General features: G+C 49.8%; 30 protein-coding genes (2 of these 30 running past the window's edge). 8 read left to right on the plus strand and 22 right to left on the minus strand.

Translation table 11 applies throughout. The annotated features are described in order from the left end of the window. The 4 genes in view from ACM1PF_RS01775 to ACM1PF_RS01790 are tightly spaced (at most 43 nt apart) and all read right to left on the minus strand, a layout consistent with a single transcriptional unit that may run on beyond the window. Nucleotides 1–372 carry the 5' portion of an amidohydrolase family protein gene (locus ACM1PF_RS01775; protein WP_416671862.1) on the minus strand. 759 nt of this gene lie to the left of the window's left edge, so 372 of the gene's 1,131 nt are visible here — the first part of the coding sequence; its start codon is at nucleotides 370–372; its stop codon lies off the left edge, out of view. A gap of 43 nt (nucleotides 373–415) precedes the next feature. Continuing rightward, on the minus strand, nucleotides 416–979 hold the full coding sequence (locus ACM1PF_RS01780) for a dioxygenase family protein (RefSeq protein WP_416671863.1): 564 nt from the start codon (nucleotides 977–979) through the stop codon (nucleotides 416–418). Next, nucleotides 964–1,239, minus strand: a complete 276-nt coding sequence (locus ACM1PF_RS01785) for a DODA-type extradiol aromatic ring-opening family dioxygenase (RefSeq protein WP_416671864.1) — start codon at nucleotides 1,237–1,239, stop codon at nucleotides 964–966. The genes ACM1PF_RS01780 and ACM1PF_RS01785 overlap by 16 nt, the downstream gene beginning before the upstream one ends. Before the next feature lie 18 nt (nucleotides 1,240–1,257). Then, entirely contained in the window at nucleotides 1,258–1,431 is a 174-nt protein-coding gene (locus ACM1PF_RS01790) for a hypothetical protein (RefSeq protein ID WP_416671865.1), read from the minus strand. Between the two features lie 419 nt (nucleotides 1,432–1,850). On the opposite strand from ACM1PF_RS01790, the gene ACM1PF_RS01795 reads away from it, so the two are divergent. The 4 genes from ACM1PF_RS01795 (at nucleotide 1,851) to ACM1PF_RS01810 (ending at nucleotide 4,570) form a co-directional block, all read left to right on the plus strand. Beyond that, nucleotides 1,851–2,069, plus strand: a complete 219-nt coding sequence (locus tag ACM1PF_RS01795) for a DUF2997 domain-containing protein (protein ID WP_416671866.1) — start codon at nucleotides 1,851–1,853, stop codon at nucleotides 2,067–2,069. 16 nt (nucleotides 2,070–2,085) lie between these two features. Then, a complete protein-coding gene (locus tag ACM1PF_RS01800; protein ID WP_416671867.1) occupies nucleotides 2,086–2,637 on the plus strand; it encodes a molecular chaperone GrpE in 552 nt (183 codons plus the stop codon). Between the two features lie 73 nt (nucleotides 2,638–2,710). Beyond that, nucleotides 2,711–4,297 (plus strand): Hsp70 family protein, encoded by a 1,587-nt coding sequence (locus tag ACM1PF_RS01805; RefSeq protein WP_416671869.1) that lies wholly within the window; start codon nucleotides 2,711–2,713, stop codon nucleotides 4,295–4,297. Nucleotides 4,298–4,363: 66 nt separating this feature from the next. After that, nucleotides 4,364–4,570: a hypothetical protein gene (locus ACM1PF_RS01810; protein ID WP_416671871.1), complete on the plus strand. Its 207-nt coding sequence runs from the start codon at nucleotides 4,364–4,366 to the stop codon at nucleotides 4,568–4,570. 12 nt (nucleotides 4,571–4,582) lie between these two features. On the opposite strand, the gene ACM1PF_RS01815 is transcribed toward ACM1PF_RS01810, so the two are convergent. Beyond that, complete coding sequence (locus tag ACM1PF_RS01815; protein ID WP_416671872.1) at nucleotides 4,583–4,687, minus strand: NAD synthetase; 105 nt, start codon at nucleotides 4,685–4,687, stop codon at nucleotides 4,583–4,585. A 686-nt stretch (nucleotides 4,688–5,373) separates the two neighbouring features. On the opposite strand from ACM1PF_RS01815, the gene ACM1PF_RS01820 reads away from it, so the two are divergent. Next, nucleotides 5,374–7,884, plus strand: coding sequence for an NB-ARC domain-containing protein (locus tag ACM1PF_RS01820; RefSeq protein WP_416671874.1), 2,511 nt, complete (start codon nucleotides 5,374–5,376; stop codon nucleotides 7,882–7,884). A gap of 38 nt (nucleotides 7,885–7,922) precedes the next feature. On the opposite strand, the gene ACM1PF_RS01825 is transcribed toward ACM1PF_RS01820, so the two are convergent. From ACM1PF_RS01825 to ACM1PF_RS01850, 6 genes are all read right to left on the minus strand, one after another. Next, complete coding sequence (locus ACM1PF_RS01825; RefSeq protein WP_416671876.1) at nucleotides 7,923–8,438, minus strand: DUF1269 domain-containing protein; 516 nt, start codon at nucleotides 8,436–8,438, stop codon at nucleotides 7,923–7,925. A gap of 397 nt (nucleotides 8,439–8,835) precedes the next feature. Next, nucleotides 8,836–9,198 carry a phage holin family protein gene (locus ACM1PF_RS01830; RefSeq protein ID WP_416671878.1) on the minus strand — a complete coding sequence of 121 codons (363 nt, stop codon included), beginning with the start codon at nucleotides 9,196–9,198 and terminating at the stop codon, nucleotides 8,836–8,838. Between the two features lie 61 nt (nucleotides 9,199–9,259). After that, nucleotides 9,260–9,784, minus strand: coding sequence for a hypothetical protein (locus ACM1PF_RS01835; protein ID WP_416671880.1), 525 nt, complete (start codon nucleotides 9,782–9,784; stop codon nucleotides 9,260–9,262). 270 nt (nucleotides 9,785–10,054) lie between these two features. Continuing rightward, the gene (locus ACM1PF_RS01840) at nucleotides 10,055–25,240 is read right to left on the minus strand and encodes a hypothetical protein (RefSeq protein ID WP_416671882.1); all 15,186 of its coding nucleotides are present in this window, start codon (nucleotides 25,238–25,240) and stop codon (nucleotides 10,055–10,057) included. Further along, a complete protein-coding gene (locus ACM1PF_RS01845) occupies nucleotides 25,174–34,194 on the minus strand; it encodes a DUF4347 domain-containing protein (RefSeq protein ID WP_416671883.1) in 9,021 nt (3,006 codons plus the stop codon). The genes ACM1PF_RS01840 and ACM1PF_RS01845 overlap by 67 nt, the downstream gene beginning before the upstream one ends. Before the next feature lie 474 nt (nucleotides 34,195–34,668). Further along, entirely contained in the window at nucleotides 34,669–35,451 is a 783-nt protein-coding gene (locus tag ACM1PF_RS01850) for a peptidylprolyl isomerase (RefSeq protein ID WP_416671885.1), read from the minus strand. A gap of 467 nt (nucleotides 35,452–35,918) precedes the next feature. Between ACM1PF_RS01850 and ACM1PF_RS01855 the strand changes: the two genes are divergently transcribed. Next, nucleotides 35,919–43,385 (plus strand): DUF4347 domain-containing protein, encoded by a 7,467-nt coding sequence (locus tag ACM1PF_RS01855; RefSeq protein ID WP_416671886.1) that lies wholly within the window; start codon nucleotides 35,919–35,921, stop codon nucleotides 43,383–43,385. A 122-nt stretch (nucleotides 43,386–43,507) separates the two neighbouring features. Here the strand turns inward: ACM1PF_RS01855 and ACM1PF_RS01860 are convergent, their stop codons facing one another. The 3 genes from ACM1PF_RS01860 to ACM1PF_RS01870 form a co-directional block, all read right to left on the minus strand. Then, nucleotides 43,508–43,888: a hypothetical protein gene (locus ACM1PF_RS01860; RefSeq protein ID WP_416671887.1), complete on the minus strand. Its 381-nt coding sequence runs from the start codon at nucleotides 43,886–43,888 to the stop codon at nucleotides 43,508–43,510. A 132-nt stretch (nucleotides 43,889–44,020) separates the two neighbouring features. Beyond that, on the minus strand, nucleotides 44,021–45,298 hold the full coding sequence (locus ACM1PF_RS01865; RefSeq protein WP_416671888.1) for a serpin family protein: 1,278 nt from the start codon (nucleotides 45,296–45,298) through the stop codon (nucleotides 44,021–44,023). Between the two features lie 121 nt (nucleotides 45,299–45,419). Then, on the minus strand, nucleotides 45,420–46,754 hold the full coding sequence (locus ACM1PF_RS01870; protein ID WP_416671890.1) for an MFS transporter: 1,335 nt from the start codon (nucleotides 46,752–46,754) through the stop codon (nucleotides 45,420–45,422). A gap of 174 nt (nucleotides 46,755–46,928) precedes the next feature. Here ACM1PF_RS01870 and ACM1PF_RS01875 point away from each other — a divergent pair, with 174 nt between their 5' ends. Next, nucleotides 46,929–47,639 carry a Uma2 family endonuclease gene (locus tag ACM1PF_RS01875; RefSeq protein WP_416676536.1) on the plus strand — a complete coding sequence of 237 codons (711 nt, stop codon included), beginning with the start codon at nucleotides 46,929–46,931 and terminating at the stop codon, nucleotides 47,637–47,639. Between the two features lie 19 nt (nucleotides 47,640–47,658). On the opposite strand, the gene ACM1PF_RS01880 is transcribed toward ACM1PF_RS01875, so the two are convergent. From ACM1PF_RS01880 to ACM1PF_RS01900, 5 genes are all read right to left on the minus strand, one after another. Further along, nucleotides 47,659–48,714 carry an ABC transporter substrate-binding protein gene (locus ACM1PF_RS01880; protein ID WP_416671892.1) on the minus strand — a complete coding sequence of 352 codons (1,056 nt, stop codon included), beginning with the start codon at nucleotides 48,712–48,714 and terminating at the stop codon, nucleotides 47,659–47,661. A gap of 31 nt (nucleotides 48,715–48,745) precedes the next feature. Further along, entirely contained in the window at nucleotides 48,746–51,349 is a 2,604-nt protein-coding gene (locus ACM1PF_RS01885; protein WP_416671893.1) for a TonB-dependent siderophore receptor, read from the minus strand. A gap of 186 nt (nucleotides 51,350–51,535) precedes the next feature. Continuing rightward, nucleotides 51,536–52,597 (minus strand): helix-turn-helix transcriptional regulator, encoded by a 1,062-nt coding sequence (locus ACM1PF_RS01890; protein ID WP_416671894.1) that lies wholly within the window; start codon nucleotides 52,595–52,597, stop codon nucleotides 51,536–51,538. A gap of 254 nt (nucleotides 52,598–52,851) precedes the next feature. Continuing rightward, the gene (locus ACM1PF_RS01895; RefSeq protein WP_416676537.1) at nucleotides 52,852–53,295 is read right to left on the minus strand and encodes a DUF29 domain-containing protein; all 444 of its coding nucleotides are present in this window, start codon (nucleotides 53,293–53,295) and stop codon (nucleotides 52,852–52,854) included. A gap of 155 nt (nucleotides 53,296–53,450) precedes the next feature. Next, entirely contained in the window at nucleotides 53,451–54,734 is a 1,284-nt protein-coding gene (locus ACM1PF_RS01900; protein ID WP_416671895.1) for an MFS transporter, read from the minus strand. A 96-nt stretch (nucleotides 54,735–54,830) separates the two neighbouring features. Here ACM1PF_RS01900 and ACM1PF_RS01905 point away from each other — a divergent pair, with 96 nt between their 5' ends. Beyond that, a complete protein-coding gene (locus ACM1PF_RS01905; protein ID WP_416671897.1) occupies nucleotides 54,831–55,703 on the plus strand; it encodes an Rpn family recombination-promoting nuclease/putative transposase in 873 nt (290 codons plus the stop codon). A gap of 118 nt (nucleotides 55,704–55,821) precedes the next feature. Here ACM1PF_RS01905 and ACM1PF_RS01910 read toward each other — a convergent pair whose 3' ends face one another. The 3 genes in view from ACM1PF_RS01910 to ACM1PF_RS01920 are tightly spaced (at most 57 nt apart) and all read right to left on the minus strand, a layout consistent with a single transcriptional unit that may run on beyond the window. After that, entirely contained in the window at nucleotides 55,822–56,820 is a 999-nt protein-coding gene (locus ACM1PF_RS01910; RefSeq protein WP_416671899.1) for an iron-siderophore ABC transporter substrate-binding protein, read from the minus strand. A 36-nt stretch (nucleotides 56,821–56,856) separates the two neighbouring features. Beyond that, complete coding sequence (locus tag ACM1PF_RS01915; protein ID WP_416671901.1) at nucleotides 56,857–57,183, minus strand: TonB-dependent receptor domain-containing protein; 327 nt, start codon at nucleotides 57,181–57,183, stop codon at nucleotides 56,857–56,859. Between the two features lie 57 nt (nucleotides 57,184–57,240). Beyond that, nucleotides 57,241–57,671, minus strand: the 3' end of a protein-coding gene (locus tag ACM1PF_RS01920; protein ID WP_416669750.1) for an IS630 family transposase. 739 nt of this gene lie beyond the right edge of the window; the window shows 431 of its 1,170 coding nt (coding positions 740–1,170); the start codon falls outside the window, past its right edge; the stop codon is at nucleotides 57,241–57,243.

Genomic DNA, 57,671 nt, shown 5'->3' on the forward strand with positions numbered 1-57,671 from the left:
CAGCCGCAGAAGACGATACACGGGTACAAACTGCCGATGCCACTCCAACGGCAGAATCGTGTCTGGTAAAAATCCATCATCCAAATAAATTGCTTTCAGGTTGGCAGCCCCAAAGCAACGCTGGGTCAAAGTTTCGATCCCCAACTCGGTTCGCCGCGCCAAAATCGCTTCCTCCGTGGGATCACACTCCAGCAGTTGAGCAATCTCCCGCAAACTTCGGTAGTAGAATAGCGTCGATCGCGCATGGTGGTTCACAATCCCTGCCGCATACCCTTCTGTAAACGCTGCTGTGTAGGGCGTATGGCTCATCACATCAGACCGCACCAGGTTATGGGCGTGTTGGTCGATCGCGGCAATGGCGGAAAGATCCATTGGAAAGTCAGGAAGGAGGAGTGGAGAATAGGGAGGGGCAAGATTATTCTAGGGCGTAAGCTGCCATACTCAGGACTCCGTAGGTGAAGCTGGCATGAAGTTGAGTCCCCCTGGGGGTTGAACCAGCAGCTCCCAGGGCAACAAATAAGGGGAGTAGGTGTTCTTCAGTGGGATGGTTTTGCTGAGCGTAGGGGGCAAGATGGCGGTAGTCCAATAAGGCATCGATATTGATTAAGCCTTGCAGATTGGTGTTATGACTGATATCCGAACTTGTCTTCGGAGGAGCGATCGTTTCGGCAATCCATTGATCAAACGCTACAGCCCAATCTACAGGTTCCGCATCCAGTTCGTGTTGACCAAATGCTTGCAGGTTATGAGTAATCGCTCCGCTCGCCAGAATCACTACCCCTTCCTGCCGCAGGGGAGCCAGTGCCCGTCCTAGCTGCAAATGATGGGTTGGCCCCTGATGAGGCTGAATCGAAAGCTGGGTGACAGGAATATTGGCTTCCGGATACATCAGCATCAACGGTTCCCATGCGCCATGATCCAATCCCCGATCGGGAACAATCCTACCCTCTAGCCCAGCATTAACTACTCGTTTGACCACCTGCTCCGCCAAGGCGGGGGCCCCGGAGCGGCATAGGTCATCTGATACAGCTCAGGTGGAAATCCCCGAAAGTCGTGAATTGTTTCGGGACGGGGGGCTGCACTCACCGTGGGAACTTTTGTACCCCAGTGAGCCGAGATCACCAAAATCGCGGTCGGTTTTTCCAGAGAAGATCCCAACTGCTTCAAAAAGTCGATCGCCCTATGGGAATAGAGCGGTAAGGCGGGAGAACCGTGGGAAATGAAGATCGCGGGGTTCATATAGATTAGATTCTATAGTTAAGGGTTTGAAGGGTCGCCAGTCGGAGCCAACCAGTTCAGCGTTTGGAGATGAACCACCTCCAACTGGTTGACCACTAAACTGTTGAGTACTGCGCTCAGTTGTTCCGCAGGCAACATCGTTGACCACGTAGCCAGCACAAATACACTTGCTAAAACCAGACGTTTGAACATCGGCACCCCCTTCACTTCATCTTTGTCCTTAAAAATTCTCTAATGTCAGAGTTAGATTGGTTGTCGCTGCTTTCAATACCTACTCACGAGTTCGCTTTGCGTAGCGAGGAAAGCGATAAAAGAAATTGCTCCAATATCTGTACAAATAGTAACAAATTATTTGTTTGAATGCAAACAGTTTGACCAAAAATATTCTGTTGGACGTTAATCCGAAAGGATTGAGCGGGAAGGATAGAGGGTGGAATAGGGGGTGAAAGACGAAAAGGCGTTGCCCACGGTACCTAATATTTAAGAGTATTTAAAAAGAGTCGGGTTAAAGCAACTGGAATTTTTAGGGGTGGATATCTGAGCCAATCGATCAACCCAGTCGAACAATTGAACAACAATTGAGAACATCATTGTCCCAGGGAGAAGTCAATATGACGGAATATCAGCGAATTGAGTACCGCATTGGTAAAGATGGCACGGTGACTGAAACGGTACTGAGTGCATCAGCCGATCGCTGCCTGGAGGCAACAGCCGGTATTGAACAAGCGTTAGGTCGAGTCGAGACACGAGAACAATTACAGCCCGATTCTGAAGATGGAGAAGTGGAAGAAATAGCGGCCCGACAAACAATCGGAGAGTCAGGATTCTAAGGCAGGGAGCGTGCAGATGAATGGACTATGGGGACATGGGTTGACTGAAATGGTGCTGGATTTAGGGGCCATTAGCTTTGTTTTGGCGTTGGTCAGCCGCAGCCGTCGATCCCTCCATCCTTCGACGGAGGTTGACCTCGTAAACCAAAATTCGATCCAACAACCTTCGATCGCCGACCTGCAAAACCAATGTCGTCTCCTCCAGGTAGAACTCCACCAGCAGCAAGAACAGCTCAAAACGGACTTCCGCGATACCACCTTTGAGCTATTACAACCCCTCCTCACCAGCCTCCCCACCCTTCGTCAGCTGATCAAAGTCAAACCTGATCTACCTGCCCATCATCTGATTGCCCTGCTGGCTCCCCTGGCTCACTGGCTTCAGGACTGGGGCATCGAAACGATCGGCACACCCTGGGAGCAAGTCCCCTACGATCCCCAACTGCATCAAGCCGATGCCGACAACTATATTCCCGGAGAACCCATCTACATCCGTTTCGTCGGCTACCGCACCCCCACCCAAATCCTTCATCCTGCCCAAATTAGCCGCACCCTCCCCCCATTCACCTAGCAATTCACGAAGCTCCCCACTCCCCACTTCCCACTTCCCACTCCCCACTCCCCACTCCCCACTTCCCACTCCCATGACCATCACCTCGATCGACTTTGGCACCAGCAACACCCTGGTTAGTATCCTGGAACCCGCCACTCAAACTCCCAAAACGCTGCGCTTTCCAGGAATTTCGCGGGTGTTTAAGATGGTCAATCCTCAAGGAGAGGGGATAGAAATTCCCGTTGTCCCTTCCATCGCCTTTGCTCCATCTCCTGGGGAATGGCTCGTCGGGCAGCAGGTTCGATCGCAGCGACTGGGATTTGCGCAACCCGATCGCCTATTCAAAACCTTTAAGCGCGACTTGGTCGCAGACTTTCAACCACCATCCCGCCAGATTGATGGCTACTCCTACAGTACCGAAACCGTTTCTGAGCAATTTCTACGCACTATTTGGCAGGCGGTTTTACAGCAAGTGCAGCCCTCCCAGGTGATCTTTACCGTTCCAGTTGGGGCCTTTGAGCGATATCTGGACTGGTTTCGGGAAACTGCGGATCGCCTGGGAATTACCCATGCCCAATTCATTGATGAATCAACAGCCGCAGCCTTGGGATATGCGGTGCAGCGTCCCGGATCGCTGGTGTTGGTGATCGACTTTGGGGGAGGCACCCTCGACCTGAGTTTGGTGCGAACCACTGCGATCAGCGGTCATACTGGCGGTCATGCTACGGTGCAGCAGGCAGAGGTTTTGGCGAAAGCAGATGCCTACATTGGCGGAGAGGACATCGATGGCTGGATCGTTGAAGATTATTTGCAGACGATCGGCTTGTCGCGGGAAAAGCTGGGAGAAACTGGATGGCAAACGCTACTGGGTCTAGCAGAACGGTTGAAAATTCGCCTTTCCCAGGCCACTGAAGCCAAAGAAAGCTGGCTGGATGAATCGACTTTTACCGCCCATGAATGGCACCTCACTCGATCGCAGTTCGATCAACTGCTGGAATCTCGGCAATTTCTGGAACAGCTCCGGCAGTCCCTCGACGATCTGCTTGCCATTGCCCTCAGCAAAGGGATCGGCAAAGGTGATATTGCTCAAGTTTTACTCGTCGGTGGTAGTTGTCTGATTCCGGCCGTTCAGCAGCTCATTCTTTCCTACTTTGGCCGGCAGAAGGTGCGGCTTAACAAACCCTTTGAGGCGGTCGTGCATGGAGCTTTGTCCCTGCATCAGCTTCGTGGGATTCAGGATTATCTGCATCACAGCTATGCGATTCGGGTTTGGGAACCCTTTACAAAGACATACTCCTACCTTCGATTGTTTGAAAAGGGCACAGCCTATCCCTGTAAACGTCCCGATCGCCTGACGTTGCAAGCCGCCATTGATGGACAAACTGAAATTCGCCTGGATGTTGGGGAAGTGGCGGATATCACCCATGCTGAAGTTCTGTACGATGCCCAGGGCCGTATGACCAGCACCACCCTCCATCAAAATGAGTCCTATCGATCGCTGAATGCTAGCCACGAGACGGTTTGCATGGCAAAGCTGGATCCCCCTGGACAGGTGGGAATCGATCGCATATCGGTGGAATTCGAGGTGAATGATCAGCGTCTGTTGTTGGCTACCGTTTGGGATTTACTCACCCAAGCTACGTTGGTAGAACGAACCGCAATTGCTAAACTGCAATAGAAACGTAAAAATTTGTAACAACCCGTCGCTCATCATAACAACCCGATTGCAGGACTACGAATAGCTATGAATAGTAAAGACTTAGCTCAATACATCGAAGCCACCAATGGCACATTCAAACCCTGGCTATTGACCCAACTTCGATTGAAAAAGCTGGAAGAAGAGCGTGATACCCTTGCTCCCGGAGAATATGAACGCGCCCTGGCTGATATTCACCATGACCTGATGAACCTGGGCGAATGGTGGGTTGGCAAGGAAAATGAAGTATTTTAGTTTTTGCCCAACTCACTTAATGGCAGAAATGCCCTTAAACAGCATCACCATCCCTCCTAGCAAGATGGCGATCGCCAATCCGCCCACCAACCAATCCATCCAAGCTGCCGTTTCCATACCCCTCATCACCCCTAATGGACAATCAATAACTTGCCCTCTATTATCCCCCCATCGGCACCCGGCTCGCAGATTCCCCCATCCTGCCCCTGACCCCGCAGGAAAAACCCAACTAGACCAAGCCAGTGATCAAGGGATCAATCGTTCCTTTGCTTGAGGGATGCTGCGGTAGGATCCAGGTGGCGTTCATGGAACTGGTTCCAGCAGGGGGCTTTGCTTGGATGAACCTATTCACTACCGCAGCGGGCAACGTTTTAACCAATCTGTATAGCTGATCTGGCTGATCTGATTGGCTGACTTAGTTAAGCCAGGCTTTGAAAAACCTCGATAAAAGAAAAAAGCACTCGAAACTTAATGGTTACTGCCTGGCTCTGCTTTAAAAATTTAAATAACCCAATAGGCTACTAATCACTCAGCCGTTCACCCAATTCATTAAACTTTAGAGGGACTGATGTATTGCACTGCGTTCCTAACGCTGCTACAAATATTTGAAAAATCGTATTTGGAAAATCCAGAGATCAAGTGCCTGTACTCACCTAATCTCTGGAAAGCTTGACGAGAGTAGTTTTTAGCTTGTTGTTCGTCCGCTGATGACACCAGCATAGTCCGTCTATGTCAGTGGTGGCACCTAACAACTGTTAGGACTTTGTGTTAACAAATGTAAAATTGCGGATCGAAGCCTCATCATGCCGTTGTCTCACTCCGCAGAAACACCCTTTTCAGGTGTCGAGCGACTCTGGGATCTACCTCGGCTCTATGCCGACTTAGCAACGATTAAGCAGCGTAACCTGACTTCAACTGAGCAAACCTGCCTTCAGGGATTACTATGGGGAGCCGCCCCGAATCGGATTGCCGAAGTGTTGCACCGGCAGCCCCAAGGTTTACGAGTGGATTTGTCAAGGGGACTATATCGATATATCGCTAGCTTAACCCAGCAATCCGTAAAAAATTGGCGAGACGTTCCAGTAATGTTGGAGCGATCGGGCTATCGCTTGTCCCGGCTATCTGAGGCAGAGGAGCGATCCGTTCCACCTCAGCCTTTTGATTCCAACCGAGTCAGGGATTCCAACTCCCCAGGCGATCGAGGGTTAGAGCGACTGTCTGAACTGGGTTCATCTCCTGGCGATCGACCAGAGCCTGCCCAGGGAGAGACACCTCAGTTCCAGTTAACCCTGCAAAATTTGCCGATTCAAGATTTTACAATTCTCATTGGGCGGGAGCCAGAATTTCATCAACTGCTGGAAATGCTCTCCTACAGCAATCCCATTCACTGCATTAGTGTGGAAGGAATGGGTGGGATGGGCAAAACAACGCTGGTGCTGGCAGCCGCGCATTACTGCCTTCAGCTATCTCAGCAATCATCTACTCACCCTCAACCCTCAAACCAGCCAGATCCCAAACTGCCTAAACCCGTTTTTGATGCTTTCATTTTTGCCTCTGCCAAACAGCAACGCCTGACTCCCCACGGGATTTTGCCTCGATTAACTCCCGATCGCACCTTGTCAGACTTGTTTCAAACCATTGCTCGCGTTTTTCGGCAACCGGATCTGCTGCTCACCGATCGAACGGAACAAATCGATCGAATTCGGGATTTACTCTCCCGGCAGCGTACCCTGTTGATTGTTGATAATTTAGAAGCTGTAGAAGATTATTCCAACATCCTGGCGTTTTTGTATGACCTGCCTGCAACGGTGAAGTGCTTGATCACCAGTCGGCAGCAAACCCCCTTTCAAACCCTGCGCCTGGAACCCCTGCCTGAACCAGAGGGAATTCAACTAATTCAGCACCACGTACAAACTAAGCAAGTGTCACTGAATACCACAGAGTCCCAAACGCTCTATGCCTGCACCAACGGTATTCCCGCTGCGATCGTCTATGCCGTTGGTCAACTTGCCGCTGGCTATCCGCTAAAAAACGTGCCCGATCGCTTAGTCACCAGCCAGGGGGATTATGTTCGCTTTTACTTTGAAAGTACGGTAGTCAGGCTGCGAGGAAGTACTGCCCATCGCTTGCTGATGGCTCTGTCCCTGTTTAGCCAGTCTGCCACGGAAGCTGCGATCGCCGAAGTGGCTGATAGTCCAGACTTGCAGCACACCCTGGATGGGCTGGCCCAACTGCAACAACTTTCCCTGGTCAAGCACCATCAGGAACGCTACTGGATGCTCTCCCTAACCAAAGAACTGGCCCACGGTGAACTGGTTGCCCGTTCCGAGTTTGAGCAGGCAGCGCGGGAACGTTGGATGAATTGGTATCTTGGTTTTGCCGAACTTCATGGCGGCAAAGATTGGAAAGAATGGCATGATTACAGCTTGCTGGAGCCGGAATGGGAAAACCTGCATGAGGCGATCGAATGGTGTATTGCTAAAAACCGTTATGAAGCAGTGCGGCAATTTTGGCAAGCGATTCGCTGCTATACCCATGCGCAGGGCTATCGGGGCAATCGGTTGTCCTATTGGGATACCCGCCTGGATTGGGCAGATTGGTTAGTTCAAGCCGCCGAACAGCAACAGGATTGGGCAACCCTGCTGGAAGTGATGCTCGATCGCGGCTGGACGCTCACCCTTTTGGGACAACCTAAACAGTTGAAGCAGGCGCATAGTGTGTATGCCCGAATTTGGCGGCTGCGGCATCATAGCGATCTGAATTTTCAAGTCAACTTAACCATTCACATGGCGGTCTTGCAGATTGAACGACAGCAGTTTGATTCAGCAAGACGCTGGTTGAAACGCACAAAAACTTTGTTAAATACAGTGCAACTGGATCAACCCACCCTGCAACGGCAATGGTTACAGGTACATTACTATGAAGGCAAAATCGCGTACAAAGTCAAAGACTACGATCGCGCCAGTGACTCTTTTCAGCAGGTACTTCAACCCGCCCAGATGCTGAACTGGCAACGAGCCTTTTTTCTAGCAAAAAACTGGTTGGCAGACATCGCAATCCAGCAGGATGAACTGACCGAAGCCCAGCAGTTACTGAATGAAGGCTTGCAGGTTGCAGAAGCCAATCAGGATGAATGCCGAGCTGCTTTCTGTAAACGATCGCTAGCCCGTTTAGAAGAAGCCCGTGGCAACTGGGCGATTGCGCTGCACTGGGCCACCGAAGCGAAACAAAGTTTTGAGCAACTCGGCATGATACCAGATGTGCGGGAAACGGAGGAGGTTTTAGCCAGAATCAGGCAGAACCAGGTCAGGTAGAACGACCTCAAACCAGCAAACCTCCCTTAAAACACCGCTTAGGCAGGATTGACAGACTGAGCGGCAATCCCACGGTTATTCAACACTTCTTGCAACTGAGTCTCCTGATCTTTGCTCAGGGAAGTTCGCAATACCGTTCCACCATAGGGCGCGATTTCATCTAAAACTTTATCAGGCGTGACCTTACGAACCAGGACAAACAGGGCTGAGGTGCCGGGCTCAAAGGTTTGACCCAGATCCTTCATAAACTTGTCTTCCACTCCAAGGTCCGTCAAAGCTCCACTGATACCTCCGGCAGCCGCACCCACAGCAGCTCCTAAAAGGGGATTGAGGAACAAAGTTCCAATCAGTAATCCCCAGAAGCCGCCACTGGTTGCACCAGCAGCCGTTAAGTCAACGGCTTGCTTCAACTTGACCTTTCCTTCAGCATCTTTAACCACCACAGCCGCATCTTCCAGTTCAATCAAATGCTCTTTCTGAAGCTTGACTAACGCCAGTCTCACTTCCTCAGCCTTGTAGGCATCATCATAAGCAATTGCAATGAGATCCGCCATTGAATGTCTCCTGTAATCGAAGTTCACATAGCTTTATTAAACTGACTCACCTATCATGCCTGACAACCGACTTGCGGATGAGTTTTGCTCAATACATCCACTAGCACGGCTATCAGGGTGACATGAGAGATACAAACCAACGCAGGTTGAAGGGGATCGGAGCCTGTCTTGCTGAACGTGATCAAATATGGAGGGTGAACTTTAGTAAATAAACTTGTAACGGTCAGGAAAATGAATGAAATAACCTGTTTTTTTGATGGGATAGCATCTTACCCACCCAGTCAACGGAGCAGAATGAGGATACAGGTTATTGAATCCGCGATCCTTAAGGTTTCTAACAGCTAGAGGGATAATGTTCTATGGGACGCTTTGATGCGCCATTCCAGGAACATAGATTCTAGACAGCAACCAAACCAACCGATCGCAGAATTGTAATCAAAATCGAATTAATAATGCTGAGGGCGATCGCGCCAATAATGGCACTACCAATTCCCCAGCGGAGCCGGAACCCTTGAATCAGCCAGGCTGTTAATCCAAACACGATAATGCTACCAATCAGGGGAATTAAACCCAGGCTGACGATGGTAGTTGTGGCTCTGAACCAGTCCGGGAACAAGCCCCAGATGCCGTTAAAGGCTCCAATGATCCCACCAGCAATCAGGGCAATTACTGGATTGTCCACATCTATGCCAAGGGGCAATTTGGAAATAATCAGCAAGCTAATCGCTAACACGACTATGGAAATTAAAAATCCAACCATTGATGTATTTACCTGAACACAACAACTAGGAATGTATCAGGGGTCAGGGGACTGGCAAGATCTACGCCTTAAAATCCAACGCTTTTTCTATCTTTCTCAGCGTAGAAGCTTCTGCATCGCTGATCCCAACGCCAAACAAGCCCTTCTCTCTGACCGCTTCTGCAACCTGCTGAGCGATCGATAGCAGCCAGGTTTTGAGTTCAGCAGCCTGGGCCGTGGGCACTTTCTGATCCAGAATCGTGCTGATCTGATTGAAATGCGTCAGGGCATTTTGGAGTCCCTCTGCCGCATTTTTCAAACTCTGAATCTGCTGTAGCATCTGCATGTGTTTTTTGATCAGCAATTCATCGCCTTGCAAGGGGTCTTGCTGATCGATCGCATTTAAGGCTTCCACCACCGCTCGAATCAGGTCATTCCTAATATCTTCGCGCTGTTGTTCGGCTGCCAAAATCTGGATCCCTGCCTGGGACTCCTTGAGGAAGGAAACTGGATCCGTCTTGTCGGCTAACGTTAAAGCCACAATGGCTTGCATTGGAGCCTGGAGCAGCATGAGCCACTCCTCCTCGGAAAAGTAAGTTTGTATCATCGTAAATACTTGATTTGCGTGAAAGTGGGCTGCAAACCTAAAAATAAAGTCTAGAGAAGTAACACAACGCTAATGCGCTAACTTGAAACGAACACTCCACTGAGATTCTAGAGCATCTCGGCTGGAAATACACTAAAGTCCAGTGAACCTCGCCAGCAACAACCCACCTTCCGTAGTGCAAGCTTCCAGTCTGCGCGATCGTAGTGCAGGCTGAAAACCTGTGCGGGCAAGATGCCCGCTCTACAGTTGCTAAACTCATGCCCACCTTGACTAGTCGTCCCACCAGTCATCATCTGACGCAATTAAGCTGATCACATCGTACCCTGTACCGCTCCGAATCATTAATGACTCCAGAATGGCATCGAACGATTGATAGGCATCGCTGATTTGAATCAGGTTATTCCCATCTCCAGGTCGAACGATCGTTTCGCTGTTCACCGCCTCTACACGAATGACATCATCTCCATTCCCAGTATTCAGGTGGGTCTGCCCCCTGGAAGTTCCGGCAATGGTGAACCGATCGTCGCCTGAACCTAATAGGATATTGATGATTTCGATCGAGTTGTAGTCGATCGCGTCAGACATGCCTAAACCTGAGATGTGAGAAGCGGTCAAACGTCCCTCATTGTCCTTTGAATCTCCCGAATCATTCACGAAGAGCAAATCATGGCCCATTCCTCCTTGAATCAAGAGAGGGGCAGCAATATCGTTCACTGTTTGACCGGCATTGCCGACCGTGACTACATCATCACCATATCCCAGCTTCAGGGTGGTTGTGCCGGAGATTGCCGCAACGTAAACTGCATCGTTACCTGCGCCAGTGTCCACAGTGGTTTGTCCCTGATGGGTATCCAGGATATGGAAAGAGTCGTTCCCCGCACCCAGTTGGATATTTACCATGTCAAAGAAGTTGAAGCCAATTTGTCCGGTCATGCCCAACCCGGCGATCGCACTGTTCGTCATCGTTCCAACCTGGTTCGTGTGATTTCCAGTGTTGACCAACTCCAGAATGTTGTGACCGAATCCGCCCCGCACGTTCAGTTGTCCCTGAATGCCGTTTAGCGTATCAGCTTCGTTCCCTACCCGCACAATGTTGTCACCGTTGCCTACTTTTACGTTAGTTTCACCAGAAACCGATCGAACGTTGATGGCGTTGTTGCCATTGGCGGTATTGATCAGGGTTTGGGACTGGTGCGTGCTTTCCACGGTAAAGGTGTTATTGCCAGAACCCAGGGTGACACCAATCTGAGTAATGTTGCCGTAGGTGACAGATCCGGTCATTCCCAGCCCCGCTACGAATTGCTGGGTGAGGGTTCCAGTACCGTTGGTGATACTTGCTGAAGCATTCAAATGCACCACGTCGGTTCCCTGACCACCCTGAATTAAGAGTGCGCCACGAATACCGTCAAGCTGTTGCTTCGACCCACCGACTTCAACCTGGTTGTTGCCATGACCCAGTTTGACAGTTGTTGTGCCCAGGATCGAATCGATTTCAACCACATTGTTTCCTTCCCCAGTGTTGAGTTGAAGTTCCCCGGCGTGGGTGCTGCTGATCTGGAAGCGATCGTTTCCAGAACCAAGTTGAATGTTCAGGATATCAATCCGATCGTATTCAATCGCAAAGGCCATTCCCAAGCCTGCAACAAAGTTATGGGTGAGGAAACCGTGCATATCGGCCGTTTGCCCAGAGTTATCCAACAGCAGCATGTTGGAACCAGAACCGCCTTTAATGGCCAGGGATGCCTCAATATCAGATAAGCGACGTTCAGCATTACGCACCTCAAAGATATTGTCTCCCTCTCCACCTTTGATGGTTGTTGCTCCCTTAATGGCTTCAACCACAACGCGATCGTTTCCTTCTCCAGTGTTCAAAATTGTCTGCTCAGGGTTGCTGGAATGAATCACAAAGGTGTCATTTCCAGTTCCTAAATCAATGGTGATAGTGTCAATTTCACCAAACTCGATCCCATGAACCATTCCCAATCCAGTCAGTTGATTCGCAATCAACTTCCCTTCACTGTTACGGGTTTCTCCAGAGTTATCCACAATCAACATATTGTTTCCGGAGCCGCCTGTAACCACCAACTTATCTTTGATCGCGTTCAACAAACCGTTTGCACTGCCAACGCGAATCACATCATCCCCTGCCCCGGTTTTGAGAATGGTTTCACCGGAAATTCCTTCCACGCGCACCACGTCATCCCCAGTCGATGTATTGATCCGCGTTGTCCCTGCATGGGTATTAAGAATCGTGACCTCATTGTGGCCAGTGCCAAGCTGCACATCTACTGTGCTAAATGCACCATAGTTAATCGTCCCTCGCATATCAAAACCAGCAATGCGATCGTTGGAGATGGCTCCTACATTGTCTTTTTGATCACCTGAGTCGTTGAGGTTCAGCAAGTTGTTGCCTCGACCTCCTACTAAAATCAGGTTGGCGAGAATGAAGTTTAACAGTCCATCTGGAGTTCCCACATTAACGACATCATCGCCTGATCCCATACGAATTGTCGTTTCACCGTGAATTCTTTCAACCAATGCTAGATCATTTCCATCACCCATATCGATGTGGGTCAGGGCAGTGTGAGTACCGAGGATCTTCAGTTGATCACTGCCAGAACCCAGCCTGAGGTTGAGGAATTCAAACGTTCCATAGTCGATCTGTCCGGTCATCCCTAGTCCAGCCAATTGGCTACTCGTGAGGGTGCCCGTCCGATCGGTCTTATCGCCCGTATTCACAATGTTGAGAATGTCATCACCAGAACCGCCCTGGAGGGTCAGGCGAGCGGCGATCGTGTTGAGCGTATTGTTGATGCTGTGGACATTGACAATATCCTGCCCAGAACCTGCTCTCACCGTTGTATTCCCTGCGATCGACTGGATATGTGCCGTGTCATTGCCAATTCCCATGTTGACGTGGGTTTGCGCCCGGTGAGTGCTGCTGATGGTAAAGGCATCATCCCCTGAGCCCAGGTTCACGGCAAGAAACTCGATCGAAGCGTATTCGATTAAGCCCTTCATGCCCAGTCCAGTCAGTTGGGAATTGGTCAGGAAACCAACCGCATTATCTGTGTTGCCCGTGTCAAAAACGTTGAGGATATCTGTACCAAATCCTCCCCGAATCATAAGGCGATCCTGAATTCCCGCCAGCATCCTATCGGGATTCCCAACCTCGATGACATTATCGCCTTCACCAAAGTTAATCCGGGTTGCACCACCGATCGCCTGAACCAGTACCAGGTTGTTCGCATCGCCGGCATTAACATAGGTACGGGTGCCGACTCCTGTATGTTCGATCGTGACGATATCGTTGTCAGCTTCTGTGTTGATGTAGGTGGTTCCAGATGTGGTTTTCACCCGCACTTCATCGCTGCCCTCGCCGGTGTTCAGGGTTGTAACCCCAACATGGGTATTAAGCAGGGTAAACCTGTCATTGCCAGAGCCAAGCTGAATATTCAGATCAGCAATATTGAAGTACCGGATCGTACCGCCCATTCCTAATCCCAGAATAGTCGTGCCGTCTAGCTCTCCAATTTCAGTTCCTACATCATCGATCAGTAAGATGTTGTGGCCTTTTCCACCCTCGATCGTCAGTTCTTGAGTCACACTACGACGGCTGATGGAAATGCGGTTGTCTCCATCCCCTAGCTTGAGATGGGACAAAGCCGTGACAGAAGCCGTTCCAGACACTTTCAGTTCATTATCAGAACCCATCTGTTTGACGATAATGCCAAGCGGACTGATGTTGATTTCCAGATCGGTTTCAAGGGTCGAAAAATCATACACACTGCTGCCACTACCGCTCTCCCAGCGATTCCGGCCAAAGTCCTTATCTAGAACAAAGACATTATCTCCAGAATTACCGTTTAATGTGTCTGCCCCTTCACCACCGTCGAGCGTGTCATTACCAGCACCACCACTGAGGTGGTCATTTCCTTTACCGCCATACAGTTTGTCATTGCCGCTACCGCCCTTCAGGGTATCATCTCCGTCTTCTCCCCACAACGTCACCGATCGCGTACTGCGGGAGGCATCGAGGACATCATTACCCGCTCCGCCATACAGGAGTCCACCACCGCTACCCGTAATCAGTATGTCGTTTCCGTCTCCACCATGAAACTCAACGAAAATATTGTCCAGCCTGGAAGCATCGAAGGTGTCATCCCCTTTGCCGCCATGGGCAACGACCTTTGTGACTCCACCGAATAGCTGGTAGAAGCCGTCATATTCCACACCTACCTTACCCGTGGCTTTGTCGGTATAGAGGTAGAAAGCTTCGCCACCATCCGTTAAATCTCCATATTTGCGCAGGGTCGATCGATGTCCGCTATTCAGGTAAAGCACCCCATCAATGACTTCTCCCAGAGTCGGCTGCACTTTGGGTGCCTTGTATTGGAAGTCGTATAGCTTGACATCGAGAAGATTCTTGCTGAACCCAGCTCCAAAGGCATGACCAAACAGATTCAACTCAAAATTGATGCTGCCGTCAATGTTGAACAGGTTGCCGAAGCCATAAAGATTAGACGCAGTGGGGTTATACGATACCATCGTTAGGATTTCAGACCCTCGGATCTTGCCATCACCCTGCCAGGTTTGCCCGATCACATACCCGTTTGCATCCTTGATCAGTGTTGACTTTTCAATATCTTGTAAGTCAACGTCAATGTTCAAGCTAATTAGACCTTCTGCGCCAATCTCAGCAATAAGTGCGTTGAGCGATCCTTGCAGCCCGATCGATCCTTTGAACCGGAACTCTGGCTTCTCATTGCCCTTCATGTCCCAATCCATGATGAAGAAGCCATCTAAAGAATAGAGGGGATTGCCAGTGTCGATCGCCTTGCGGATACCGTAGGTGTCATAACCAAAGCCCAGATCGGCCATCGCAGATAAGCGCAAGATGGCGTTGATGTCGATCGAGGCAATTTTGGGAATACCGTAGGTAAACAACAGGACTCTAAGTTCGTGTTGGAATTCTAGTAGCGGTAACTCGTAGGTAAATAACGTTGCATCACCACCGCTAAGAATCTTCATCCAATTGGAAACATCTTTGAGGTAAGGCAATACCTGGAAGCCAGAACGTGGTGTTTTAGATGTGCCGCTTGTAGTCTTTTCTTGACGAGTATTTTGTTTCAGCACTGATTCAAGCTGGGCAAATCCGGCTGGAGCTAATTGAGTACTTTGCTGACTGGTGGGTTTGCTAGTTCCCAGTCCCATGATGTCTCCAAGCGGCAACCAATCCCCCGGATTAAGACTTGCAAGTGCTTCAGTCAAATCGTAGATTTGTTTTGCCTCTGTCAGGAAAGACCAGTCGATCGTTTTTCCGCCCTTGATCACCAGAATCAGGTTGAGCAGTCCTTTGAGGGTTGGGTCATCCATTAACGCTCTTAGCCCTTTAATTTCTGTGTCAAACAGGTCAACGATCGGCATGAGCGGTTCCAGAATGCCTTTCAGCGTACTTGCGATCGGCTTGAGGAAGTTTGTCACATAATCGCTGAGATCGACTTCCAGGTTGCGAATATTGACACCGGGAGAGGTAAATTTCTGTCCCACTTTCCAATCCCAGTGGACTTCCAGATCTCCTCTCAGGCGAGGTAGCCCTTGTGCACCAGCCAGGCTCAGGGTGGTTCCCAAACTTAAGTCTGCTGTGACACCGAAATCGACCTGGAACAGTTTGCTTAGAGGAGTAGACAGCACGCGGTTAAAGGTCAAGCGTCCTCTTGCATCTCCAACAATATTAAGACCGAGTTCACCATACACGCCGCTGGCTCTGCCATTGGGACGTTTATCGATCAAATCCGCTTTGAAGAAGAGCAACTGTCCCTGTGCAGAAAATACTTCTGCATTCTGAGGGCTGCTAATGGTTTTGGTGTTACCGTCCAGGAATGCGCTGATATTGAGTTGCAGTTCATTGTCCTTCGGATCTTTATTGGTGCTGAGGTAGAAAATATCGCTGACGCTAATGCCAAAGCCAAAGTCAAAGCTCCAATCCAATAGCAGACTAAAACCGCCATCGACTTGCAGGCTAAATCCAGGCAGGCTGAAGTCTAGGGGTAAATCCAATCCAGCCCCCAGGATCGTACCACCCAATCTCATATCAAACTGGACTGCATCCACGCCAGTTGGTAAATCGCTGCCAACTTTCCACAGCTCCAGCAAGTTGCCTTTGATGTCATACCAGCCGACCTGCACATCATCGATCGTGATCTTGCCATCCTTGTTGATGTCCAGAATCAGATTCAGCTTGTTGGGACCTAACACATCCCACAACGTTTGCTGAATAATTTCGATCGCCTTGCCTTTGCCGCTCAGTTTTTCCCGCAGATCTGCTAACACACCCAGGCGAATATCCCGCAGGAAGTCTGCACCACGAGCCAGCTTGTCCCCAATCAGGGGTACACTCTGAGCCAGGTTCGAGTCCATTGTGTATTCCAGGACTCCGAGGGCGGTATCAATTCCATCCAGAATGATCGACGGATCGTTGAGAATCGCTAGTACGGAGAAATTACCACCCAACAGCGCGAACTCACCTCGAATATCGGGGAACGTCATCAGGATGGGATCAGCAGATCCTTTGGTGGGGGAATCTGCTAAGTGCTTGAATAGCTGCATCAAGCCCTGATCGCCATAGACTGGATTGGTTTTGACGCTGAGGGGGGTACTCAGTTCTTTGCGGAATCCCATTACGTCTATGTAAAGCGGCAGGTTAATGTTAAAACCACCCGTTAGCTTGATATCGATGTTGTCGCTGAATTTCTCATCACCGATGTAAAAGCGTCCATCATCAACACGGGTTCCTCCTTTCTGGTCGATCGCAATCAGCAGTCCAGCAAAATCCTTCGTTGAGATATCGCCATCTTCGTCCAGGACGATCGAGCCACCTTTGGTTCCGGCATTAATCGGTCCAACCTTGAAGGCCATGTCCAGATCAGAGCTTTCCATGCGAACGCCAACTTTAGCGTGGGTTCCTTTGCCCGTTGTGGCATCGTAGTCAAGCAGGAAAATTTCAGCCTTACCCTGCCGTAAACTGTCAAGACTAATCCCAATATCAAAGTTCAGCTTGGCCGTTGCTTCCAGTAGCACATTGGCTTTGCTACTGATGTCCACAAATGAGTTGATTGCATCCAGGGCAGCCGCTCCAGCATTGCCGGAAATCTCCTTGAGAGAACCGAGATCGAGGGCAAAACCGAACTTCTCAGAGAAGAAGGCTTCCCATCCCCAGTGAATGTTTAAAGCTCCACCCTCCAGGTAAATCGCGAACTTCTGATCGAGGGGAGCCTTCGTGTTGTCATCTACAATGCTCAACAGCGACTCAAACATCGATTCCACTTCCTGCAATACACCTGCCGGATTATCTGCGACCTTTTGCACCATCGCAGTCAGATCATCCAGGAAGGTGAAGGTTTCCTTCAGGGAGCGAGCGATCACCGGAATCGCCGTCGTGTAAAACGGTTCGCTGGATAAGGAATCATTTAGGAACTCAATACCAGCACGGATACCCCGAAGAATGTCAGCAAAGCTAAGGTTCTTCAGACTCAACAGGTCAGCAATATCAGGCAGAACAACGATTACGCCTTTTTGAGTTACATTTGCAGTCTGAAGATTGAACGGTGTGCCAACGGGTTGAAAAACGGTTTGTAACCCTGCTCGCTCCCGCAGATCAGGCAGGTAAATACCCAATTCCACATCCGGAGAAATGGTAATACCGCCAAACCCAGCATCTACCTTCAGTCCTTTCAAACGAGCATAGGCATCTCCCGTGAAGTTGAGATAGAAGGAGTCCAGGGAACTGCCATTGAGTAGATTATTCAGCTTTTGCGGCCCGGCGAAACCCGTCGCAACCGAAGCTCCCAGATGAACCGCCGAACCCGTGTTTTCGCCACCCGCCTTCAAGCCAAGGAAGCCTAGCTTCGCCGATACTTCGAGATCAGTGACATCGAAGTTGACTTCACCCTTTAGCCCAACGTTGTCTAGGAATATACCAATCCCTGTAACCGTCTTACCCTCATATTTCAATGGGTTGCCGTTCTGATCGTATTTGATCTCATCAAAATCAATGACCAGATCAATCCGTCCACTGACACTGGCACTCAGGTTGGCTCTCGATTGACTCGACAGGGATAAGTCGCCCAAATTCAAACCAAAGTCTAGACCGACATCAAATGCAGTCAGATCTTGCTTAAATGCGATCGGAATCCTGAACGTGTTCTCAACTGGGTCGTACTCGATCGGGATACTAAACGGCAGAATATCAGATTTGTTGATGGCGAGAATCAACTCCTGATAGGAGCGAATTAACTGCCGCTTTTCGTGAATTACATAATTCAGTTTGCTGAAATCGGGCTTTGCTACGGTCTGAAGCAGTAACCCTTGATCATCCACTGTCTCAACCACGGTTAGGGTAGAACCGTTGACGGCCGCAATCCGATAGATACCCACACCCTCAAGGGTGACAAATTTTCCAACCCAGGCTTGATCGAAGGTAACTCCGCTGTGCGTCAGATACTGAACCGTTTTGTTATTGACGATCGTGCTACTTAACGTCGCACCCGATCCCCTTGCTAGGTCAATCTGCGGTTTGTAGAAATCAATTTTGGAGAGCACACTGTCATTGATTGCCGAAGCGAAATCAAGTGCATCACCTAAAGAGATATCTACGAATGGAATTGCAGCTTTCATGATATCGGTATCCCGATATTCCTCTGCCCATTTCACAATGTTTTTGAAGGTCAACAGAAAGTCAACAATACTGAAATTGCGGAAGTTGAGCAGCTTATCAAAGTTTTCGTGGGAAAAGGTGAAATCGCCTGGGACAAGCTTTTGAGTATTAGGGTCTGTCTTAAAGACTGAACCGTTCAGGAAGATCTTAGGCGTTGCATTTGCCGCAAAGTCCACGCCAGCAAGCGTTGCATAGAAAGGCAGTTCAGCAGTAATCGTGCCACCATTTACGATATTAAAGTCGAACTTTTTATCAGTAGCTGGGTTGTTATCGTGATCGGTATAGGTGAGGCTACCACCCAATGCCAGGGTGATTTTACCTTTTTCTCGATCCGCATCATAGGAACCAATACTGGCTTCTAAAGGACCAAAATAGGCATCCAAAACCAGATCCTTTGCACTGGCAGAGGCATTGAAGTCTAACTTGTTCAATGTAAAATCACTGGTAAACCCATTTCCCCAGCCGAAAGCAAGCTCAAAGTTAATTCCAGTTTCAACGCTCAATTCTAGGGTCGCATCACCAGAGAGTTCCAGTCCAAAGTTTTGAGTGGCCGTCCCCAGTGCGATATCTAGATTGGTAGTGTAGGTTGTATTTGAGTTGTATTTGAGAGTTAGGGTTTTGAGATCTTTGTTGTAAGCAAAATTTAGCCCTTCATAGATCGGTAATGTTGACAACCAGTCCTCTTTGAGATGTCCCATTAATCCCATCAGCGTTTGCTGGCTCAAGGTGGGAGCGTCCAGATATTTATTGATTGAAGCACCCAGAGATAGATAAGAACTAATTCCCAGCATTTCATCTAACGTGATGTTGGCGATCGGAATCGGGAAAGTAAGAAGCGTTTCATCACCGCCAATAACTTCGCCATCTTTGACTCCTGGGACAAGTTTTTGCTTGACTCCATCCAGCATTCCGGCGGCACTGCGGAGTGCGTTCTTAATGTCTTCAGTCAGGATTAGATCAATGAATAGGTTATCTGTCGTAAATTCAAACAGATCCTTGGTGATCTCTGTGAATTGCAGGCTGATGGTTTGGTTGCCAACGACGATCGCCTCATTAATGCTGAAGGGGTTCGCTGCATTGATCTTGCCTTCATCAACGTTGACGACACTGATCCCCAGATCGCCACCCACCAACACTGAATCACCCAGCTTCATGCTAGCTGTGCTCGATCCTGTCAGGGCGTACTGTCCATCTGCCAGCAAAATAAAGCCGATCGTACCGTTGGTCAGTTGTCCGGTGAGCAAACCCGTTTGTGGAGCTTCACCTTCTCCAGACCCCTGAATGGTTGCACCGTCGATGCTCACCGTAGCAAAGCCATTGGTGATAGCCGCTAAAATCGCACCATCCGTTTCACGAATTTGGAAGAGTACGTCCCCACCAATGCTGGTACTGAGTCCAGGTAGTCCAGAAATGCCTAGATTAATGCCCTTTCCTTCAACTTGATTGATGCCTGCTTTGAGAGTCTGCTCGCCAAGGGTAATATCAAATGCCGCCTGATTGTATTGGGCACTGGCCCTTCCGCCCATCGTCAGAGCATCGATCCCTTCCAGGGCAATATCCCCAGCAATGGAATAGGCGATGAACTGTTGTCCATCTTGGGGTTTGCGAATTTGCAGATTGCCTGCAATATTCTTCAGACCGAAACCTACGTCATCTTCCTCATCATCGATCGTATTGGCTCCCGCGCCAAAGAAGGCAGACGCATCGGACGCACCCAAATCAATAATTTGCGTTCCATTCTCCGTAGAAATTCCGAAGTTGAAATTGCCACTCAACCGGACGTAATTTGAAATGAGTATGTTGAGATTACTTAACTGAACGCTAACATTATCCTGATCACCCGTAACCTCGGCTCTACCCGACAGATCAAACAGATCGATTTTGACCATGGAAACAGTGCCGCTAATTCCATATTGATAGGTATCGTCGGGATTCAAAGTCAGGTTGAACGCAGCGTCACTGAGGAGTAAGCCCACATCATCGTTGGGATCAGCGGTTGCAGCTCCAATTCCCACAAAGGCAGTGATGGCATCGCCACCCAGTTCCACCACTCGAGTTGAACCATCAAAGCCGAAGGTGAAATCCCCCTTGAGGTTGGCATTGTCACCCAGCAAAAAGTTGAGATCGTTCAGCGCAGCACTGATATTGCCGCTGCTATCACCTGTGGCTACAGCCGTACCAGACAGTTGTAGGAACTCAACGCCAAAGATCGCTACATCTCCACTAATGCTGTATGCGTAAGACTGATCCGCTGCCAGGGTGAAACCAAAGCTACCGTTGTTGAGACTTAGCCCCAGATCGCCCGTCATGTCGATCGGATTCAGTCCCATGCCAACAAAGGCTTTGATCTCAGAACCGACGACTGAAATTTCGTTATTGAATGACGTGAAGCTTAAAGCACCCGAAAGGGCAACATATTCTGAAATTTGCAGCTTGGCTGTACCGCTGATGCGAGTGAAATCACCAGGTTGTTCAAAGAGAACATGAACTTCACCACCAGGAGTTGTGATAGTTTCCTCAATCTTCTCTCCACTGCGATTCAGTTCAACCTTTAATGTTCCTTCCAGGGTCAACTCTGGAATGCCCACGAGAGCAGCAGATCCCTCACCAAACAGGGCATAGCTCATTCCAGTTTGAGCAGTTAGAGGCAGACTATAATCGATCGTCTTAAACAGGACTAAGCCCAGGTCAACATTGGAAATCTTCAGTCCCACTTCATCATCGGTTTCAAACCCTGTTCCCATGAAGGCATAGCCATTGGTAATTCCTGCCAGGAGCTTCGTTACTTCAATCTGCTGCTCGTCATAGGTAAGTGTGATCGCCTGGAAACCAACCTTCCGTCCGGCATTGACGGCATTGGCTGCGGCATTGGGATCATTCGTGGAAGAGACCGTTCCAGCCGTGAGACGAACTTCCACACCCAGGTCATTGCTCAAGCGGGCTGCCAGGGCGATCGCCGCTGCTTGCCGCTGTTCTGCAGTGTCGTTGTTTGCCAGGAACTCAACTCCGGTACGGACAAACTGATGGTTTCCAGCTCCGCCCGCTGCGGTTAGATTGACGACTGTACCATTGGGAGAGGCCGCCAGTCGGAGCGCATTGCCATTAATGCTAACCACATAGTAGGTTTGACCATCCTGCAAGCCACCGATCGCCTGGGAACCTCCTGTACGGTATTGCACCGCTTCACCGACTTTTAGATCTACGGCAACGGGTAGGAAGATCGTATTGGTTGCAGCATCAACCGCGATCTGGTTCCTGGCATCAAAATTTGAGCCGATTTGTACCAAACGATGATTACCCCGTCCGTCGCTGGTTAGATCAACAATTGCACCCCCTGCACCAATCAACTGAATGGCTGTATCACTAATCCGTTTCACCTGGTAGGTTTGTCCAATCGTTAAACCACCGATCGCGGTTTGCCCTGGATCAAGTTCATAGCGAACGGTGGCTCCGTCTGTTAGCTGATGGGGAGAAGCAAACTGAATTTGATCCTGGGAGATATCAATCCGTAGCGTATTCTGAGCGGCGAAAGTCGTTGCTGTAACGCGAGTGAACTGATGAATTCCGATACCATCACTCGTCAGATCAACCACCAGTCCACTATGAATGTCCGTCAGTTGTATCGCCGTGTTGCTAATGCGCTTGACTGCATAGGTTGCCCCTGCGGTTAATCCGCCGATCGCTTGCTGTCCTGGTTGAATGTCATAACGGACGAGCAAACCATCCGTTAGGCTGTGGGCAGAAGAGAACAGAATCTGATCCCGGCTGAGGTCTACTTGCAGGTGATTTTGGGCTGCAAATATGGTTGCAACCTGAGTGAATTGATGGTTTCCAGTACCACCACTGGTCAGGTTAATCGCTGCTCCACCTGGCGTTGTGCTGAGTTGGATTACCGTATCGCTGACTCGCTTAACGTAATAGGTCGCACCAGTTGTTAAACCACCGATCGCCGTTTGTCCGGCTGGAACTTCGTATTTGACCAGTGCCCCATCACTCAGGTTGTGCCCCGCTTCAATGATGATGCGGTTGTTGGTCGTATCGACGTTTAGCGTGCCAGAGGGAGAGAAGTGGTAGGTGGGCATGAAGCGATACCTCGACCCGCCTGCCACCATTGCCACATCAACGAAAATATTATTGTGCAGATCCTCTAAGGTTTCAGCCAGTTGGAACCGGGTATCAGAAATCCGCTTGACGTAGTAAGTTTTCTCTGACGTGGGACGATAGACTCGCGCCTGGGACGTATAAATATCTGCATTCAGACCGCTGATCGGAGACTTGGGCAAAGAAGCGGTGGAATCCAGTTGGAGAACAATTCCCTGTCCGGTTTGGAAACCGTGGGCATAGTTGAGGGTAATTGTTGTGCCACTCGTGGAAAGAGTAGAGGGAGCATGGAAGGTGAGGTGATCCCGGTTGGTGTTTGCCCGTTCCACCAGTGTCAACGTTTGTAATCCCTGCCCAATGCTGGTTAGATCTAATGCTTTATTGCTCAGAGCATCAGGGCGAGTTTTTGCCAGCTTAATGACGGTATCACTGACCCGAATCACGAAGAACGGATGCACATCGGGATTGGTGTACAGCGTGTCGAACGTGCCACCGACTGGACGGCTACCGTCTAGAGTGCGATAGTAGTCAACTTTGTCGCCCGTTTGCAGGAAATGATTACCGGAAAAAGTAATTGTTTCATTATCAATATTGACACTACCGAATCCATTCTCAGTGGCAAAGGTTAGAACGGGAATAAGCGCATGATCGCCCAAACTATCACTCGTCAAATTAACGATCGTATTGCCCTGCCGCAGTTGAATAGTGCGTGCATCAATCACATGAACGGTATAGAGAGCACGATCGCTCAGTCCCCCGATCGCGCGATTGCCCTGTGCTTCGTAACGAACAGTTTGACCGTTAGTGAGGGAATGCGCCGTAGCAAAGAGAATTCTATCGTTCTCAATATCAATCCGTAGCTGATTCTCGGCTCCAAATTGGCTGACGGGAGTGAGGGAATGATTGCCCAGGCTATCACTCGTGAGGTCGATCGCCCCTCCATCCTTCGTATGGCTGAGTTGAATGGTATTAGCATCAATCGCCCTCACATAGTACAATCCACCGTTGGTTAATCCACCCACTGCGGAATTACCCTGGGCATCGTACCGCACCATCATTCCCGTGGTAAAGCCATGCGGATTGCCAAATAGAATCCGATCGCGTTCCAGGTCAATATTGATCTGGTTCTGGGTTTCCATCAGCAGAACCGGGCGCAGATTGTGGCTACCTAAACCATCAGTCGTTAGATCAACCACCTGGCTACCGTTTAGCTCCCGCAGCTTCACCGTCGTAGCATTTACGACTTCAACCAGATATTGCCTGCCGTGAACCAAGCCACCGATCGCCGTGTTTTGTCCGGCATCGTACTGAACGCGGCTCATGTTGGTGAGTCCATGCGCCTGATTAAACAGAATCAGGTTTTGCTCAACATCCACGCGGATGGAGTTCGTGGCATTAAATTCAATCACCTGTTGAAGGGAATGAGTTCCCGCGCCTGCACTGGTCAGATCAACGGCTGCCCCCCCTGAAGTCAACGCCAGTTGAATCGTTTGGGCATCAACCCGAATCACATAGTATTCCTGTCCGCTGACCAGCCCACCGATCGCCTGTTGTCCCGCGCCTGGTGCGTAGATGACCTTCTGACCCGTCACCAAGCCATGCGGCTTATCCATCACCAACCGATCGCGTTCAATGTCTACCCGGTCTTCATTGAAGGCAAATCCATCAACGATCGCACTGATCGATTTTACGGTCGATTGTTCAGCGGCAAGGCGATCCTTTTCAGCGGCTAATTGCGATCGGAGTTCTTGATAAAGTGCTTCATCAATGAGGGTCTGATGCTTGGTCAGAATCAGGTCATTAAAGGTAAGGGTGGTGGATTGTTCTGTTGCACCCGGCCATTGAGGCGTGGAGAGTTCCATCGAAAACTCCCCACCAAAAGCCACATTACCGCCTGCATCAAACTTCACTGCTCCTTCAACCCGGAATTGATCGGTTTGAGTTTCGTTGAAATGAATCTCGATCCGATCGTCTTCCCCTTTACCAACCTTGACGATTTTGTTGACGACCTCACCCGTCCGATTAATCCGAACAGCTAACTCACCACTCATGCTGAGTCCATTCACACCCACCAATTCTGCTGCTCCACTGGCGACCAGAGCATAGCTGCTACCCTTTCCGGTACTGGCGTTCGTATCTGAGAAGAGAGCTAAACCAAGTTGACCATTACTGAGTTGAATCCCCGGTGCTGCATCTGTGCCGCCCTCTGCTCCGATGAAGACATTCACCTCTGTCATCCCAATCAGCAGTTCAGAGCTACTGAACTCCAGTCCAAACTTTCCAGATGCTTGAACCGCTTGGGCAATATCCAGCGTGACTGAACCCGTCAGCGTTTTGATGTCTGCGGCATGGTCAAAGTCAATTTTGACGATTTGATTCGGCGTGGCAATTTCTAGATTGTCGATCGCCCGCCCGGTCTGGTTAATCGCAATATTCAAGTCACCGCTGAGGGTGAGTTCAGGAACACCAATTAGTCCAGCCGCTCCACTCCCTTGAAGCGCGTAGCCCTGTTTGGTTTGCCCTGTGCTGCTGTTGAACTCCTGCTCCAGGAGCAGTCCAAGCTGATCGATCGTCAGTTGTACGCCGATCGCACTGCTGGTTCCGTAGCCACTCCCCACAAAAGCATTTGCCCTGGACAATCCCAGGAGCAGTTGAGTTGTTGTCGAATTACCGCTGGTAATCGTCTCTTTTCGAGAGCAAAGGCTCCACTGAGGGCAATGATATCTGCCAGATTGATGCTGGCAGTCCCCTGTAACCGAGTGACTGCATCCGCTGTAGCAAACACCACACGGATATCATCTCCAGGCATCGCAATAATTTCATCGATCGCCTGTCCAGTGCGGTTCACCTCCAGCTTCACATTACCCGCCAGCGTAACGTTATCAATACCCACCAGTCCAGCCGTTCCAGATGCATTCACTGCATAGGTTTTGCTATCGGTGTAGAGGATTAATCCCAATGCTGCATCACTGATCTGAACCCCAGTTCCATTGGCTCCAACAAAAGCGTTAACATTGTTCGCCCCAATCCGCAGGGTATTGTTGTATTGCTCGATGCCGAAATCGCCAGAGAGTTGAGCAAAGCCAGCAATATCCATGTTCAGACTGCCGATCACCCGTGCGATCGTTCCTTCATCAGCAGAATAGTGAATCCCAACGGTTCCCCCTGGGGTTGAAATCAGTTCATTGACGCTTTGTCCAGTGCGGTTCAGTTGCAGAGTCACATTCCCATTCAGCGTTAAGTCATTGATGCCCACTAAACCTGCCGAACCGGAAGCGGTTAGTGCATAGCCAGAACCCGCATCGCCACTGTAAAATACCAGTCCCAGGTTGCCGTCTTTGACTTCTAATCCCGTGCCGTTCGCTCCCACAAACGTCTGAACCTGAGTTGCGCCAACTCGTAGAACATCACCGTTTTTCTCAAAGCCAAAATGACCGGATAGTTCGGCAAACCCGGCAATGTTCATGTTCAGGCTACCCATCGCGCGGGTAATGGTTCCTTCTGCCGCACTGTAATTCAGGACAAAGGGATCTCCCCCTGCGATCGCAATGATTTCTTCAACGGCACGTCCAGTCCGATTGAGTTCCAGCGCAATCTCACCATTCAGAGTGACATCATTGATGCCCACCAGTGCCGCAGAACCGATCGCCTGTAAAGCATAGGTTTGCTCATCGGTATAGATAACCATTCCCAGGCTGCTGTTGTTAACTTGCAACCCTGTGCCATTCGCGCCCAGGAACGCTTCTACATTCGCCGCGCCAATCCGTAACGTATTTCCATCCTGTTCAAATCCGAAGTCACCGGAGAGTTGAGCGAATCCAGCAATATCTAACTCCAGGCTGCCCGTGACGCGGGTAATGTTGCCTTCTTCCGGTTTGTAGTTAATGACAACGGGCTGTCCCGCAGTGGCGATCGTTTCTTCAACGGCTCCCCCTGTCCGATTCACTTCCAGGGTGGCTGATCCACTCAACGTGATGCCGTCTACACCCACCAGAGCCGCCGACCCCGAAGCCATCAGCGCGTAGGTTTGATCACTGGAGTAAACCACCAGACCCAGTTCAGCCCCACTCACCTGCAATCCAGTGCCGTTCGCCCCGACGAAGGCGTTAATGTTTGTTGCACCGACCTGGAGTTTACCGGACTCATTGGTGATACCAAAATTACCCGAAAGCTGTGCAAATCCAGCCACATCTAAATTCAGGGAACCGACGATGTGCGTGAAATCATCTGCGGAGTAGTCCAGGAGAACATCTCCACCAGCAGTGGCGATCGTTTCGTAAACCGTCACGCCAGTGCGATTCACCATCAGGGTGGCATCACCGCTCAGGGTTAATCCATTCACCCCCACCAGGGCAACTGTCCCCGCAGCCCCCATAGCGTAGGTTGCGCCATTGGCATCGGTGTAGATGACCAGTCCCAGAGCCGCATCATTGATTTGAACGCCCGTCCCGTTTGCCCCCATAAAGGCATTCACGTTGAGTGCGCCAACTCGCAAGGTATTGCCGTTTTGCTCAAAGCCGAAATCACCAGAGAGTTGAGCCATTCCAGCAATATCTAAATCCAGATAGCCGATCGCTCGACTGACGTTACCTTCATCTGCTGTATAAGTAATGGCAACTGAGCCACCTGGGGTTGCAATCACCTCATTAACGGCAGATCCAGTACGGTTCAGTTCTAGAGCCACTGCACCCCTCAGGGTCAAATCATCAATTCCCACTAAAGCAGCAGATCCACTCGCTTGGAGGGCGTAGGTAGCTCCCGCCTGGCTGGTATAGATGACCAGACCAAGTTCAGCCTCACTGACGTGAAGCCCCTGCTGATTTGCTCCCATAAATGCATTGACATCCGTTGCCCCGATCAGCAATGTATCGGCAGTTTGCTGAATGCCGAAATGACCGGAAAGCGAAGCAAATCCATCCACGGACAAGTCAAGCTGTCCTGAAACCCGCAGAAAATTCTCTACTTGAAAGTCAATCTGAATATCACCGCCGGACGTGACGATCGTTTCCTCGATCGCCCGACCCGTGCGATTGATTTCCAGAGCCGCCGAGCCACTCAGGGTGACTCCGCTCACTCCCACCAACTCAGCCGTTCCAGAGGCTTGCAGAACATAGCCCGTTGCATCGGTGTACAGGACTAATCCCAAGACTGCATCATTCACCTGAACGCCAGTTCCGTTTGCCCCCATGAACGCATTCACATTCACCGCACCCAGGCGCAGGGAGTCCGCTGTTGTCTCTATGCCAAAGTCTCCCGATAGGGCAACGATACCTTCGATCGCTAAATCGAGGGAACCCGTAACTTTGGGTCGAAGCTGCCCTTCCTCTGCCGCCAGGGATAGGTTGATTTCGCCCGTTGAGGTTGTAATCTTCTGGTCAACTACTGCCCCCGTTTGGTTAATGGCGATCGCCGCTGAACCCGTGAGCGTTATTCCATCAATGCCGACCAGTGCTGCCGTTCCTGAAGCTTGCAGGGCATAGGTTGGCGAGGGCGATGAACCCTCTACCCATTGCATCAGCAAACCCAAACTGCCATCCGTGAGTTTGATGCCCATCTCATCCGCAGTAACGTAGGATGCACCAACAAAGGCAGATACATCCGTTGCGCCCACGAGCAGTTGGGTGGTCATGACACCATCCATCGGCTTGACCGTCTGCTCAACACTGATTGAGCCAGAGAGTCCTAACGATCCAGCAATATCGAGGGAAACACTTCCCGTAACTCGCGTGAAATCTGATGCATCACTGAACTGAATCTGGATCTCACCCCCTGGCGGGATAATGGTTTCTTCAACCACTGTTCCAGTGCGATTGACCTGAATCCCCAGAACGCCACTGAGGGTCAAGTCGGGAACTCCAACCAGTGCGCCAGAACCGCCACCCAACAGGGCATAGGTCATTTGCTCCTGTTCAGTGATGTCCTTGGAGTAGACGATCGTCTTGAACAAAACTAAACCGAGATCAACATTGGTGATCTTGATGCCAATTTCATCGTCTGTTTCAAAGCCAGTGCCCATAAAGGCATAGCCATTGGTAATGCCAGCCAGGAGCTTGGTTTGAGCAATCTGCTGCTCGTCGTAGGTAACGCTGATTTCCCGGAACGCTACCCCTCGCCCATTAGCACTGGTAGCTTCCGTTACATTCCCTGCTTGTAAAGTGACCTGAATGCCCAGATCACGGCTCAGACGTTCCTCTAACGCCAAACCAGCATCTAACCGTCGTTGAGCAATGTCATTATCTGTGAGGAAATCGGCCCCACGCCGGACAAAGCTGTAGTTTCCAACTCCTCCTGCCGAAGTCAGATCGATCGCGCTTCCCCCTGGAGTCATTGCCAGTTGAATTGCACCATTCAGATTGCTCACGACATAGTAGGACACGCCATCCTGCAAACCGCCGATCGCTGTTCCTCCAGCAGAACGGTACTCCACTACTTCACCGACCTTGAGATCGACAGGCGCAGGCAGCAGAATCCGGTTGGCAATCACATCCACCTGAATGCTGTTTTTCGCAGCAAAGGTAATCGGATCGCCCAGTTGTTCTATCACGCCAGGAAGCAAGACTGAATCAAAGCCCCAGGTAGGCATGAACCGGAAACCTGATCCGGCTTTACCACTGGGAGCCTGAATTTGAACGAAAATATTATTGGCTAAATCTTCTGCGGTGAGCGCGAACTGAAGATTGCCATTGGCTGCGACTTTAACGTAGTAAATATTATCGTGGGCTGCACTGTAGACTTTGGGTTGGGTGGAGTAAGCCACTGCCTCCAGTCCAACGATCGGCGATTTGGGATAGGCAGCTCCTGGATCGAGTTGTAGGGTAACGGTTTGCCCGGTCGTTAAGCCGTGGGCATAGTTCAGCCGAACGGTGGTGGGGTTGACGAACTGAATGCTAGAAGCGGTGTGGAACGTTAAATGACCCCGATCGCCATTCGCCTCTTCGATCAGCGTAATCACATGGAAGCCACTGCCTGCACTGGTTAAGTCAACAGGAGCACCATCCTTCAGCAGTTTAATTTTCGTTGGGCTGATCACTTGGACGGTGTAGGGGTAAACATCCTGCTTGGTCAGGAGAGCATCCAGAGTTCCGCCGATCGCCTGTCCGCGATAGGGACGGTAATACTGAATTTTGTCGCCCGTTTGCAGATGATGCGGGCTGGAGAACAGGATCGTGTCATCAACAATATTGATGCCGCCATTGCTGCCAGCCGATGACGATTCGATCAGAACCGGACGGAAACTGTGGGAACCGAAACTGTCTGAGGTCAGGTCAACGATCGCGCCCGTCACGATATCCTTCAGTCTCACCGCAGTCGGACTGATCACTTCCACCCGGTAATCCTGTCCCTGCTTCAGTCCACCGATCACCGGATTAGAGCCAGCATCATAGCGAACTTGGCTGCCATTCGTAAATCCATGTTCGACACCAAACCAAATCATTTCTTGTTGGGTATCAACTCGAATTTGATTTGTGGCTCCAAAATCAATCACCTGGCTCAATTGATGTGTTCCAGAGCCAACACTAGTCAGATCGATCGCGCTTCCACCCAACGTTGCTGCCAACTGCACTGACTTTTGATCAACAGCAATCACATAGTATTCCTGACCATCAATCAAACCACCGATCGCCGTATTTCCTGCTCCCACTCGGTAGATAATCTTTTGTCCGGTCTTAAAGTCGTGAGACGTTTGGAAGATAATACGATCTTGCAGGAGATCAACAAAATCTTCATTGAAGGCAAAGCCATCGACCGTGGCTTGAATTTCGCCGACGATCGAATTTTCAGACTCTAATCGTGTCTTTTCTGCTGCCAGAAGGGATAAAAGTTCTTGATAGGTTGCTTCACTGATCGCGCCTTGCTGTTCTGCCAGTGTGAAGTGAGTACTGGCAAGCGCAGAGGTCAGATCGGTTGCACCAGGTTTTTGCTCGGGGAATAGCTCCATTGAGAATTCACCACCGAAAGCCACAGTCCCAGCAACGTTCGCATGAACCGTTCCCTCAACCCGCAGTTGCTCCTCCTGTCCTGGTTCAAAAACGATGTCAAAGGTATTGCCATTCCCTAATACAACACTTTCGTTGATCACCTGACCAGTCTGGTTAATCCGAACCGCTAGGCTACCTTCCAGTCGCAAATCATCCACGCCGACCAGCGCCCCCTCTCCATCCGCAACCAATGCATAGGAAGGAGTTGCACCGTTATAGAGAACCAGCCCTAAATTTCCGTTACTGAGTTTGATCCCTGCTTCATCCGCAGTTCCACCCCCAGAGCCGACGAATGCAGTAATGCCAGTCGCTGCAATTTTCAAGGGATCGGCTTCATTGTTAGAGGGAACAAAGCCCAGCCCTGTACCGCTAATGTAGCCAACTCCATCCAGTCCAAGCTGGAATGCACCCGTGGCAATACTAATCGTATCTTGAGTGCCGATCGCGCTGACCTGATTTACAAAGAGCGTTAATCCATCAATTCCGACCAGAGAAGCATTCGCATTGGTAATGCTGTAGTTGTAGGTTTGGTTGGAATTCAGGGTGATGCTGAAGTCTGCATTTGTAATCGATAAGCCCAGATCATCACTAGTGGTTGCAGTTGCCGCGCCATATCCAATCAATGCTGAGGCATTATTCGCACTGATCACGATCGGTTGTCCATCTTGCAGGCTGAGGGAGAAGGCATCTCCAGCCAATCCAACCACACTGCCGATCGCTAGATTGAATGCGCCAGTGCTGAGAATGAGATTATTCAGATGATCACCATCAATCTGCACATTTTGGGCAGAGAGATTCAGTCCCGGAACGCCGCGCACTTCAATACTGGCATTGCTGAGGCTGTAGCTGTACCCCTCTGCATCCAGATGTAGCACGAGGTTAGCATTGCTAAAGGCAAAGCCAAGATCACCACTCAGATTTGCTGTAGTCGCTCCATAACCCGCAAAACCAGAAAGTCCTGAACCATTAAATGATAAAGTTTGTCCCGATGCGGTGGTTTCAATCTGGAATTCAATAAATTCACCACTCAGGTTTAAGAAATCACCAATATTCAGTACCGCGTTGTTCAGGTTTACTCTAGTGCTGTTGGCATTCCCGATCGCACTCACAGCATCAACCACCAGAGTCAGTTCCGGAATTCCCCGTACTTCGACCGCAGCATTGTCCAGACTGTAGTGATAGGTTCCATCGGCACCGAGTTGCAGAACAAAGTTGGCGTTACTGATGGCCAGACCAATATCATCACTGGGATCGATCGTGTCCAGACCATATCCTGCTAAAGCTGCAAGTCCCGTTCCCTTAAACGTGACAATCCGATCGGCTCCTGTACCAATCGTCGTAAATTCTAAAAGTTCTCCACTCAGACGGAAGCGATCGTCTAAGTTCAAAATTGTATTGACTAAATTAATATTAAAAGCAGTCCCGGTATCATCACCCGTAATGTTAACTGCATCGGTACGGAGCGTGATCCCCGGTATGCCTCGAACCTCTACAGCTGCATTGTTAATCGTGTATTGATAGCTGCGATCGGCATTGATCTGTAAATCAAAATTTGCATTCGTAATTGCAAGTCCAATATCATCGTTGGTAGCTTCCGTTTCTGCGCCATAACCCGCAAATGCAGAAATGCCTGTACCCGATAGGGTGAGATTTGCACTCGTTCCGGTATCTTCAACCTGTATCGATAGGGATGTAGCCGTTACATTAATAACATCTTTAAAGCCGACGGTTGCATCACTAATGGTTAAAGATAAATTGTCTTGATCTCCTGTCGCACTGACTGAACCAGCAGAGAGCGTAACGCCATTAATCCCTCTGAGTTCTGCATTTGCATTGTTAAAACTGTAGTTGTAGGTTGCATCGGAATTCAGATTAATATTCAAATCAGCATTCGTAATGGCAATGCCGACATCATCGCTGGAATCTTCCGTCTCCGTACCGTATCCTGCCAGGAGATTAGCATTCATCAGGTTGAACCCGATTTGCTTGCCGCTCTGGGTTTGTTGAACATTGAAGGAGAGCCGATCGCCATCAATCCAGACAATATTGCCTAAACCGACTGTGAATGAGCCAGTTTCCAGACTCACCTGCTCCTGATCGCCCGTGACATTCACTTGTTCAGCTTCAATAATTAGCCCATCAATGCCACGAATGCCGATCTGCCCATCACTGAACAAATAGCTGTAGTCATCATCACCGTTGAACTGAAGGCTGAAGTTTACTGAATTTACTTCCAGCCCCACATCATCACTGAGGTCACTGGTGTCTGCGCCATACCCAATGAAGGCATAGAGGTTAGAACCCGTAAACGAAAGCCGATCGTTTTGTACACTGTAGGCTAAGGCTTCACCCCCCAGCAGGGCATTCCCCCCAATGCCCAACCGAAAGTCGGATAAATTAACGATCGTCCCTGCTTCCGTCCCACTTACCGTGACATCATCCGCTGATAAGGTGAGTCCCGTAATATTAGTTAAAGCGACCTGCCCCGACAGCGTGTAGCTATAGGTGAAATCTGCATTGAGCACCAGATCCAGATTTAAGTTGGTCAGGCTTAAACCGCGATCGTCGCTGATGTCAGGGGTACCCAGCCCAGTGCCGATAAAGGAATTTAGGTTAGTTCCAGACAATCTCAACGAATTAGCATCATTGGCCGCGATCGTCAGAGAACCATTGAGCACCGAACCACCGTCAAGCTTCAGTGTGACTGAGTTGAGATCCGTCAGAGAATCAGTCATCCAGGCATCGTAAAGTTGTTGCATGGTCAGGGAAAACAGCACTCCCTGATATGCGCTCTGAAAGACCTGAGCTTCGATCGCACCCAGGGTATATTCAAGCTGCCAATCTCCACCCAGGGCAGCCGTTCCCGTTAAGTTATCCGATGCAGCAATATCGGCTCCACTCAGATCACTCAATCTTTGAATCAAGGTTCTACCTGCTTGGCTCGCTGCCAGGTTACACCCGTAGAGCAAAATATCTGCCGTTGCCGTGAGGGCAGATCTCCATCCTTGAATCTGTGCAGCATATAAATCAAGGTTCTGATTGCTCAGATCCGTTGCGCCAATACTTAATCCAACCTGATTACCGTGGGAAACAATATGGATCGCAGAAATGTTTTGACGTTGGCTTAAAACATGACTAATTTGCTGAATTCCATCCTGACTGCTATCTAACAGGAAAATTTCCGCCAATGGGTCAATTTCTGCAATGAGTTTTTGATAGTTTTTAACTCCTGTATCAATAAAGAAAATTTCTTTGGCAGCGATCGCGCTTGTTCCAATAGACTTGAAGTTAGTTAATGAATCGCTAAAAGGTAATTGTCCAACCAGGATTTCACTGCCATCAGCACTGAGCAGCCGATCGATCTGAGTTGCTGATGTCGGAGCCCTATTAGAAGTCAGGATGGACAGAGAGCCATGCAAGGGATCATCCCACTCTGGGAGAGCAACTGGAGCCTGAAGGGGATCAGCAAGGGGCTGAATTTCCAGGACAGGGAGGCTAGAGCTTTGGGAAGTTAAACCTGTCAAAGGAGATGCAGGCAACAAGGCTGCCAAAACATCTGATTGAAGCTGTAAACCTTGAGACTCTGGGGAAATATGCTCGCTTCCTGGATTCATTACTACTTACTCTCCCTGATTCAAAGTGCGCGATCGGTGAATGGAAACACTGGAATTGCGACAAATCGGCAAAAATGTCAGCAATTGGAGCTTTACTACGCTTGAAACTAAGCTATCCAGCCATTCCACGATCGGAGACTAGAAAATTTCAGTCGCAAGACATAGCTCTAGTTATTCTATTAAGAGAGATCTCGACGTGATTTTCGTGCCTTTTTTTACTGGTTTTTTGCCCAAGCCAGAGCATTCTTGCCGTATATATACTGATTTCACTTAAGTAGCTAATATGTCTTTAGAGTACTGACACCAGGAGTGTTTAGGATTGCCAATTAAATAACCTGTGCAGCGGTTTACTTCGCTGACTGGGCGGGCAAGATGCCCACCCCACAAGAATTTCAGTCAACAGAATACCCATGAAAAAAGGCAGTCTCAACACTGTTAAGAAACTGCCCTCTCAAAGTTTCAAGCCAATGGGTCTTACTGCAATGTGCCCGCCAGCTTGACAGGAGATTGCTGAATTTTTTCAATCAGCCATTTCTTAAAGAATTCTGTTTCAATTTGCTGCTTCAGGGTGTCGTCGAGTTGAGCGGCTTGAATTTCATCAACCTTCAGCAACCACCACTGCTCATTAATCTCGATCGGCCCAATCGATTGGCCCCAAACGCTGTTTTTAACCGACTCCTGTAGCTCTGGCGGAATTTGTCCCCGTCGCAGAGTTCCCTGCTTCACCACCACTTGGTCAGAATGCTTCAAAAAGGACTCATTCAAACATTCTGAAACAATTGCATCAAAACTGGTTCCCGAGTTCATCCGTTGCCGGAAACCGTCGGCAATTCCCTGGTTTTTGACCACAATAAAGGTCAGTTTGACCAGATCAAGAGTTTCGTGGTTTTGAGCAAAGTATTCTGAAGCGGACTGCTCGGTCAGTTGAGTTTTGAGCTTTTCTAGCTTAATTGCTTCGGTCAGCAAATTGTGAAATGCACCATAACTCAAACCCTTGCTCGTTAGCCACTCCTGAAAGCTATCAGGGGCTGTCAGATTTTCTTGGCTGCGGAAGCTCTGTACCTTTTCCTCTAGCTCTGCAATGCTGACCTCCAAATCGTCTCGGCTAGACAGCTCTTGCAGCAGGAGGTGTTGACCAACAATCTCAGTAACGAAGGGAGCGAGTTTGCTGGAACGTTGTAGATATTGCATTGCCTGTCCGAGCGAAATAGACTGCTCGCCCACCGAGAGAAAAGGAAGTGTATTGAAATCTGTCATTAGCTCAGTTCCTTTTAATTAGATCAAGTCTTCTAGAAAAGTAGGTTCTAGGTTTTGCTAATTTGAAGCATTCCCCAAAAAACGTAGGCGAAAACACTCTGAGCCTGCCCAAGTCCAACTTCAGGGAAACTACGGAAGTGGGATTAGAAGTTTCTGAGTTTTTGGGTTAGCCATTCAGTAAAACTACTTGGGAAGTACCATGATGAATTGTTTCCTCTACCCATGAAAGCAGCGATAAAATACATCAAAAACAGAAGCTTTACGAAAAAAAGACAGAAACCCAGTCTCAGTTTCAAGAACTATCAAACTTGCAAAAAGCTTGCATTCTTTGATACCAGGACTGATCTCCTGGGAATAATATCGTAGAGAGATCAGATTTTACTGAGCAGGCGATCGCCTCAAATCGTCGTCATTAGTAAAAAGAACATTTCTAAATTCATCGTTATTTTATCGATCAGGGGGATGGTATGACTTTGATGCAGCAAATGACCGATATCGCTGATACTAAAATGCTGGTTTTTATTGATTCAAAAGTTGATCATTGTCAGCAATTAATTAGCGAGATTAATCCTGGTGCCAAAGTTCATATTCTATCTCCCGAAACAGATGGTGTTTGGCAAATTACACAAGTGTTAGCGCAGCACCCTGACATTGACAGTATTCATATTATTTCTCATGGTGCGCCCGGAATCCTCTACATCGGCAATACCGAACTCAGCAGCAGCAATCTGAGATCGTACACTGAGTCGCTCAACAACTGGTTTAAGCATGCTGCCAAAACCGCTTCTGTTGTTTTATATGGTTGTAACGTCGCGGCTGGAAAAACGGGGCGGCAATTGATTGAGACATTGCACCAACTCACCCAGGCAACCGTTCGCGCTTCCAAAACACTGGTAGGACACGCTTCACAGGGCGGCAACTGGAACCTGGATCAGTATGCTGGAATTGGCAATGCCCCCCTGGCCGTTCAACCTCGTATTGCTGAGTCTTATCCAGGCACATTGTCTGCGTTTCCCGATGGTGACAGCTTTTATCGATATGTAGTTAACGATCCCAACGTCACCTTTCAAAGCATTGTTTCAACTGGAACCCGTATTTACAGAGCTACAGAGCAGAATGCCCCTGTTGGCGCACTGAAATTTGATGAAAACCATGATGGTAAAGTTGGGCTGGGTCTCACCTTTAATTTCAATTATTACGGTACTCTGGTTTCCGACATTACGATCGGCATCAATGGTGGAATTATCCTGGGTACAAACACAGGCATTATTTCACCAATCAATGCGTCCTTGCCTATCGTTAACCCCCAAACAGGAGCCAGAATACCAGCCATTTTTCCCTACTGGGCTGACCTGGATCTCTCAAGGGGGGGAGATATTTACTATCGATTTGTGGGTGCAAACGGGAATCGTTCTCTGATTATCGAGTGGAACAATGTTCGCCATGATGATTCTAATGTGACGGATGGCATTACGTTTCAGTTGGTTCTTCATGAAAGCAGCAATGAAATCACCTTCATCTACAATGACGTATCCTTTAATAATCCCAACTATGATAACGGGAAGGATGCGACGATCGGCCTGAATGGAGCTGATCAGATCGAATACTCCTTCAACACCCCCAGCCTGAGCGGTGTGCAGTCGATTCGGTTTCTTGCGGATCCGCGACTGGTCACAAACTCCTTTACTATTCAGGAAGGACAAGAGATTACGCTCACCAATCAGAACCTGAGGGCAACTGATTTTGACACCACTGTAAGCAACATCACTTACACGATTACTGACATCCAAAATGGTCAGTTCAAAGTTAATAATGTCGTCGTTTCAGGCGAAACCGTCACCTTCACTCAGGAGGATGTCAACGCTGGGAGAGTCAAGTTTGTCCACAACGGGAGTGAAAATGCCCCCTCGTTCAAGATCTCTGTCAACGATCCATACGTTGACCCCATTCCGCCATCCGTTGCGGCTCAGATCAGCTTTATCAACGTTAACGATCCCCCTGCTTTAACCAACGTTGTTCCTTCTCTGACTGTCCTGGAAAACACGGTCAATGCTGCTCCTGTATTGATTGATGGAGATGTCACCCTGTCTGATCCGGACTCTCCTATCCTGAATGGGGGACAACTCACCGTCAGCTACAGCAGTGGTGGCAGTACCGAAGATCAACTTTCCATCCGCACGGCTGGTGCAGTCAGTTTTAATGGTTCGATCGTCCAATTCAACGGGGTCACGGTGGGTAGCGTCAACCAACTCACGGATGGCACCAATGGCAAAAGTTTGATTGTGTCCTTCAACGGTAATGCAACCCTGGCGATCGTTGAAGCCATCATCGAAAGCCTGACCTATCAAAATACCTCCCATACTCCCAATGCCAACCGCACACTGTCCATTGTCGTGACCGATGGAGCCGGAGGAACCAGTACCCCCGTGTTCGTTCCGATTACGGTTACGGCAGAAAATGATGCACCAATCGTTACAATCCCCGGAATACAGACGATCGACGAAGATAGCTCATTTACCTTTGCGGGCAGCAATCGAATTTCGGTCGAAGATGTTGATGCCGGTAACAACTGGATCCAGGTGGTTGTCACTGCAACCAATGGGAGAGTTACCCTGGGTAGCACCGCAGGAGTCAGTTTCCTGAACGGTAGTAGTGGCACCAACAGTGCGTTGATCACGATGCAGGGCACGGTGAATAGCCTGAACACTGCCCTCAACAATATGGTGTTTACCCCCAACTCAAACTTTAATGGAGCTGCATCCGTCAAGATTGATGTGGACGATCGGGGTAATTCAGGGGTAGGAGGAGCCTTAACCGATAGTAAGACGGTTCATTTCACCGTTGAAGCGGTTAACGATGCTCCGGTCAATACCGTTCCTATGGCCCAACAGGTGGATGAGGACACCGATCTGATTTTTAGTGGGGCCAATGGGATTAGCGTTAGCGATCTGGACGTAAATGAAGGAACAGGACAACTTCAGGTCACGCTATCCGTCACGCATGGAGGATTGACCCTCAGTTCCATTCCCGAGGCCCTGCAACTTCAGGTAGGAACTGGCACAAACGATCGCACCATTCGGATGGTAGGGACGATCGCTGCTATCAACACTGCTCTGAATGGATTGAAGTATCGCGGTGATTTGCACTTCAACGGCTCAGATGTGCTGACGATTTCAACCAGTGACCTGGGAAATCACGGAAAAAGTGGAGCGTTAACTGATGTTGACATCATTCCGATTACTGTAATTGCGGTGAATGACCCGCCCGTTAACACAGTTCCAACCACGATTCAGAATATCAACGAAGATACCGATCTGATTTTCAGTATTGCCAATGGTAATGCCATTTCTGTCAATGACGTTGATGTCTCTGAAGGGAACAATCGGCTGCGAGTCACTCTTTCAGTCAATCAAGGACTGTTGACCCTGAATGGTGATCTCAGCGCTCTTAGCTTTTTGAATGGCGATGGGCGTGAAGATCGCACCATGACCTTTGAGGGCACGATCGCTGCCATTAATGCCGCTCTCAATGGATTGGTTTATCGGGGTAACCTGGATTACTTCGGTGCAGATACCCTCAGCATCACAACCAATGATCAGGGCAACACTGGAAAGGGCCCGACCGGAATCACAACCAATACCATTGCGATCGCCGTTGCTCCAGTCAATGATGCCCCTGTACTTTCCGGGTTTAGATCCGTCGCTACATTCGACGAACAGATTGTCAAAGCAGGTGCCGTTGTCATTGATGATAACGTTAGCTTTGTTGATGTTGATTCACCTAACTTTGATGGTGGTTTTCTGCGCGTTGTCTATAGTTCTGGCAGCTTACCAGAAGACCAACTCTCCATTCGCAACCAGGGAACCGGCGCAGGGCAAATTGGCGTGAATGGTAGCGTGATCAGCTATGGTGGGACGCAAATTGGGACGGTTAGCTCCGATGGGCGCTTTGGCAGTAGTTTAGAGGTTCTATTCAATGGCAACGCTACGGTAGCAGCAGTCCAGGCCCTGATCCAGAATTTGGCGTATCAAAATACTTCCCACACTCCCGCCCCAGAGCGCACCATTACCATCACCATCAACGATGGAGACGGCGGAACCAGCATCCCTGTCTCGACTCTGATTGTGGTGAATCCCTTCAATGATCCACCCGTGCTGGGCAACAACACTCTGACCCTCGAAGAAGGTCAACGGGTACAGCTCAATAGCAATCATCTCAGTGCAACCGATGTTGATAACAACGACGCAGAATTGGTGTTTGAGGTGAGCAACGTTCAGGGTGGGTTCTTCCTGATCAATGGCATTCAGGGAACGGTATTCACACAGCAGAACATCATCGATAACAAAGTTGAGTTTCAGCATGATGGGGGTGAAGCGGCTCCTTCCTATGAAGTGCGGGTTAAAGACGGAACCAACACAACAGTCGCTGCGCCTGCTCAAATTCAGTTCACCAACGTCAACGATGCACCCGTGCTGTCAGGATTTAGCTCAAGTGTCACCTTTAGTGAGGAGGTGGTCAAAGCGGGGGCAGTAGTGCTTGATGACAATGTCAGCCTCATTGATGTTGATTCACCCAACTTTGGTGGCGGTTTCCTTCGGGTTGTTTACAGTTCTGGCGGTTCGCCTGAGGATCAGCTATCCGTCCGCAATCAGGGGGGCGGTGCAGGGCAGATTGGCGTGAATGGCAACATTGTCAGCCACGGTGGCATACAAATCGGTACGATCGTTTCCGATGGACGGTCTGGCAGCAGCCTGGAGATTTCATTCAACGCAAATGCCACGGTGGGAGCGGTCAGATCCCTGATTCAAAACCTGGCGTATCAAAATAACTCCTCTACCCCTTCACTGAACCGGACGATTACCATCACCATCAACGATGGCAACGGCGGAACCAGCATCCCTGTCTCGACTCTGATTGTGGTGAATCCCTTCAATGATCCACCCGTGCTGGGCAACAACACTCTGACCCTCGAAGAAGGTCAACGGGTACAGCTCAATAGCAATCATCTCAGCGCAACCGATGTCGATAACAACGACGCAGAATTGGTGTTTGAGGTGAGCAACGTTCAGGGTGGGTTCTTCCTGATCAATGGCATTCAGGGAACGGTATTCACACAGCAGAACATCATCGATAACAAAGTTGAGTTTCAGCATGATGGGGGTGAAGCGGCTCCTTCCTATGAAGTGCGGGTTAAAGACGGAACCAACACAACAGTCGCTGCGCCTGCTCAAATTCAGTTCACCAACGTCAACGATGCACCCACGTTACTGGGACTGTCCAGTCTTGTCACCTTTGGCTCTTCAGCAATTAACGCACAACCTGCTGTAATCGATAACAGCGTCAGCTTTAACGATGTAGACTCTCCTACCCTGGGCGGAGGCCACCTCAGAGTGACCTATAGTGAGGGCGGCGGTTCAGAGGATCAGCTTTCAGTTCAAAACACGGGGAATGGAACCGGGCAAATTGGCTTCAACGGCACAGAGGTCTTTTTTGGTGGAGTGCAAATCGGTTCCGTTGATACGAGTAGACCTGGAACCAATGGGATGGTCTTCCAAATCAACTTCAATGATCAGGCAACGATCGCCGCAGTCAAAGCCCTGATTGAAAGCTTGACCTATCAAAACACCTCAGCAACCCCTACTGAACAACGCACGATCGCAGTCACAGTAAATGACGGGCAGGGTGGAACCAGCACGCCGAACAATGTAGTGATTGCAGTAGTTCCAGAGAACAACCCACCGGCCATCGCAGCACCCCTGTCTGGAGAAATTGACGAAGACACTCCCTTTACCTTCAGCGGTAGTAATCGGATTACGATCGCAGATGCCGATGCCGGTAGTAGCAACCTTCAGATTACCCTCACTGCCACGCACGGTAGGCTGACTTTGAGTGGAACCAACGGGTTAAACTTCCTGGAAGGAAATGGTAACGGGAATACCACCCTGAAATTCACAGGCAACCTGGTGAATATTAATCAGGCACTAGATGGATTAGTTTTTAACCCCAATTTGGATTTCAACGGAGTTGCAACAGTACGAGTTCACGTGGATGATCTGGGGAATACCGGACAGGGTGGCTCAAAGACGGATGAAGACATTGTCAGTATCACCGTTAATGCTGTGAATGATGCCCCAAAAATTCAGGTTTCTAAGAATCAGACTATTGATGAAGATACGAACTTAGTTTTTGCAGGTCAAAACCAGATTATTGTCAGTGATGTCGATTCCGAAGGAGAGATTGTTCGAGCTTCCCTGAAAGTTAGCCACGGCAGGCTATCGCTCAATGGGGACGTGACTGGACTGAGATTTATTGCAGGTAGCAGAACCAATAGCAGCGAAGTTGTGTTTGAAGGGACGATCGCCGATATCAATGCTGCCTTAGAGGGTTTGGTGTATCGCGGTAATCTCAACTTCAATGGCAGTGACACGCTGAGTATTGAAGTCAATGACCTGGGCAACACAGGCAAGGGAGGATCTCTGACCGCTAGAGAAAATGTCAGAATTGCAGTTCAGGCAGTCAATGATCCGCCCGTGAATATTGTGCCTCGAACTCAAACCGTCAAGGAAGAAGCGGCCCTGATCTTCAGCACGAACACAGGGAATGCAGTTCGCGTCACCGATGTGGATATGAAAGAAGGGACTGGAGTTCTCCAGGTTTCTTTGACCGTAACCAACGGCACCTTGACCCTGGCTCAAACCAACGGGCTGACCTTCTCCCGCGGAAACGGTACTTCAGATCTCACGATGACTTTCCGAGGCTCCATAGAATCCATCAATGCCGCCCTGAATGGTATGAGCTATCGCGGGAAGCGTGATTTCTTCGGACGGGAAACCTTAACCATTATGACCAGCGACCTGGGTAATACCGGGAAAGGAGGCGCACTGCTGGATGTGGATACGGTGGTGATCAACGTGGAGAACGTCAACGATGCACCCAGCATTTCAGGTGCTCCCGCCAACACCATTGCCCAGGGTAATTTCTACAGTTTTGTGCCAACCGCAGTGGATGTAGACGGCGATCGACTCACCTTTGCCATCAACAATAAGCCAGCCTGGGCCAGCTTTGATCCCAAAACGGGGCAGTTGAGCGGCACTCCAACGGAAGCGGATATTGGCATCATCAGCAATATTGTCATCAGCGTTTCCGATGGACAATTAACCACACGACTTTCCCCCTTTAGCCTGACTGTTTTGGATAACAAGATTAGAGGTACGCTGGAAGCCGATCAGCTGACTGGAGATGACACAAACGACATCATCATTGGCGGGACTGGCAACGACACCCTCTATGGTCTGGATGGAGACGATGTCCTGTATGGCGACGATGGCGACGATCTTCTGTTTGGAGAAAACGGGAACGACACGCTCTATGGCGGGCTGAGCAATGATTTGCTGGATGGTGGCAACGGAGATGATTTGCTCTATGGTGAAGATGGCAATGATACTTTAATTGGCGGCACTGGGCGAGACACGCTGTATGGCGGCACTGGCAATGATTTGCTGAGGGGGGGACGTGACAGCGATCGGATGTATGGTGATGCCGGAAACGATACCCTCTACGGTGATGAAGGGAATGACCTTCTGTATGGTGGCGCAGGTCACGACAAGCTGTATGGTGGTGTGGGCAACGATCGGTTGATTGGTGGGCCGGGGCAGGACACCCTGGATGGCGGTACAGGGCGGAACCAATTGACCGGGGGAGCGGGTCGAGATGTATTTGTCCTGAACCGAAAAGGGTTAGCCCTGGTTAGAGACTTCAAAGTCAAGCAGGATCGGTTGGCAATTGCCGGACTCAAAGGTCAAAAACTCTTCTCGAAACTGGGCATCAGTCAACGGGGCAAGCACACGATCATTGAGTTTGACGATCGGGTAGTGGGTCGGTTGATTGGAGTCAAAGCCGATCAAATTACGCCCAAACATTTTACTTCCGTCTAAAATCGCGGGAACCGTAACCTTCCCTATTTCGGCTCAATCGCTGATCCACCCACGAGTGATGGGCAGGGGATGGAACCAAACCACCCCCTGTATATCACAAAAATTTAGGCAGATTCCCTCTGTCAGGCTTTAGCATCGTAGTATTCAGAAATATGTTCGTAAACCTGGTCAGGAAATTGTAGATCTCGGTAAACATTGCAGGTATCTGGATCATCCGGTGTTGGGCAAATGGGAAAATCCTGCTGTTCCTGCCAATCCAGAATTCGATCGCGTTTTGGCGGGTTGTAGTCTTTCCCCTGCACTTGTAAAACCAGTGCTTTCGCCTCAGCTTCGCTCAGGTCGGGATCTTTTTGCAGCCAGCTAATCAATTCATCCTCATCTAAAAAATGGTGAGCTACCATCGCAAAGGTGAGCCGTCCATAATGCCCAATGTCTTTGCCTTCTTCCAGCGCATCGAGTAAGTGCGCCATCATTTCACTTTTACGTAATTCATCCACCTGCATGCAGCTTACTCCAACAATTTCATCATGCTTGATTCCGTTATAGAAGGTGCTGCTCAGAAAGCCGTCTATCTCAGGGCTTGTTTATAGTTCTAATGTACCTGGTAGGGGCGCACAGCAGTGCGCCCCTACGGATTATTCTGGATTGACGACCGAGCCCATAAATAGAATTGCGCCGCTCTCGTTGTCTCGAATGGCATAGAAAAAGGGGCGATCGACGGTCATGACAAACGGTTCTGTGGGAATTTGCACCGATGTGGCTCGAATTCCGATGGAGGTGACAGCCGCCGCTTCAGTGCCTTCTTCATTCACTTCAATGAAGGTTTTGTGGCGCACTTCGTTGACGAAGCTATCCTGATCGGTCAGTCCCGTTAAATCTGCAACATCTGGGTCAAACGCCATCGGCATCCCCAATGCTTTGAGTGCATCGTTAAGGCGGGTGGCGTATTCATACTTAAAGCGGGGCAGTTCTACGGTGCCATCTCGACGGGTGAAGCGGGTCATGGCAGTATCCCAATTATCGGCTGAGAGCAATTCCTGGGAGAACTGAGTCAGCGGCACATCCGCCTGGGGCAAAAAGACGTACATACTCAACCGACCCTCGCCATAGGGCAGGCTGACTGCCTGAAACTCGTCAGTTTCTTGATAGAGATAATTTCCCGACTGGCTCATCAAGGGGTGATTTTTGGTGCTGCCATCCGGTAGCGTAAACGGTCGATCGCTGGTATTGGCTTGATCAAAGGCTTGCTGCCATTCTCCCTTGAAGTACACCGCATTGATTAGAAACAAAATGTCATCCGGGCGGACTTCATCCAGAATGGTTGGAATTTTGCCCTCGGTGTTGCGATCGACCCAATCGTTGATCCGGTTCACGACAGATGGATTGGTAAAGTCCAGCGTTTCCACCTCGGCATCATAAAACGTTTGAATCCGCTGAATAAAGTCTGGCTTAAATGCCACTTCCTGATTCCCCCACAACGAGTTGGCGATCGCCAGTTTCACTTGCGGGTCAGCATTTTCCAGGAGATTTTTTAAATCTGCATTTGCCTGGTTCAAATCCTCCAGGCTCATCCCGTGCAGTTCCAGCGTTGTGGCAATTTGCTGCTGGGTTTCACCACTGGCACCGTTGTAGAGCATGGAGAGGGCGATCGCTACGCTGGTGGGCGACATCATCAGGTTTTGCTCACTGTCTTGCTGTATCAGTTGGGAAAACAGCTTGAAGCCAAACTGGTTATCGGCAGCGATCAGTTGCGGGTTGACGGCAGGAGTCGGACTCATGGTGGGAGATGGGGTTGCGGGTGGAGGTTGGGCGATCGCAGAGTTGCGGTTAATTGACCCACAGGCAGCCAAACCTGAAAGGGCAAGCCAACCTGCAAAGGCGATGGTGAAACAACGAACAGGGAATCGTGCCATACAGGAACTCCTCGACCAGTGGATGATTCTCAGCATGGCATGCCCTCAAATCCAATGTAGAAACGTTTCGATTCTAGTAACCATACAACATCAAAGACTCTGAGTTGCTGGTGAGTGCAGCTTATTCAACCCCTGAAGTTACTCCATGATCAGGCATTAACGTCTCTGCTTCTCGAAATGTCTTCACTCTGAAGCTGATTAACCCAACCCAGATCATACCGATCGCATTCAGCATATAGAGCAATGCAATCCCACTGCCCGCCTCTATGCCCACGATCGCCCCAAACATTGAACTCAAGCTTCCTTCCGCCTGCATACCGGGTTCAAACACTCGATCGGCAAGCAATCCGGCACTGAGTCCGGCTGAGGCTTCAATGACGATGCCAATTAGATAGTCCGCTGCAAAAACTCGTCCCTGAAGGTTGGGCGCAACTTTGGCATACCAGATCGCCATGTAGGAGCTAAAAATCAGGGGACTGTGCAGGGATGCTCCGAACCGAGTGAGCGCCCATAGTCCAATTCCTTGTCCCAGCCCCAGTGCCAGTTCACTCAAGCCAATGCCGATAAAGCCAACACTCATCCCCACCGTTCGACGACGAAACCCGCTCCAGATGCTTAGAGCGATCGCGCCAATCACCCCTCCAACGCCCGATGCTGCCACGACCACTCCTAAAATTTCAGCATTGCCCCCCGTTCTCGCCAGAATCATCGGCTGGTACAGCACCTCCCCCATTTGATTCAGAAAAGCAAAGGCAGACATAACGATTACCATTGCCAGCAAACTGGGCTGAACGGCAATGTAGCGAAACCCAAAGGTCGTCTCCTGCCAGAGTTTTTTACCCTTTGACACTTCCTCCTCCTTCCCGACTCCCCACTCCCGACTCCCCACTCCCTCATCCCCCTGAGGAATCGTCACCAGAAACAACGTCACCATGGCGATCGCAAAAGTCACCACATCAATTCCCGTAATACCCAATAGTCCTACTCTGGGATAAAGCAAACCTGCCAAAGCTGGAGCAAGAATTCCGGCAGCATAGTTCACCATCGTCCCCAGGCTACTGGCACGAGTATGGTGTTCACTTGGAACAATTAATGGAACGAGAGTGGAATAAGTTAGGGATTGAATATTCCCAAAACAACCAATGATCGTAGCAATCAAGTAGATATGCCAAAGTTGCAACGCTTGAAATGCTGCCAGGATGCCAACGGATATGGTACAGCAAGCCGCAGCCGCATCGCTAAAAATCAGCAGATGTTTGCGGGAGATGCGATCGACCAGTACCCCCGAAAACAGGGATATGGCAATTTGCGGGAGTTGATAGAAGACGAGAATGAGGGCGATCGCCGTTGCCGACTCGGTTTGCTGCCAGACCCAGAGGGTGAGGGCAAAGTAAGTCATGCTGCTGCCAATGGAAGATACCAGTTGACCAAACCAAAGAATAATAAACGTTCGCACAAAATCACGTTAAAACTTGAGCAGGAGCATAATAGCGATTTTCTGCCCTGGTTTTCTTTGTCAGTCGGAGATTTTTCTTCGCAATACGAACGTTTTGCCTGTTGCGCGATTCACCAGTCCGATTCTCCATCCTATAATGAATCCATCGCCCGCTACGGAGTGGAACAATCCGTGATGTTTTCATCCGTCAACCAACCCTTACCCAGTTCTGCTGAGCTACTTGGCTCGGATGATACGCCTGTGGATAATGAAGACCAAAATCTCCTCCCTAATCTGCTCCTTCTACTGTTGACCCACCTCTGGGCTGACCGCATGGACTGGTACTTTGGGGTAGATATGGCGATTTACCACACCGCCGGGCTCAATCCTCGTGTGCCGGTGGTACCGGATGCGTTTTTGAGCCTGGGGGTGGAGCGGAGAAAAGGGGGCAAATCCCGTCGCAGCTATGTGGTGTGGGAAGAGCAGGACATTCCACCGACGATGGTGCTGGAAATGGTGTCCCATCAACCAGGGGAGGAGTATGCTGAGAAGATGGCACTCTATGCTCGGCTGGGGGTGTTGTACTACGTAATTTACAACCCTGAGTTTTGGCAGCGCGATCGCCATCAGCCCCTTGAAATCTACAAATTGGAAGCTGGAACTTATCGCTTACAAATTGGTGAACCCTACTGGATGCCAGAGATCGGGTTAGGCATTGGTCGCTATCAGGCACAGGTGGGGAGACTACCGCAGGAAATCCTGACCTGGTACGATGGGCAGGGAAACCGTCATCTGAGTGCGGAAGAGCAGGAACGGCAGCGTGCAGAACAGGAGCAACGAGCCAGGGAACGGCTAGAAGCCTATTTGCGATCGCAAGGCATTGATCCAAATCAATTGCCAGAGTAGAAGCAATTGCACTTTTTGGTCACTTCTCTAACGGCAGTAATTGCTCTCTGAGTTCTTCAAGATACAACTCAGTGCCGATCGGGCCAGGTAAACCTAAACAGAGGTAAGCCGGAATGAAGTAAACCTGTTCAGATTGGCTAGCGTCCAGAGATTGGGCGATCGCACTCTTTTCCCATGCCTGCTGAAAACGGGTTAACTGGTGTTGCTGCAAACGGTTGGCATCAGCCGAATGACCTGCAACGGCAAAATCAACTCCAAATAACAGCACTAAATCGGCCTGGTTCATTTGGGGAATTTGCTCCAGGGAAATCGGCACAGAGGATTGGAGTTGGTCGGGAGTCATATCGGGGGGATAAACCAGTTGAAACCCCAAATCCTCTACCAGGGCAGCACAGTAATTTTCTTGCGGGGTGAATAGACGAACTTCAGTCATATCCGTGGAAGACAGCATCAATACCCTGGGATGGGATGCTACAAGGGGGGCAAATCGTTGTCGTGCCTGGTCTACAGTTTGCTGCATCTGGGTTAAGGCTGTTTCTGCCTGGGCAGCTCGATCCAGCACTGCGGCGATCGTCCTGAGGTTAGTCTCGGTCTCAAACCAGTCAAAGAGTAATGTCGGCGCAATTTGAGAGAGGGCAGCATACTGTTCACTGCCTAAGTGACTGGGCCCCAAAATCAAATCAGGTTGGCTTCGCAGCAGTGCTTCCAGATTGGGTGTGTAGTTTAAGCCCACATTCACAGGATGGGTGGTGATGCGATCGCCTAGATAGGGAATCTGCACCGCTGGATTGTCATAATCTCTGGTGTGAAACAAGATATGGTCAGCAAACCCAACGGGCTGTTCTTCTAAAACCAGTAACAGTTCCAGCAAATTGGGGCCCAGTACCACAATCCGTTCGGGCTGTCCGCAAACTTCAGTTTGTCCCATTGAATGGTCAAAGGTACGACAATCAGCGGTTGCATTCGGTGAGGGAGACGGGAGATCTCTCGAAGGAGCGATCGCACCACAAGCCCCGATCACGCCAGTCATTAGCCCTGTAATGCACCATCTTTGCATGGATTTTTGCCAAATCATAGCGTGATCCTGATTATCTCCCGTTGATATCCTAAAAACTGACCGAGACGGAACCAATGACAGACAACGGCTCTCCTGGTCGAATTCCCGTATTACGGTTTGCACCACTGGCACTGGTGATGTAATTCACATTAAATAGATTATTCACATTGACTGCCAATCGCCAGTTATCTCGACGGTAGAACAGGGCTGCATTAGTGAGGAAATAATCGCCCAGTTCAAAGTTATTATCGAGATTGCCAAAGCGGTTGCTGACATAGTTAACCCCCAGTCCAAATCCTAATCCCTGCAAGTCTCCCGATTGAATCGTGTAGGTAGACCATAATCCGGCACTATGGCGAGGTGCATTCAGAAGACGATTACCCACCGGAATCACATTATCCTCCGTCACCCTGGCATCGGTGTAGGCGTAGAAGCCAATCACATTCCAACCTGGTAAAATCTCGCCAATCACATCCAGTTCAATTCCCTGGCTGCGTTGCGCTCCGGTTGCCGCCGATGCTCCTGTAAGGGGATCAACGACCGTTGCCACATTGCGTTTTGTAATATCGAAAAATGCCAGGGTTGCCAGCAGATTGCCATCCAACAGTTCCGTCTTAATTCCAATTTCAAATCCCTCCGATCGCTCTGGTTCCAGAAAGTTACCGTCAATGCCTTGAGCAAGGTTGGGAACAAAAGCTTGGGCATAGCTGGCATAGAGGGAGAGGTTTTCCAGGGGACGGTACACTACGCCCAGTCTGGGAGTCCAGGCACTATTCGACTGTCCGCTTCCCTCTTCCACATTCCGAAAGTCAACGCTGTCATACCGTAGACTACCCACAATAATGACATTCTCAAGAATTGTAATCTGATCCTGCAAGAACACACCGACGCGATCGGATTCTGTATCAAAGGGAGTAAAGGGCGTGAGTCCACTCAAATCCGGTCGGGGAACCAAGCCATATTCTGGATCAAAAATATTCAGCGATGCCGGAGAAGCCAGATCAACGCGGGTAAAGGCTTCGTCAAACCGATTAAAGTTCAGATCAACGCCGATCAAAAGTGTGTGATCGATCGCTCCAGTGGCAAATTCACCCACCAAACTGGTCTGCAACGAGTAATCATCCGTCCGATAGCGGCGATCGGCAGGAAAGCGCGTCACAATGCCCGTGGCATCATCCACTGCAAAAGGCAGAAAGGTTTCTAAATTGTAGTCCTGGGCAACATAGCGAAAGCCGTTGCGTAATGTCCAGATCTGATCGAATTGGTGTTCCAGATTGTAGCCAATTGTGAACGATTCCGTGCGGCGGAAGTCATCCAGTTCATTCACAACCCGACCGGGGGGAACATCCGCCACCCGATCGCCAATGGCAACTAAACCCGTATCGAAGGGAGCCTGATCATTCAGGTATTCCAGCGAAAAAGAGAGGGTCGTGCGATCGCTAATATCCCAGGCTAAAACCGGAGCGATAAAGAATCGTTCATAGTCAGTATCAAAGTCTCGGAAGCCATCTTCTCGCTGGTAGGCAGCATTCAGACGATAGCGGAGTGAACCATCTGCCGTTAATGGGCCAGAAAAATCCAGGCTCGGACGAATTAGTCCAAAACTGCCTGCCTGAAATTGCAGTTCATACACTGGATCAAACAGCGGTTGCTCCGTCACCAGATTAATGATTCCGCCTGGCTCATTTTGACCGTACAAAATCGAAGCGGGACCCCGCAACACTTCAATCCGCTCCAGGTTTGCCGTCTCCTGTACCCCCAGGTTGTTGTAGACCCGGAATCCATCCCGCAGAATTGGGCCATTGGAAAAGGAATCCGTGGAAAATCCCCGTAGCGTCAGGGTTCCCCCTGCACCAAAGGCATCCAGACTGCCGATCACCCCGCTGACATTCCGCAAGGCTTCATCCACCCGTAAAATTTGCTGATCTTCCAAAACCTGGCGTGGAATCACCTGGATCGACTGGGGCACATCCAGAATCGGGGTATTGGTACGAGTGGCAGTGCTGGCATCAGGCACAACGTAATCATTGCCCTGCTCACCAGAAACAACAATCTGAATGGCTTCTTCTGCCGGTGCAGTAGCGATCGACTCCCCAGGAGTCACCCTGACGATCAGTTGAGCCGTTCCAGTCCGCAGATCCACCACAGGCGGTGCATCGGTTCCTGTGATGGCAATCCGCACCCGGTTGTCGGGCAGTTCGCTCATGTTAATCAGCGCAATCCCTGCTGCCGGTTGGGTAGCTGAAAACTCATTCCCTTCCGGTAAGTCCAGCGAAGCATCAGGCAGATCAACAATTAAGGCATTCCCCACCACCGTCGGTTCAGGAAGAATGAACTCACCCGAAGTTTGCAGCGTCAGTTCAATGGCTCCATCGCTTGAGTCAAGCTGGATTCCCGTGATTTGAACCACTGAACCCTGAGCAATTTGAGTTAACCCTGCCTCCCCTACCTCCGAACGATTCGCCAATGACGATCGCGGTTCCTGCCCCTGCCCCTGTTCCTGCCCCTGCCCCTGTTCCTGGACTTCCTGGGCTTCCTGAACGTCCTCAGCGATTCTCCGTTGGAGAGGCTCCGCCAACGCCTCTGTCCCCATCAACCAAACCAGCCCTGTTATTAATCCAGCAGACTGCCCAACCCAAATAATCCACTTCAACGTCATACCTACCCTACACCACAAATAGCAATTCTTCTCAACAATTCACTAAGAGATGATAGGGGGTTTGAGAACCAATTTTCTTTGTGAAATTGCAAGGTTTCTTTGTGAAATGGAGTAGGGGCAAAGCATTTGCGGCAAAATGCTCTAATCAAGGCTCAGAGTTTTCTACGAAACGCTTTGCCCCTACCTTCCCAACTGGAACGCCTTGGGGTTGATTCCAAATCTGCGCCGAAAAGCGGTACTGAAGGCTTCGGGATTGCAATACCCGACCCTGGCTGCCACTCCCGCGATCGACAGATCAGAATTCAGCAATAATTCCTGGGCAACCTGCATCCGGTGGTGATGAACATACCCAAAGGGCGTTGTACCAAACACCTGTTGAAATCCCTGCTTCAACCGATATTCACTCAGTCCTACCTGTTGGGCGATCGTCGCTAGCGAGGGTGAAGTGTTGGTATGGCGAATTAACAAGTCTCTGGCTGTATAAAGCCGTTCCCGTTCAATGGAGGTCAATCGCCGCGAGCGTTCCCTGGAGGATGGCTCTCCTGTCCATTGCGAAAACTGCAACGCCAATAGCTCCAGGGCCTTGCTCTCCAGATATAACTGCTGTGTCAAGCCCTGGTAGGGAGCCTGCAAAATTTGCTGTAACACCTGATTCATAGCGGCTGTCGTTTGTCCGAGAGGGTGGTGGAATCGCCGAGTCCCATCTCCTGCCAGAAAACGCTGAAGGGGTTGAGCTAAATGAGGGTCATTGGAATAAAAGGAACGAAAGTAATCGGCAGGTGCATAGATCATCACCACCTGAATCGGCTCATCGGATTGCCATTCCTCTACTTCGGTCAAATCCGGCAGGTGATAGAGATAGTTGCAGCCGGTCGCCTCGGTATAATCCGGTTCCACCTCTGCCGCCCCTTTTGTTTTCACCCTGGAGGAACCCGATAGATAAAATTTTGCTGTCAACGGAAAGACCGAGTCATGCTGCTGTTCTAAGCTTAAGGGCTGTCGCAGCGTTGCCTGACGAATGTGAAGGGTTAACCCATTCCGCAGGTGAATGAAGCGATCGCCTCCCTTGCCTAAAATGCTGGGCAAGTTGCTCTGTGTCTCAAAAGCCGTTTGTTGATGGATGATTTCCCCCTGCTGTTGGGCGTGCTCTGCGAGGGACTGAAAATCAGATAAGGTGAGGGCGATCGAATCCCTTCGGTGGGTTATTGCCCCTTTTACATGAGTTTTTGCAGAAATTGCCATCCCCCTCTCCCGACTATTTTACTGCCACTTATTCTCATTAAGAAAGATGACGGATGTCAAGCGGAAGGACTCCGTTTTGCGATGAAGGTTTTCCCCAAGGGTAAGATCTTCTCCAACGTGGGTTTGTTCTGAAATCTTGCGATCGCGTCTGACGGGAAGCAAGCATCAGACACAAGGAGGACAGATCTGTGCAAATCTGCTGCCATCCCACAAGTATGAGCCGATTTTCGGTTGAAGACTTTAAACGGAAGAAGCTACTTCAGTTGCCAGTCGATGGGTGCCTCAAAAATGTCTGCCTCAGAGAAAGGGCACGATTGGGGCAGTTGCTCAGGGTCGAGAGGCGTTTCTTGACCTACCAGGTTTAGCCCCTTTTCATAACCAATCTCGATCGCTTCGCTCAAGTAGGGCTTCAAGCTAGGATTTTCCTTGAGGTGACGACGAATTTCCTGACGCTGTTCTTTAATTGTGTAGACCCAACTCTTAGATCGGGCTTCGGATTGGTAGTGCCACTTGAGCAGGTGTCCCAACAGCACCCCCAATCGATTCCGCAACTCCCGCCGCTCCTGCCGACCCAAGGATTCGATCTCCTCAATCAGGTTCTCAATATCAAGTTCCCCTAACTGACCCGCGCGCAGCAGTTCAACCTGATGCTGAGTCCAGGCATAAAAGTCCTGATCATAGAGTGTAGTGGTTTGCATCGGAAACACCATAGGTTCTCTGCGGTTCTCTTCTATTTTAAGCAAGCAGCCCTCTTGTAGGGTGGGCATCTTGCCCACCCAATGCGGGGATGAATATTTTGTCCGCTCCCCCATCACTGAATTGATTTGATTTCCGTGAACTCATGAACCGAAAGTCAATCTGTCTTCTCCATCGCCCACAGTTGGGGAATCCGATATCCGCCAATCCCCACAACCAATAATCCGCTCGAGGTCATGACATATAATAACGCGATGCCTGCTCCTGCTCCTGTGCCGACGATCGGACTGAAGAGAGCCGCAAACTGACCATTGGACTGCATCATGGGTTCAAACACGCGATCGGCTAACGGGCCTGCAATTAGCATGGCGATCGCAGAGCAAGCTTGCAAAATCAAGGCACTGGCAGCAAACACTCGTCCCTGAATCTCTGGTGTCACATTCGCTAACCAGAGGGCATCTTCCGAACTGCCGAGTAAAGGAAAGTTGAGGGAGGAGAAGCCCTGAGCCGTCACCCACACTGCCGGAATCCGTCCCAAGCCAAACATTGTTTTGCTGATTCCGGCTCCGATCATGCCATTCAGCAATCCCCGAATGCGCCGCTTGGTTCCGCCCCAAATGCTGACGATCACTGCTCCCGTCACCCCGCCAATTCCAGCCGCAACCGACGTACTGGCAAGAATCGCCGCATTGCCATCGGTACGCGCCAGAATCATCGGATCGTAAATTGCCTCACCCAGATCATGCACCATCCAAAAGCTACTGGTGAACAGCAACAACATCCGCAGATGGGGCTGCTTAAAAACGTATTGAAAACCAAAGAGAATATCTTGTCGAATGGTTTTGAGACGAAGGCGATCGCCTTCCCGCATAGTTTCTCGCATGGGTTGAGGAATATGAACTGAAATTAACGTGATGAATGCTGCGAAAAAGGTAAGGATATCAATCAGCAAAATTCCACCTAATCCAATCGCTGAATACAAACTACCTGCCAACGCCGGAGCAAAGATCGCAGGGCCATAGTTGAGAACCGATCCCATACTACTGACCCGTGTATATTGCTGAGGTGGAACTAACAATGTGAGGGATGTCGTGTAGGCAAGCTGTTGAATTTGAGCAAAACTGCTGTTGATCGCTCCAATCAGATAAAGATGCCAGATTTGTAATGCGTGAATGGAATATAGAATTAAAATGACCACGCTGGAAAGAACAGCGATCGCATCTGCCAGGATCATTAAATGTTTACGATTGAGGCGATCGACAATTACGCCCGAAAAGAGGGTAACGAACACTCGCGGTAGTTGCGAGAAGAACCCCACCAGGGCTAATGCCGTTGCCGATCCGGTGTCTTCCCACGCCCATAGGGTCAGGGCAAAGCTAGTCATGTAACTACCGACGGTGGACACCAGTTGTCCCAGCCAGATAATGATAAAAGTACGCATAGATCAAAGATTATGGATTCGTAAACAACGATCGTCTGGCGAGCATTCTTTTGCTACATTCAAGTAGAAATAGCTTTTTGACTCAATCATGCCAGCGTGAAAACTGACAGCCTCTTCTACGAAATCTTCCAGACCGACCCCAGCATTGTTTTTGACCTGATCGGTAGACCCCCTGCAAGAAATGTGGTTTATCACTTTGCCTCCCAGGAAGTCAAACAAACCAGCTTTCGAATTGACGGCATTCTGGTGCCACCGACGGAGACGATCGATTTGCCGATCGTATTTGTGGAGGTGCAGGGTTATCGAGACCAGAACAATGTGTTGTATTCCAGCTTTTTCAGCCAAATTTTTCTATATTTGCACGATTACCGACCTTCAAATGATTGGTATGCCGTTCTCATCTTCACTAAACGATCGCTTGATCCAGGGTTGCCAAGACACTACCGGGTCTTTGAAGCAAGTCCCCAATTTCAACAGATTTACCTGGAAGAACTCAACGAAGCTGAGAACCTTTCGCTAGGACTGAGCTTATTACGACTCATTGGTTTACAGGAGGAGGATGCTCCTATGGAGGGTAGGGAATTGGTTGCAAGAACACGGCAGGAAGTGAATGATGCTGAAATGCAGGAAAAGTTCATAGAATTAATAGAGACCATCTTGGTTTACAAGTTTTCTCAGTTGAGTCGGGAGGAGATTGCAGCCATGTTGAGATTAGATGATCTAAAGCAAACCAGGGTTTACCGAGACGCTCTGGAAGCAGGTCGCCAAGCAGGTCGCCAGGCAGGTTTGCAGGAAGGTCGCCAGGCAGGTTTGCAGGAAGGTCGCCAGGCAGGCAAGCTGGAGACGGTGCCGTTGTTGTTGAAAGCGGGGTTGACGGTGGAACAAATTGCCGAGCAACTACAGTTAGACTTGGCGGCAGTGCAGCAAGTGGCTGAACAAGGCTCTGAACCAGTGACGGAAGAAGAGTGAACACTGCCAGGGATTAAGATGTTGTGGCAAAAGCATTTCAGGTAATCTTTGCAAGAGCAATTCATCTTCCTTCCAGTCAGTGACCGGCAGTACTATCGCTGCGATCGCTCCCCTATTCTTAAGATACTTCCTCAACCAGGTACTTAAATAAGTCATCCAGAATAGCATTTGCCGCCAGAATGTTGCCGAAGATCCAGTAACCGGAATCAACAGTATAAACCTGATCCTGTTGGGCCGCTTTGAGCGTTTGCCAGAGGGGTCTGGTCTGAAAGCTTTTTAAAGACTCTTCCCCACCCGGATCAACAGCCGCAAAGATCACATCTCCATCCAGTAAATCTAAACGCTCCAGACCAACCTCTACATAGGTTTCACCCGGTTGAGTGGGTTGATTTTGGAGTGGGGGTCTGGGTAGCCCTGCATCTTCCAAAACGCTGCCAGGGAAGGAAGATGTTGTGCGAAATTCAGAGGTTTGATACCCAGCATAAAACCGAATAACAGACACCTCGGTCTGCTGGAGTCGATCGCCCATTGCCGCTTGAAATTCTGCAATGCGGGTTTGATATTGGGTCAGTAATTGTTCTGCTTTTTGAGTTTTGCCTAACAACTCTCCAACCTGTCGGAGTTCATCTTTCCATCCGATATGGGTGTAGTCAAACGATACCGTTGGAGCAATTTGCGAAAAGAGCGGATACTGTTCCGGGAAAATGGGAAACCCGACAATTAAATCAGGTTTTAATTCAACCATCTTTTCCAAATTTAACTGTTCTTCCTTGCCCAGCGAGGCAATGCCCTCAGCCTTTCCAGCTAAATGACGCGATCGACTACCGACGAGATTGGGTTCTCCAGATGCGATCGGTTTAACATCCAGAGCCAGTAAAACTTCCAGGGTGGTTTCGTCTACGGCAATCACCCGTTGAGGGTCAACCGGAACGCAAGTCTCTCCCAGTTGATGCTGAATGGTTCGACAATCGCCAGATGCGGGCTGATCGGCAGAAGACTGCAAGGAGTCTCTTCCCGTACAGGCAGTCACCCAGATACAGGCAAGAATTCCCAGAAGTAAGGATCGCCACCAGGTTCGAGATATACACCTGCAAAGAATTTGGAATGGTTTGAACATGACAGCCTCGTGAGTAACAGAGTTATAGCGGCAGAACTAAAAAAGGTAGGTGACAGAAAATTGAAATGTGAGGGGATCGGCCACGTAAACCCGCAAGGCATCGTCTACCGCGTCTATGTAGTCCACATCAAACAGGTTTCTAACGTTAAACGCCAGGTCGAGATTACCTCGACGATAAAATAGAGCCGCATCCGTCCTCACATAGCTTGGCACTTGAAATGAGTTTGCCAGATCCGCCTCTCGCTCTCCGACATAAAACAGCCCCAGTCCAAAGCCTAATCCAGCTAAGTTGCCATTGGGAATGGTGTAGGTTGTCCACAGGCTGGCAGCATTACGGGGCACATTCGCAATCTGATTGCCCACAGGTAAATCATTATCCTCTGTGATGCTGGCATCGGTGTGGGCATAGCTAGTGCAACTTCAGGAGACCTTTTTTGCAAGGGGTTCTAGCAAGGGACATTCAAACCAGTCACACACTCTGGTCTTTAATTCCTGTACACTCAATTTCTGTTGCGGTTCTACAATTGCTCGTTTTGCATGTATCCACTTCGGTTCAATCGCATTCAACCAGGGACTCTTTACTGGTAACTGACACACGATCAATCGCACTCCCTTTCCAGTTTGTTTGACTTGTGCATTATGTTGTTTAATCCATTGCTGGACTTGTTTAGAGACATGCCAGCTCGCATTGTCCCAGACCAACGGCATGACTCGTTTTCCCATCTCGCTCACTTGAGCCGTGACCCACTCTAAAAATTGACAGGTGATCTCACTGACCGGGCGCTGCTCGACAAAACGCAATAACATTTGTGCCTCTGCTCTCAAGTAAATGCCATAACAAGCAATTGCCT

The sequence above is a fragment of the Egbenema bharatensis FJBBOT/2019 genome (assembly GCF_048077055.1).
In the GTDB taxonomy this organism is placed as follows: domain Bacteria; phylum Cyanobacteriota; class Cyanobacteriia; order Elainellales; family Elainellaceae; genus Egbenema; species Egbenema bharatensis.

Excerpts from the sequence above, each read along its gene's own strand:
- ACM1PF_RS01785 (WP_416671864.1), bottom strand. The coding sequence starts at position 1,239 with ATGAACCCCGCGATCTTCATTTCCCACGGTTCTCCCGCCTTACCGCTC.
- ACM1PF_RS01790 (WP_416671865.1), bottom strand. The coding sequence starts at position 1,431 with ATGTTCAAACGTCTGGTTTTAGCAAGTGTATTTGTGCTGGCTACGTGG.
- ACM1PF_RS01795 (WP_416671866.1), top strand. The coding sequence starts at position 1,851 with ATGACGGAATATCAGCGAATTGAGTACCGCATTGGTAAAGATGGCACG.
- ACM1PF_RS01800 (WP_416671867.1), top strand. The coding sequence starts at position 2,086 with ATGAATGGACTATGGGGACATGGGTTGACTGAAATGGTGCTGGATTTA.
- ACM1PF_RS01805 (WP_416671869.1), top strand. The coding sequence starts at position 2,711 with ATGACCATCACCTCGATCGACTTTGGCACCAGCAACACCCTGGTTAGT.
- ACM1PF_RS01810 (WP_416671871.1), top strand. The coding sequence starts at position 4,364 with ATGAATAGTAAAGACTTAGCTCAATACATCGAAGCCACCAATGGCACA.
- ACM1PF_RS01815 (WP_416671872.1), bottom strand. The coding sequence starts at position 4,687 with ATGGAAACGGCAGCTTGGATGGATTGGTTGGTGGGCGGATTGGCGATC.
- ACM1PF_RS01820 (WP_416671874.1), top strand. The coding sequence starts at position 5,374 with ATGCCGTTGTCTCACTCCGCAGAAACACCCTTTTCAGGTGTCGAGCGA.
- ACM1PF_RS01825 (WP_416671876.1), bottom strand. The coding sequence starts at position 8,438 with ATGGCGGATCTCATTGCAATTGCTTATGATGATGCCTACAAGGCTGAG.
- ACM1PF_RS01830 (WP_416671878.1), bottom strand. The coding sequence starts at position 9,198 with ATGGTTGGATTTTTAATTTCCATAGTCGTGTTAGCGATTAGCTTGCTG.
- ACM1PF_RS01835 (WP_416671880.1), bottom strand. The coding sequence starts at position 9,784 with ATGATACAAACTTACTTTTCCGAGGAGGAGTGGCTCATGCTGCTCCAG.
- ACM1PF_RS01845 (WP_416671883.1), bottom strand. The coding sequence starts at position 34,194 with ATGAATCCAGGAAGCGAGCATATTTCCCCAGAGTCTCAAGGTTTACAG.
- ACM1PF_RS01850 (WP_416671885.1), bottom strand. The coding sequence starts at position 35,451 with ATGACAGATTTCAATACACTTCCTTTTCTCTCGGTGGGCGAGCAGTCT.
- ACM1PF_RS01855 (WP_416671886.1), top strand. The coding sequence starts at position 35,919 with ATGACTTTGATGCAGCAAATGACCGATATCGCTGATACTAAAATGCTG.
- ACM1PF_RS01860 (WP_416671887.1), bottom strand. The coding sequence starts at position 43,888 with ATGCAGGTGGATGAATTACGTAAAAGTGAAATGATGGCGCACTTACTC.
- ACM1PF_RS01865 (WP_416671888.1), bottom strand. The coding sequence starts at position 45,298 with ATGGCACGATTCCCTGTTCGTTGTTTCACCATCGCCTTTGCAGGTTGG.
- ACM1PF_RS01875 (WP_416676536.1), top strand. The coding sequence starts at position 46,929 with ATGTTTTCATCCGTCAACCAACCCTTACCCAGTTCTGCTGAGCTACTT.
- ACM1PF_RS01880 (WP_416671892.1), bottom strand. The coding sequence starts at position 48,714 with ATGATTTGGCAAAAATCCATGCAAAGATGGTGCATTACAGGGCTAATG.
- ACM1PF_RS01890 (WP_416671894.1), bottom strand. The coding sequence starts at position 52,597 with ATGGCAATTTCTGCAAAAACTCATGTAAAAGGGGCAATAACCCACCGA.
- ACM1PF_RS01895 (WP_416676537.1), bottom strand. The coding sequence starts at position 53,295 with ATGCAAACCACTACACTCTATGATCAGGACTTTTATGCCTGGACTCAG.
- ACM1PF_RS01900 (WP_416671895.1), bottom strand. The coding sequence starts at position 54,734 with ATGCGTACTTTTATCATTATCTGGCTGGGACAACTGGTGTCCACCGTC.
- ACM1PF_RS01910 (WP_416671899.1), bottom strand. The coding sequence starts at position 56,820 with ATGTTCAAACCATTCCAAATTCTTTGCAGGTGTATATCTCGAACCTGG.